A 57,671-nucleotide genomic window follows, 5' to 3' on the forward strand; every position below is an offset into this window, starting at 1 on the left:
CCCCGTCGACGCTGTCGCGCCCGCCGCTCTGCAGCGCGAGGTTGAATCGCTCGACGCCCACCATCCGCGAGAGGCCGAGCATGAGGCCGGAAATGGTGGTCTCTGTCCACATGAGCACGGACGCATGGCCGGCACAAGACAACATGCCCTTCGGCAAGTCGAACGACATGGGCACGCCGCCGACGCCGAACTCGACACGAGAATCAATCTTCGGTTGATCAGGGCCTCGGCCCCCCGAGACAAAGACGTCCGTCATGATCACCCCCCGGTGAATGCATCACGATACGCGTCCGGAACACGTTCGGACCCTCGGGCCAATCCTGAATTCAGCACCCGGGGCGTGCGCAAAACGCGCCGAGGCGCGACGGAGGGTTCAGAACGCGGGTTGCGCGCCGAATCGGGCGAGGTGGTGCTCCTCGTCGCCGAAGAGGGCGTTCAGGACGTGCATGCGCTTGAAATAGAGCCCGATATCGTGCTCGTCCGTGATGCCGATTCCGCCGTGGAGCTGGATGGCTTGTTGCGTGACGTAGCGGCCGCAAATGGCAAGCTCCACCTTGGCCGCGCTGACGGCGAAGCGGCGCTCGGCCGGATCGGGGTCCGAGACCTTGACGCTCGCGAGGATCGAGGTGCTCTTCGCGAGCTCGGTGCGGATGAACATGTCGACCGCGCGGTGCTGCAAGGCCTGGAACGTGCCGATCTTCACGCCGAATTGCTCGCGCGTCTTCAAGTAGTCGACGGTCATCGCGAGGGAGGCGCGCATGACACCGAGCCCCTCCGCGCACGCCGCCGCCGCGCCGAGATCCATGATTTCGTCGAGCACGGGCGCCGCCGCGCCCTCGGCCCCGAGCCGGCTCGACGCCGGAACGACCACGCCGGCAAGCGTGATCGTGGCGGCTTTTTGCCCATCCATCGTGTTCACCGGCGTGACGCGCAGGCCCTCGGTCTCCCGCGGGAGCACGAAGAGGGAGATGCCGTCGGTATCGCCCGGAGTGCCCGCGGTGCGGGCCGAGACGACGAGGACATCCGCCGCGTGGCCATTCTGGACGAAAATCTTCTCGCCCTGGAGCACGTAGGCGTCGCCCTGTTTCGTGGCCGTCGTCTCGACCCAGGTCGGGTCATACCGGCCGCCGCGCTCGGCCCAGGCGAGGGCGAGGGTCGTGTCCCCGGCGATGAGCGGCGCGAGGTACGCCTCGTGTTGCTCTGCGCTGCCCGCGCGCAGGATCGCCGTGCCCGCGGCGAGCACGGACGCGACAAAGGGCTCGGGGACGAGGCCCGCGCCGAATTGTTCGAGCAAAATCGCGACGTCCACGAACGAGCCGCCGAGTCCGCCCGCGGATTCGGGGAACGCGAGCCCGATCCAGCCGAGCTCGGCCATCGTCTTCCAGAGTGATTTGCTATAGCCGACGGGGTCTTCCCGCAGGGCACGGAATCGGCTCACCGGGGACTCCTTCTTGAGGAAGGAGGCCATGGTGCTTTCGAGGAGCTTCTGGTCCGGCGTGAGGTCGAAATTCATGGCGAATCCCCGTCAGCTCGGCAGGCCGAGGATGGCTTTGGCGATGACGTTCTTCTGGATCTCGTTGCTGCCGCCATAGATGCTGGCCGCGCGCGCGTAATTGAACTGCGGGGGGACCGAGGCCTCGGCCTCGGGGATCGTGCCCGGCGAGTTGTGCCAGGAGAGCGCATCGTGCCCCATCACGTCCATCGCGAGCTCGTACATCTGCTGCATGATCTCGCTGCCGCGGATCTTCAAGATGCTCGACTCGGGCCCCGGCGCGTGGCCGAGCTCGGCCGACGCAATGGCCCGGTAGTTCGCCATCTTGAGCGCCCAAAGCTCGATCTCCATCCGGGCGATCCGCGCGCGCCACGCCGGCACGTCGATCAGCGGCACGCCCCGCTCCTTCGTCGCCGCCGCGATCTGCTTCACGCGCCGCAAGGTCCGCGTCGAGAGCCCCACCGCCGCGATGTACGTGCGCTCGTGGCCGAGCAGCGCCTTCGCCAGCGTCCAGCCGCCGTGCAGCGGGCCGACGAGGTTCTCCGCGGGGACGACGACGTTCTCGAAGAACGTGTCGCAAAACGCCGGCGTCCCCGCGATCGTGAGCGTGGGCCGCGCCGTGACGCCGGGCGTCTTCATGTCGACGAGGAAAAAGCTGATGCCCGATTGTTTCTTCGCGGTCTTGTCGGTCCGCGTGAGTACGAAGATCCAGTCGGCGTACTGCGCGTACGTCGTCCAGGTCTTTTGCCCATTGAGCACGTAGTTGCCCTTGCCGTCGGGCTCGGCCGAGAGCTTGAGCGAGGCGAGGTCGCTGCCGGCGTTCGGCTCCGAATACCCCTGGCACCAGACCTCCTCGCCCGCGAGGATCTTCGGCAAGAAGCGCTTCCGCTGCGCGTCGCTGCCGAACTGGAGAATGAGCGGGCCGACCATCATGAGGCCGAACGGGGAGAGCGCCGGGGCGCCGGCGAGCTCGAGCTCCTCCGTCAGGATGAAGCGGCGCGTGACGTCGAGCTTGGCGCCGCCCCATTCCGCGGGCCAATGGGGCGCGACCCATCCCTTCCCGTGGAGGATGCGGTGCCACTCCATGATCTCATCGTGCTCGAAATGCCCGTCGACGGCCGCTTTCTCGCGGATGCGCGGAGGCATGGCCTCCCGGATCCACGCGCGGACCTCGTCGCGGAAGGCGCTCTGCTCGGGGGTGAAGGACAGGTCCATCAGGCTCTCCGGCTTCCGTCCATAGTGCGAACGGGCGCCGAAGGGAAGAGGCTCGTCGTCGGCTGCTGCTGCTGGTGCGGCTCGCGTCGATGTCCGTCCCTACGCGGGGAACGATGCCCTGACGGCTCATCGGCCAGGCATACGTGCTTCCAAGGGGAGAGCGAGCGGCCCGGGTTGCGCCGCGAGACGCGACCGCCGCTGCTGCTCCTTCGAAACGAAGACCGTCCACGGCCGCCTGCATCTCACGCGGGAGTACCTGAAGACGCTCGCGCTCGCCTGACGCGCGCTCCCGCCTCCGCGCTTATGCCTCCAGCCACGGTGCACTACTCGCCGGGCGCAGCCGCTTCCCACTCTGCGATGATTTCCTCCAGCGCGGATTCGATATCGCCGCGCTCGTAGAGTTCATCGAACGTAGTGTCGTATACGAACAACCTACCATGTTTGTGGCCGTAGTAGCACACGTTGGACGCATCCATGAAGAACGATAGCTCTGGGTCGAGCGCCATGGCATGCTTGACCTCCATCCGCTCTCCCAATCCGTGGAGACTATAGAGGTAAAAAGGCGTCTCCCACGACGGCATGGCTACTTTCAGGGAACTATCCACGAGCGTTCCGCCACAGCATGCGCCGTAGATCTGCTGGTGCACGCGAAACTCCGATGCCGGCGGTCTCGTCCAGTCGGCCGAATAGTACAGGACCGAGACGGACGCCGTGCCTCCTGCCCATATCTTTGCACGCATGCCCTCCTTGTATGTCTCGTCTGGCTGTCCGTAGCGGCGCACGAGCACTCGCTCAAGAATTCCGGATTCGTCGGTATTCATGGTTTTCTAAAATCTCCTCCATGCGCTTGAAGATGTCCCTGCGTTCCTCCTCGCACCGGGCGCACGACAGAGGGGTCGGCCGCAAGGTCAGGCCGGTTGGCGACGGTAGGATCATGGTGCCAGACAGCGTCCGTCGGGAACTCGCCGGTCTCACGGATCCCTTTGAGCTCCTTATCAGTCCATACACCACTGCCTCGGCCGCCAGCGCGAATATCTGCAAGCTCTTGGGCCTTCTTGGTCCGTATTCCCTTGTCGCGTGCCGTTTCAATCGCCCGCCTCTCCGGAGTGCCCTTGGGTGGAAGCCGCGCTTTTCCCCCCGCCTGCCCTGCCACCCCGCCGTTCGGCTTCGAGACCGGCTTCGTCCTCGTCTTGACCGTCGTCTTCGCGCCACCTCCCCCACCGCTCCCGCTCCCCGCCGACAACGACTGCCCGTCATGCGTCGCGGCAGGCTTCTGCTTGCCCTTCGGGATGAAGTTCTGGTGGCGCGCATGGCAAATCCGTTCGAGGCACTCCCGGCCTCGTTCTTCCGCGAGCGCGGAGACGTCCGCCGGGGTGAGCCCCCAGTCCCCATACTCCCGAGCCGCGTCCTCGGACAACCTCGCCGGCTCAGGCGGCCGGACCTCGCGGGGGCTCTCCGCGACGACGGGCTCCGTGCGGGTCCGGTGGACGAGGACCCTCGTGCAACGACGTCCGCCCGTCCCGCCGCGCCTCCGCGCCTGCCCCGGCTCCGTGCACCGCTCGGGCGACTGCGCGATCGGCCGAGGTAGCGGCTTCGGCCTCTCGGCCTCTTTGGTCTCCTTCTCTGCGCCCTCCTTCTCCTTCGCTGCGACCTTCTTCGGCGGGGGCGGCGTCGGTTTGTCGCAGGGGAGATGCTGGAACGCAATCCCCAAGAGCTTCCGACTCTCGGACGGCGCGTGGGGATCATGAACATAAACAGCCTTGGCCTCGCGGCCCTGCAAAAGCTCGTCGAGCGACAGGAACGTCGTTCGAGGCGTCCCATCCCCCACATCGTACCAATAACGTGCATTCGGGTCGACGTGAGGATGGCGCCGGCATATGCGGAACAACCTCATTCCGTTCGGCGTCGTCTGCGCCCACGCCTGCGTATTCGTGCCTGTCGCGGTGCACCCGAGGAGCCCTATCGAGAGGCCCCAAGCGACGAGCACGAGGAGCCCAAGACGAACAAAGCGGTTCGACAACCAGGCCATGGAAGGACCTTCCGTTCCCGCAGGCCACACCAAGCCACCCCCGTGGCGTCATGCGCGGGCCTGCGTTGTTCCTGACGATCCTTGTGCACGGCGAAGGCGAAGCCGCGCAAGCGCATTCACAGGCTGGTGCGACACACAATGTCCGTGCGCGACCGTCGCCGACGAGCCCGGCGCCTTCGAGGATGCTCGAAAGGAAACGCCGACCAGCAACCGGAGATCGATCCACCTCCGCTCGGCGGCCGGCCTGGCTCCCGAGGAGATCCTCCTCCTCCGCCTCGAAGTCGGCTGGCTCCGCCCGGAAATCAGCTTCCTTCCCCAGGAGATCGTCCCCCTCCGCCGGGAGATGCAGCACCTCCGATATGCGGCCGTTCACCTCTGGTAGGAGCCCCCGCATCCCCTTCCGGACGTCCATAGCCTCCGGGAAGAGGGCATCGAACGCCAAGGAGGGGTCCTCCACCGCCGAAGAGACATCCTCGATCTCCGGAAAGACGTACACCCCACCTGGATCATGTCCGATGTCGAGGTCAGGCGGCTCGGCTGGTGCGGCGGCTGCGGCGGCTGCGGTAGGTGCTGGACGCTCCCCAGCTCCTTCACGTACACGATTCCTCGTTTCTTGAAGCCCGCCGGGGATGCGACCGCCCAGCATGTGCGCTCGATGATTCCATCCAGCTTATCCTCGGGCGTATCTAGAACGCCGTCCCGTCGCGTCGGAGTATCGCGAGGGCGGCGCCGTCGAGCCCGACGCCTCGAAACGTATAGAAGCAGGCTCACAAACTTGCCCTTTGGTGATTCCGAGCCTGTACCCTCCTCGGTCGAGCCAGGCGGGGACGGAGAGGGAATGCCGAGGGTCAACATCTGGGGGATGGTTATTGCGTGCGTGACGATGTCGGTTGTCCCGTTTGGCTGCGCGAGCAATATCGAATCTCCTCCGCTGAAACAACCGCCGATCCACGAAGGGCCACACGCGCCGAACAAGACCATCACGCGCCTGCGAGCGTGCGTCGAGGAGTACGGCGGGGACCTCGGCGGAGAAGCCTTCGAGTTTCACTACGACGTGAAGGTCGACGAAGAGGGGCGGGTGGCCTCTGTGAAGTCGGACGTCTTGCATGCCAATTTCAGCGGGTGCACGCGGGCGGCGCTCCGGGCGATGGAGGTGCCGCCGGAGCTTTTCCGGACATGGATGTTCCAGCCGCTCGCTCGGGGAGACAGGCAGAACAACGCGGCGCGTGGGCTCGCCGGCAATCTCGTCATCGTCGGCGTGACGATCGCCCTGGCCCCCATCATCATCAAAGCGACCGGGGTGACGATCGTGTTTATGATCGGGATCGCGATCGCCGAGGACGTGGTGGAGGCGGTTCGGAGGAGGAAATCAAAGAAGGACAAGTGCACGGACGGTTATGTGGAGTGCATGGATAGCAAGGTGGGTGACGAGCTTGGGAACAACTGGAATACATCCAGATGCGAAAACTGCTTCCGAATATGTCAAGACGAGAAGTCCTGGCCGCCGAGGGTGAGGATGTGGGAGGACTGGGTACCCTGCGGCCGCTTGGAACCCACCTGGCGAAAGTAGGACAGATATGTTGCGAAAATTGGAGCCGGAAGAGATCGCCTTCATCGAGCGAATCAACGCGGTCTTTTTGTCCGAAGAGCTGGACTTCGAGGAAGCGGTCCGCGAATATCGCCGAATCGAAGAGGAGTTCGTCGAGCGGGCAGGCGACAACGAGCACCATGTCGTGGAGACCAGGCGGCGCATCACGGAGTGGCTCCTGAGTGAGGCGCTCAGAGACGAGCAACCCCACGAGGTTTGCCGGGAGATCTGGCACGAGCTTTTGGAGCGTGGGTTCTCCGGCATCGAGAACCGCCACTGGATGAGCGGCATCTATGCACGGTGCTGCCAGATGAATGGCGAGTTCGAAGCCGGCCTTGCGGTGATCGAGCCGCTCATCGCCGAGGCCGAGCAGGGGCTCGCGGATCCGACGCTTCCACCGAACCCACGTGCCTTTTACGAACAAGAACTCACGAGGGACTGCAAGATACGAGACGAGCTCAAAGCCGGCATCCGAGGGTGAGCGAGGCACGTGGGTGGTCTCGACGGAGGACGAACGCGCCCTGCGACCAACCTGGCGAAACTAGGACAGATATGTGGCGAAAACTAGAGCCGGAAGAGATCGCCTTCATCGAGCGAGTCAACGCGGTCTACTTGTCCGACGAGCTGGACTTCGAGGAAGCGGTCCGCGAATATCGCCGAATCGAAGAGGAGTTCGTCGAGCGGGCAGGCGACAACGAGTACCATGTCGTGGAGACCAGGCGGCGCATCACGGAGTGGATCCTGGACGAGGCGGTCAGAGACGTGCAGCCCCATGAGGTGTGCCGGGAGATCTGGCACGAGCTTTTGCAGCGGGGGTTCTCCGGCATCGAGAAACGCTACTGGATGAGCGGCATTTATGCGCGGTGCTGCCAGATGAATGGTGAGTTCGACGCTGGCCTCGCGGTGATCGAACCGCTCATCGCCGAGGCCGAGCAGGCGCTCGCGGATCCGACGCTCCCGCCGAACCCGCGTATTTTTTACGAATACGCGCTCCCGATCGACCGCAAGATACGAGACGAGCTCAAAGCCGGTATCCTATCGCTCATGCAACGAATCGAAGCGGTCTACTTCTCCGACGAGATGAGCTTCGAGGAAGCGGTTCGCGAATATCGCCGAATCGAAGAGGAATTTGTCGAGCGGGCAGGCGACAACGAAGCCGATGTCGTGGAAACCAGGCGGCGCATCGCCGAGTGGCTCCTGGACCATGCGCTCGAAAAAGAGCAACCACACGAGGTTTGCCGGGAGATCTGGCACGAGCTTTTGCAGCGGGGGTTCTCCCGCATCGAGAAACGACACAGGTTAAGCCGCATCTATGCGCGGTGCTGCCAAATGAATGGTGAGTTCGACGCCGGCCTCGCGGTGATCGAACCGCTCATCGCCGAGTCCGAGCAGGAGCCCGAGGATGCGGCGCTCCCGGACCCGCATGCATTTTATGAACACGAGCTTGAGAAGCACCGCGAGATACGAGACGAACTCAAAGCCGGTATCCGAGGGTGAGCGGCGCACGTGGGGGAGGTCGCTCCACCTCCGCCAGGAGGTCGCTCCACCTCCGCCAGGAGGTCGCTCCACCTCCGCCAGGAGGTCGCTCCACCTCCGCTCGGCGGCCGGCCTGGCTCCCTGAGGAGGTCCTCCTCCTCCGCCTCGAAGTCGGCAGACTCCGCCCGGAAATCAGCTTCCCCCCCCAGGAAACCGTCCACCTCCGCCAGGAGATGCAGCACCTCCGATGTGCGGTCGTTCACCTCTGGCAGGAGCCCCCGCATCCCCTTCCGGACGTCCGGAGCCTCCGGGAAGGGGTCGTCGAACACCAAGGAGGGGTCCTCCACCGCCGAGGAGACATCCTCGATCTCCGGAAAGAGGTTGTCTACCTCCGCTGGGGAGAGCCCTACGGCGTCGTCGCGGTGAACTGCACGCCGCCGCCATCCTTGGCGATCTGTGGCGTGATGATGACGTTCGGCGGAGGCGGCTCGGGGCGACTGGCGAGCCCGATAACGAGCCCACCCACGGAGAGGGCACTAAGGATGCCGCCCGCGTAGGCGAGCCCCTTCCCTGTTGTCACGGTTCCGTCGTCCGGTGCGTTTACGTTCATGATCAAGCCGGTCACGAGACCCCCGAGCCCGAACGCGAGACCCACCCCGCTTCCGATCATGAGATTCCGAGGCCACGTGGGTTGATCCCCCTTCGCTCCATTCGACAAGTTCGCATTGATATTAAAATGAATCGGCGGGGTGGGAAACTGGACATATTGCGCATGGATGCGCTGCTGCATCGCGATCCGTAGCTCCTTTCGTTCCCCAGCCTTGATGTCCACGTGCGTCTCGTTCATCCAGTACCCGGAAGCATTCGCTTTGATCTCGTGGCCTCCGGGCTCGACGTAGATCTCGTCGTGGTAGGGCCAGTCCATCACGAGTTCCCCGTCCACCGTGATGCGCACGCCGGCGATGTTGATCCGGAGCGCGATCGTCCCGAGGCGCTTCGCGCAGTAGGCCAATACCGTCCGTACCTCCGTGACCGGGTGCAACTTGTAGTCGCGCAGGGCCCAGAACGCGATGACGTCCTGGATGTTGCGTGCGCAAGGGAGGAACAAACCTGCACGCGCCTGGGCCAAACCAAGCTCCAATTGTGTATCCGGCAGGCTGTTGTGCGCGTAGGCATCCTGGTACTTTTCGAGAGCCGCCGCGACCTTGCCTGCTTTCTCCAACGCCTGCGCCTCCAGGAGGAGCTTCCTCGTCGATTCGTGGAAGGTCGTCATGAGGGCGCGATCGGTCGTGTACACGGTGTACGGGATCTCCAATTTCTCGGGCACCTGGATAGGTTCCGTGGGGGCCGGAGCGCCGGCCCCTTCCTCGGCCAGCGACACCGACGAGGAGACCGAGACCGCGAGGAGGAGCGTGCTTGCGAGGAGAAGGTGCTTCATGAGAGGCACGCTACACCCGCCCTCCTAGGCTGGTCAAGACGAACCGTTTGCCCGCGGCACGTCGTCAAACCCTACGTGTTCGCGGGCAAACCTACGGTTCGTCCAGGACCGACGGTCCTTCAGGGGTCCCGCCCGACCTCGTCTCCGTCGCTTTTGCGCAGCTCCTGCGGGGTGCGGCCCGTCCAGCGGCGGAAGGCGCGATAGAAGCTGCTCCGCTCCGTGTAGCCGAGGAGGAAGGCGATCTCCTGAATCGAGAGAGATCGATCCTGCAGATAACGGTCGCAGAGGGCGCGGCGTTGCTCGTCGAGCAGATCGTTGAAGACGACGCCCTCGTCCTTGAGGCGGCGTTGCAAGGTGCGCGGGCTCAAGGCGAGGCGCCGGGCGATGTGATCCTGGGACGGGGCGCCGCCGCGCAGCTCCTCGACGAGGAGGCGGCGCACGCGAGCGGCGAGTCCATGGTCGTGCGGGAGGCTATCGATCTGGCTCCGGGCCTGCTCCTCCAGATAGGCGCGGAGGCGTGGGTTGGCGAGGCGAAGCGGCCGTTCGAGCTCCTCGCGATCGACGATCATCCGTGTCTCGGGCATCTCGAAGCGCACCGGACAGCGGAACGCCTCGTCGTAGGGGCGAAGATCCCGCGGGGCGGCGTGCTGAAACCAGACCTCGCGCGGCCGAAAGTCCTCGCCGATGTAGATGCTGAAGCTCTTTACCCAGGTCGCCGCGATCGACTCCGCCATCGCGCCGATCCGGCCGATGGATGGATGCAGCGCGCGGCGGAGGCGAGCATCGCCGCCCTCCAGGTCGAGGGTGGGAAGCAGCATCTCGTGGATGAGGTGCCGGTAGCGGTCGGCTTGCAGCACGGCGTCGCCGAGCGTGGCGGCGTGCGCCGTCATGTACGTGAGGAGGTTTCCGTGATCGAGCTCGAAGACCGCGCCGAAGGCCAGCCCGAGCGAGCCTCTCGGAAAGCGTGGGGCCGCGATGCGCCACAAGGCCACGTAACGCGCCATGGCGACGCGCTGATCGGGATCTGCCAGCTCGATCTCCCCGACGCCGGCCTCGGCGAGGAGCGGCCGTGGATCGAGGCCGGCGCCTTCGAGGACGCTCGCCATGTGCCGGAGGGCGCCCGCGTGAACGGTGCTCGTCACCTCCGGCGCGCGGAGCGAACGGACGCCCTCGCGCGGCTCTCGTTGGCTCGGGGCCGCCCCTGCGAGCCCCTCCTCCTCGGTCGTGTGCCTGCCCATCGCCTCTGTTCATACATCGGCGCGATGCGTGGGAGGCGTTGGTTTCTTGCCTTCGTGTCGGCGAACGCAACAACGTTGTCGCGAGCGGACACTGGCGAGAACTCGAAAGGGCAGGCATTCTCGATTTCATCGGTGAGCGCAAGAGCGCGCGGGTTGGCGCCGGATCGGCGGCCCGCGCGGCTGCGTTCGCGATTCATGTCCCACACGACCGCGTGTCGTGTGACGGAAGGAGAATGGTCATGCTCAAGAAGATCCTCGCTGGTTTTGGTCTCGCGTTGTCGCTCGTCGCGTGCCTCGGCGCGCCGGAGGAGGGGGCAGCCCCGGCCGAAGGCGACGTCGGCACGGCGGAGCAAGCGCTGCGGCCTTCCGGTCGTTATCGCACCTACTACAGCGACGCCTCGCACACGGTGGCGATCGGCTGGGAGAACCGGGAGTGCGATTGGCGGTACGACTCGGCCGACGGCGACTTCAGCAGTTACTACAAGGAATTCCGCTACGATTGCCTCCCGTACAACGATCCCTTCCTGCCGGCGACGGACTGCTGGATCTGTTCGACGCCGACGTCGTGCTCCCTCCGGGCGTGCCCGTAGAGGCCTGCTTTCGCGCTGCGAGGTCACGAAGCGATCTCGCAGCGCGCCTCCCGCGACGGTCAAAAGCGTTTGCGGAAGCCCAGCTCGATAGGGGCGTGGATGTGGAGGAGATAGGGGTCGGGACGTTGCCACACCCCCTCCGGGGCCGGGGGCACGTCGCCGGTGTAATAGGCAATGCCCGCGCCGCTGCGCACGAGGAAGTCCGTATCCCGGTCGACCGGAATGGCGACCGAGATGAGCAGCTCGGCGCCCCCACCCCAGCTCGGGGCGTACAGATCGAACGGCGGCACCCAGCAGTGGCCGAGGCCGAGGCCGAGCGTCGCGGCGATGTCCACCCCGCTGCGCGTCGTGATGCCGAGCCCCAGGAGCCCGTAGATCCCGAGCGTGTGTGCCAGGGAGTTCCCGCCTCTGGAAATCCCTTCTTGGGTATTCATGTACCGCAGTCCGACACCCGCGCGAAAGAGGCCGAAGCTGCGCATGTAATCACCCGAGAGCCCAATGAGCAGCGGTTCATGGACGGCGTCATCATAATCGTACCTTTTGTTAGAACCCCTCACCGCGCCTACGTAAAAGGGCGTCAGGCCAGCGCTCGCCGAGATGACGTGCTTGCGCGGCTCCGCGTCGCGGGCCGGAGCAGGCGGCTCCGCGGCAGACGCATGGAGAGCCATCGAAGTCACGAGGAGCGCGGAAGCGAGGGACGTCGAGAAGCGAAGGGCGATCATCATGCGGACGGGAACAGCAATGTCGATGCCACGCTTTTTTTGCGGCTTTCGCGCGGAAGGCGCGTGCCTTCTGCGCGGCGCGGCTTCCGGCGGCGGTAGGACACGCGGAGCAGGGATGTTGTCGGCCCGCGACATGTGGCCCGCCGCCACACCTTCGCAGGGCTAAGGGCACGCCGGCGGGACGAACGCAGGGTCGACGAGATCCCCCGCCACGTTGCCCGCGCCGCCGAAGTCCTTCTCGGGCTCCCACGGGTTCACGTCGAAGAGCTCCTGTTCGGTCCAGCCGTTCGCGGCATGGATGAATCCTTGTGTCGTGAGGTTCGAGACGAGCGGCGCGTCTGGCTCGCCGGCATTGACCATCGGCGGCTTCGCGCTCGTCGGCGCGAGGGTGCACGTGTCGAGGCAAGCGAGGAACGGATTGCAGGTGTCTTTCTCGACGTACCCGGCGTGCTTGTCCTTGCTCGAAAACACGACGGGGAACAGCGCGCCGTCCTTCATGGCCGTGGCGCAGGCGGGCAGGTCCCAGCAGGCGCCACATTCGGTCGTCTTTTCGCAGAGCGTGGCCTGGTGGCCGACGGCGCGCATCGCGAGGATGCCCGCGGGCGGCGGGATGGACGGGTCAATCGTCACGCCAAAGGCTTCGTTGTCGCCCGCGTGCGCCGTGAGGCCACAATCGCGCTCATAAAGATGGTCGTAGACGATGTGGATACGCGTGGCGTCGTCGGGGTGCGGGCGGACGCGATACACGATGCCGCCGCGCGGGCAGCCGTCGTCGGGATCGAGGGAGAGGAACGGGAGGTAACTCTCGGCGAGGGACGCCTCGTACGTGTCGTCGAGGCCGTCGCCGTCCTGATCAACGACGATCATGCCGCCGCCGCTGCCGCTGCCGGCGCCGCTGCCGCTGCCGCTTCCGCCTTCGCCGCCGCTCCCGCCCCCGATTCCGCTGCCGCTCCCCGCGCCTGCGCCCGTGAGGATCGGGCCCGCTCCGGCGCCGCTGCCCCCGGTGAAGGTATCGACCGGGGGCGAGCTACAAGCGAAGGTCCACAGGGCATACGGGATGAGGAAGGAAACGGCAGCACGCATCCCGCCATGATAACGGGGTCATGCGAGCGTGCGGAAGGTGCTCGTCACGCACCGTCGGTCACGGCTCCGACCACGCCGTCGAAGAATTCCCCGCAGCCCGTCTCGTCGAGGAGCCGATTCCACCCGCGCTCGTCGAAGGGCTGGGGCAAGCCGTGGTTCGTGAGCAGGACGGCGATGAGCTGCCGCGAAGGATCGACCCACATGTACGTGCCCGCGCCGCCCGCCTTGCCATACGAGCCCGGGGAGAGGCGAATCCCGCCGTTCGAGAATCGCGGCGCGAAGAGCTCCCAGCCAAAGCCCTTCGGCGTCGACATCAGGTTCAGGAGCGGCGACGTGTCCGTCTTCCCGGCGTCGACGAAGGGCGTCTGGTTCGCGACCATTTCGGCGGCGAGCTCCGGCGCGAGGATACGCTTTCCGGCATACGTGCCGCCGCCGAGCACCATCTGGCAAAACGCGGCCACGTCCTTCACCGTGGAGAACGCGCCGTCGCAGCCGCACACGCCGCCGAGCAAAAAGTCGAGGTCGTCCTGCACCGCGCCCCGCACGAGCGTGGTGCGCCGCTCCGTGGGGCCCGTCGCCGCGATGCGCGGCTTTAGCGCAGGCGGCGGATTGTACGTCGTGTCGACCATCCCGAGCGGCCTCCACACGTGATCACGGGCGACCACGTCGAGCGTCGTGCCGGCAGCCACCTCCACGAGCTTGCCGAGCAGGCGATACGTGAGGTCGCTGTATTCGACCTTCGTCCCCGGTGGATATTCGAGCGGTGTCGCCGCCATTTTCCGCCATATCTCGTCCGGCTTGCCGTCGTAGATACGGTTGTCGAGCGGCAGCCCCGACGAATACCGGAGCATGTCCCGCACCGTCACCCGCTCCTTCCCCTCCCCCTGGAACGCCGTTAGGTACTTGACAACCGGATCGTCGAGGCGGAGCTTGCCCTGGTCGACGAGGACGAGCGCCGAAATGGCCGTCGACACGACCTTCGTCATTGATTCGAGGTCAAAGAGAGTGTCGAGCGTGACGGGCTCGCCGCCCCCGCGGACTTTCCTGCCGTACGCGTGCTCCGCGACGATCTTGCCATGCCGCGCCACGAGCGCCGCGAATCCCGGGAAGGCCTCGTCGTTCACGCGGCGCTCGAGGCGCGCAAACGCGTCCTGCAGCCGCGCGAAGGACATGCCCACGTTCTCGGGGGCATCCGGCACGAGCGGCCCCGTCGAGGGCGCGGGCGGCCTCGGCGCGACCCTCGCCTCCGCGCCGCCCGACACAGGCGTCGGGCAGCAGGCCGAGGCGAGGAACAAGGCTCCAAACCCCTGGAGGAGTCGGCGGCGATCGATGGGGGACGTGAACTGGCCCATAAGAAGGGAGATTCTTCGTTAGCGGGGGATGGAAGCTTCCTTGCGGGTACACGCGTGGCGTGGGCGCGCAAGCGCAACATTTTGCCGACATTCACACGGGCAGCAAGGTCCTCGTCGGGGGGGTGGGCCATTTTGGGTCCGAGGTTTGGAAGCGGGGCTGGGCGCGCCCGCGCAGGCGCCCGCGCAGGCGCCCGCGCGCCCCTGGGGCAGGGCCCGTCACTTGGTGCCAACGGATTTCGATGGCGTCCAGGCAGGCGGATCACTGGCAGGGAAGGACTCCTCGGACGCCTCGTCCACGAGCTCATCCGCGGCCGTTTTCGGCTCGAGCACCCGGCTCTCCCCTTCCCAGGCGATCGGCGGCCTTCCATGCTCGGGCTCGTCCGCCGGTGTGCATCCGCTCGGCTTCTCGGGCGGGGCCGTTCGCTCGTTTTGATCCCCAGGGTTCCACGTCTGCGCCATGAGGTTTCCTCCCGCAGGTCTCATGCCCGCCCCGCCGCAGACCGCAAGAGGGACGAGGAACAGGCCCGGTCGCCCGCGATGCGGCGCGCCGAGCGCAACCTCAATGGATCACTCGGCCAAACCCTGGACGCAGGTCCTGCCGCGCCCAACGAATGCGGCGAGGCCGAGCCGCGGCGCACCCGGCTGGCCGCACGCCACGCGAGGAGGCAGACGATGGCCGAAAAAAACAAGGACGAGAGCAAGGGCACGATGACCGTCCAGGAGGCAGGGCACCTCGGCGGCAAGGAGGTGCAGCACCAGCGAGACCTGCGCGATCGAAAGGAGGTCCGCGGACAGGCCTACGACAAGCCGGGGCCGCCCGAGGGGACGGCGTTCGGCATCGGCGCGATCACGCAGGCGCTCTCCGGCCTGGCGTTCCCCGTGACGAAGCAGGACCTGCTCGCGCGGGCGGGCAACCAGGAGATCGAGTATCGCAAGGGGCAGCCCGTCTCGCTTCGCCAGATCGTCGAGGACCTCGAAGACGAGGCGTTCCCCTCGATGGCGAACATCGTGCAGGCGGTGAGCGCCGCCCTCAAGGAAGAGGGGCTCAGCGGCGGTGCGAAAGGGGAGAAGGCGGCCTGAGGCCGGCCAGGGGCACCTCACGACGGAGGTGCCCCCTCGTGCTCATTCGACGGTGACCGTCTTCGCGAGGTTGCGCGGCTGGTCGACGTCGTTGCCTTTCAGGTTCGCCACGAAATACGCAATGAGCTGGAGCGGCAGCACCGTGAGGAGGGGCATCACCTCGTCCGGCGCTTTCGGGATCCACACGATGTGCTGCGCGAGCTCCAGCATCGCCTCGTCGCCCTTCGTGGCAATGGCGATGACCTGACCCTCGCGGGCCCGGACCTCCTGCAGGTTCGAGTGCATCTTCTCGTATTGCGCGTCGCGCGGGCAGACCGCGACGACCGGGAGTTGCTCGTCGATCAGCGCGATCGGGCCGTGCTTCATCTCGCCGGCCGCGTAGCCCTCGGCGTGCGCGTAGGAGATCTCTTTCAGCTTGAGCGCCCCTTCGAGCGCGATCGGGAAGCCGAGCCCGCGGCCGAGGAAGAGCACGTCCTTCGCGTGCACGAGCTTCTTCGCGATGGCGTGCACGTAATCGGCGTCGCCGAGGACCTCGCGCTGGTGGCTCGGGATCTCCCACAACGCCTGCAGGACCTTCTGCGCGCGCTCCTGCGGCAGCGTGCTGCGTCGCCGGCCCATGTACACCGCGAGCAAGAGGAGCGCCGCGAGCTGCGTCGTGAAGCATTTCGTCGAGGCCACGCCGATCTCGGGGCCCGCGTGCGTGTAGAGCGCGCCGTCGGCCATCCGCGGGATCGCGCTGTCGAGCACGTTCGCCACCGCGAGGATCCGCGCGCCGCCCGCCTTCGCCGCCTTCACCGCCGCCAGCGTATCGGCCGTCTCGCCCGACTGGCTCACCGCGATCACGAGATCGTCCGGGTAGAACAGCGGCTCGCGGTAGCGCACCTCGCTCGCGAGCTCCACGACCGAGGGCACCTTCGCGAGCTGCTCCATCCAGTAACGACCGGCGATCGCCGCGTGGTGGCTCGTCCCGCAAGCCACGAAGTACACACGCCGGATCGATTGCGCCACCTCCGGCGTCACGCCCATCTCGGCGGCGTACACGTCGCCCTCGGCGAGGTCGATCCGGCCGCGCAGCGTCGCCTCCACGACCTCCGGCTGCTCGTGGATCTCTTTGCGCATGAAATGCTTGTAGCCGCCGCGCTCGGCCTGCACCGGGCTCCAGTCGATGTGCTTCGCCTTCCGGGTCACGACCTCGCCGCTGACCGTCTCGCAACGCACCCCCGAGGCGCGCAGCTCCGCCACGTCCCCGTCCTCCAGGAAGATCATCGAGCGCGTGTGCGCGAGCAGCGCCGGGATGTCGCTCCCGCAAAGCATCTCGCCCTCGCCGAGGCCCACGACGAGCGGCGATCCATGCCGCGCCACGACCACCACGTCCGGCTCCTCGCGCGACACCACCGCGATCGCGTAGGCGCCCACCACGTGCCGGAGCGCCGCCTGCACCGCGGAAAAGAGCGGCTTTTTCCCGCGCGACAGCTCCCGGTGGATCAGGTGCGCGACGATCTCCGTGTCCGTGTCCGAGAGGAACTTGACCCCGTCGACCTCGAGCTCCTGCCGCACGGCCACGTGGTTCTCGATGATGCCGTTGTGCACGACAGCGACCGGGCCGGCCGAGTGCGGGTGCGCGTTCGCCTCGCTCGGGCGGCCATGGGTCGCCCAGCGCGTGTGCCCGATGCCCGTCGAGCCCGCGAGGGGCCGCTTCTCCAGCGCATCCCCGAGCCGCGCGAGCTTGCCCAGCGTCCGCACGATCTCGATGGACTGGCCGTCATGGATGGCGACGCCGGCCGAGTCGTACCCCCGGTACTCGAGCTTCCGCAACCCGTCGACGATGATGGGAGCCGCATGCCGCGTCCCGACGTAACCCACGATCCCGCACATCGGATGCCTCGCTTCGGAGAGCGGCACGCGCGCCGCTGCCGAGGTGTAACCCGAGCCGCGGCGCCGAGCGAAAAAAGTTTGGCGTCGGGCGGCGCCTCGACGGGGTCAGGCAGCGGCCTCGTTCTGCCCTGCACGCGTGCGGCGCGCGAAGGCGATCGCGATGCCGCAGGCGATCGCGGACACGAGCGCGGCGCCCCCGAACGCGAGGGCCCCGCCCCCGCGACGATAGACGTGGATCCAGCCGAGCATGCCGGTGACGGAGCCCGCCGAGACCGTGGCCACGAACACGCCCTGCGCCGTTCCGAGCAGGTGCTTCGGCGCACGATCTTTCACGTAAGCGAGAGCTGAGATCCACGCGAGCCCGAAGGCGATCCCGTGGAGCGGCTGGAGCGCGACGAGCGGCAGGAAGCCCGGGACGAACCCGATGAGGGTCCAGCGGAGCGCAGCGACGCCGTACGCGACGGCGAGCAGCACGGGCGCGCGGACGCGGGACGCGAGGGCGCCGGCGTTGGCCATGAGCAGGACCTCGGCGAACACGCCGACGGCCCAGGTCGCGCCGAGGACACGCGGCGAGGCGCCCCGCGCGAGCAGGTGGAGCGAGAAGCACTGGTCGTAACAGGCGAAGGCGGCCTGGGCGAAGAACGCGGAGGCGAGGAAGAGGCGCACGTCGGCGCTCGCGAGCAGCGCGCGGATCTGCGCGGCCGAGGGCCTCGCAGGGACGGGCACGCGGGAAGGGAGCGCGAAGGTGACGCCGAGCGTGACGAGGAGGAGCGCGGCGATGGCGAGCGGGATTTGCACGGCGGAGGTCGGCTCGAGCCCGCCGGCGAGGACAGCGGCGACGAGAAACCCCATCGAGCCGAAGAGGCGCGTCGCGCCGTAAGGCACGTGCCCCTCGCGGGCCGCTTCGAGGGCCACGACGTCGGCCAGCATGGCCATGGGGGAGCGGAAAAACCCGAAGACGACGACCGGCACGAGCAACGCGGCGAAGCTCGCGCCCCCGCCGCCCGCGAGCGCCGCGACCCCGGCAAACCCGACGAACGCCCCGGCGCACGCGACGCGCAGGAGGTGACCACGCAGGCCGAGCGCGTCGGCCACGAGCCCGAACACCGGCGGGCCGATCACGCTCATCGCCGGGAACGTGGCCGTGAGCAGGCCGAACGAAAGGCCCTCGATGCCACGCGCCGCGAGCCAGGGCGGGAAAAACGGCAAATACACGCCGATCACCGCGAAGCTCGCGAGGTAGTAGAGGCGGAGCGCGACGACGCCGGGCACGAGGGGGCCGAACTGTGCGCGACCGATCGGGCCACCGCAACATGGCGCCGCGCGGCAATGGCCGAGGACGGCCGAGCGCCGGTGTTTCCCGCGATGGGGCCCCGGCGGACCCGGGGTACCGTCATCCGCTCACCAGCGCCAAGCAGTGGGGAGGAGGAGAGCGATGCACGACCACCCCACGCACGGCAGCCACGACCACCAGCACGGCGAAGGCTGCGGGCATACGGCGATCCGGCACCAGGGGCACACCGATTACCTGCACGACGGGCACCTGCACTACGCGCACGGCGATCACACGGACGAGCACGTCATTTCGGTGGACCAGGCGAACCGCGACGAATGCACGCCCTCGCACGCCTGCGGCGGGCACGCGCAGGGCCACGCGCACGGCCCTGCGTGCGGGCACGAGGGCGTCCCGCACGGGGATCACGTCGATTACCTCGTCGGCGGGCACCTGCATCACCCGCACGGCGGGCATTGCGACGATCACGGCAAGCTCGAGCTCGCCTGATCCGCTCGCGCGACAGTCGGCTTGCGGCCCGACCAGGCCGGCTGGTAGCCTCCCCCGGTTGGAGGTTCTTTTCATGAAATCGAAGGACGATCGGCAATCGATCGAGCGCCCGTTCGGGCGCGTGCTTCTCTCGTGCCTCGGCGTCGCGCTCGCCTCGCTCGCCGTGGCTTGCTCGGACGGCTCGAACAACAACCCGAGCGGCGCGGGCGGTGACGGCGGCGACGGCGGCTCCGGCGCGGCGGGCGGCGCGGGCGGCCAAGGTGGTGAAGGCGGCGAAGGCGGCGACGCCCCGATCGTCTACCCCGCGGAGCCCGAAGAGGTCGCGAAGTTCAACCCCGCGCTCGGCGAGCTGCCGGAGGGCCTCGCGATCGACGGGACCACGGCGTACGTGGTTTACTCCGTGGCCCCCAAGGTCGTGAAGGTCGACCTCGAGACCGGCGCCGTGACCGATTACGGCGAGATTCCGGGGCCGATCGGGATCGCGTTCCCGCAGGGCGCCGCCCTCGACGCGCAGAAGAACCTGTACGTCGCGGTGAAGAGCGAAAACCCGGGGATGTTCATGCCGGGCATCTACAAGTTCCCCCCGGGCGGCGGCACGGCCACGCTCTGGAGCTCGCACCCTTCGATGAGTTTTCCGCGGCATATCGCGTTCCATTCCTCGGGAAACGCGTTCGTCTCCGTCCCGAACGCCGCGCGGATCTACGTCGTCTCGCCGAGTGGGATCACGGATGATCCGGGCGTCTCACAGCTCCTCTCGGGTGACCAGACGTCCGCCTGCGCGTATGGCGAGTTCCTTTCGTACGGCGTTACGAGCACGGTGTTCTCCGGCAACACGTTCTTCGCGACGAACGCCGACCGCGCGTACATCTTCCAGGGCACGTTCGACGGCCAGAACAGCGAGATCTCCGAGACCATGGTCGCGGGCCCGGACTGCGGGACGCTCGGCGGCGCCGAGAGCATCCTCGAGGATCCGGTGAGCCTCAGCCTGATGCTCGCGGTCCGGCGCACCGACAAGATCATGCGCGTCGAGTTCACCGGCGGGATGCAGGTCCTCGCCGAGACCGCGCTTTACGAGCCCTCGGCCATGGCGATTGGCGAGACGAAGAAGGGCCGCCACCTCTACGTGACGAACTCGGCCCACAACACGTACAACAAGGGCGGCATCCCCGGCCTCGTGCGTATCCCCCTCGACAAGGCCAAGGCCAAGTAAAGCCGCTGCGCACCTCGCCCGGCCACTTGCTGCGCCGCAGCAATCTCCGCCCTTCTTCCCCACCGTAACCTTGATCTCTCGTCTGCGGCGCTTGTTGCACCGCCGCAGACGATGCTTGCCTTCCTGCCGCCGCGCGCCTACGCTCGCTACGATTTCCGGAGGTTTGCCATGGCTTTGCGTGAGGTTTCCGTGGGCGTGCTTTTTTTGCTTCTGGCGGCGGCCTGCGGGTCGACCCCGGATCCCGAGGCGACGGGCGGCCAGGGGGGCCAGGGAGCCTCGGGCGGAAATGGGCCGGGCGGCGCGGGCGGGCAAGGCGGCGAGGGCGGGCACGGCGGCAGCGTGCCTTATCCGCCCGCGGACGCGTTCGATCCGGCGTACGACGCCTATTTCGATCCACCCGCGGCCGGCGAATACGTCGACGATTACCGCGTCGTCGGCGAGATCAAGCCGCCGTCCTGGTCCTGGGGCAAGATCGAGCTCGTCGAGGGCCTCCAGCGCTACCGCACGGAGGGCTACAACGTCCGCACGCAGAAGCTCCGCTGGGAGGACACGTTCGAGGACGACACGTACAAGCTGAAGACGTATTTCGGCGCGCTCAACCAGCAGCTCGTCGACGGCTTCAACATCCATTACAAGGACGCGTGTGCCGGCGAGGCGGGCAAATCGGGCGCGCCGGCCTGCGGCAAGAAGGGGCCGATGCGCCCCGAGGCGCGGTTCGTCCTCTTGCACCACGGCCCGAAGACGGCGTCGCTCTCGTGCGACAAGACGAAGACGCCCGTCGTGCTCGTGCACGGCGCGATGCAAAACGGCAACGTCTGGCTGCTGCCCGGGGGCGACGACGGCGCGGGCAACGCGTACCCGGACACGGCGCAGAAGACGGGCTTCGTGCAATGGCTGGAGGAGCGCGGGCATTGCACGTACGCGCTGACGTTCGGCACGTTCCACGGCGACAACTTCAACCAGGCGACGAACCTGGCGAACGTGATCCGCCGGGTCTCCGCGCTCGTGGGCCAGCCCAAGGTCGACGTCGTGGCCTGGAGCAAGGGCGTCCTCGCGGCGGACGTCTACCTCTCGAACGTTTCGAGCTGGAAGGATTGGGGATCAAAGCATTTCGAGCGCGTCGCCGCGGACTCCGCGAAGAACGTGCCCGCCTTCCGGAAGGACGTGCGCACGTACGTGGCGCTCTCGGGTCCGCACCTCGGCATTGACCTGAACTTCCGGCACCCGTTCAACAACCTCATCATCTACAGCACGCCCGACGCGGCGCCGATCGGGCAGGGCCCGGTGACCTGGGGCTGGATGAGCGCGGTACAATGCGTGACGTTCGGGTATGCCTCCGGGCCGAACTCGATCTTCCCGAACCCGTACGCCTACTCGGCCTGCGAGAACCGCGGCGCGACGTGGCCCGATTTCTTCAACCGTATCTACACCTCGAACATCACGGGCCTCGACGCGGAGGGCAAGCCGGTCTCCCAGGCGAGCCTGGAGGCGCTCAACGTGGGGGACGGCGCGGATGCGGGGACGTTCGATTTCGATCAATACAACCACGCGATGTGGGGCTCGATCGACGAGTCCGGGACGCACGTCTCCGCCTACCTCGGGCAGCTCCAGACGGCCTACGACCTGCGCTCGTTTTATCCCCTGCCAAACCGGCAGGACGATCCGGCCTCGTACGATTGGTCCGAGCTCGACACGGACGAAACGAAGTGGCGCGACTGGGTGAGCATCTACAAGCTCGGCTACAACCCGGCCGGGCTTCCTGGAACCGGCGGATGGGTCGACGACGACGACGCGCACATCACCTGCCGCGCCGCCTCCTACGATCCGCAAACCTCGCCCTGCAAGGCGAAGCACGTCTCGTACGACACGGAGCACGCCGAGGACTACTCGTTCGGATACGCGACGTACACGCTCATGGACGGCATCGGCATCGCGGCCGTCATGGAAATGGGCGGCAACTTCATCGAGCGATTGAAGGGCCACGGCCTGAGCCCCGACCTCGAATCCCTCTACGTGGTGCACGGCCAGAAGCCCGGCGCGCCCGGCACGATCTTCGAGATCGACGGGATGGAGTGCCCGACCTGCGATCCGAAGGGCGACGGCGTGCTCTTCGACGTCAGCATCGCCGCGCGGGATCAGCTCACGCAGGGCTGGCCGGCGGACGCGAAGGCGTCACGATCGAAGCAAGAAGGCGTCGCGTTCGGGCACCTCGAGGTCGGCGTCGCGCCGGCCGTTTGGGAGAAGATCGAGGCCGCCTTCAGCCAGTGATCACGATACACGCCGCGCGGGCCGCGTGGGGCTTCCCCCCGGGGCCCGCGCCGCGGTAGAACGGGCCTCCGGCCGAACGAGCGCCGGGGAGCCTGTACGTCTCATGTCCAAAGATCTCGCCCTGCCCGCATTGACGACGATCGCCGCGCTCGTGGCGTATTTCGTGTTCATGCTCAACGTCGGCCGCGCCCGCAAGAAATTCAACGTTCCGGCGCCCCAGACCTCCGGGAACCCCGATTTCGAGCGCGTCCTGCGGGTGCAGCAGAACACGGTCGAACAGATCACTCCGTTCTTCGCGGCCCTGTGGCTCTGCGCCTTGTTCACGAGCGCGAAGCTCGCCGCGGGGCTCGGCGCCGTCTGGATCCTCGGCCGCATCCTCTTCGCGTGGGGCTACTACCAGGCCGCGGAGAAACGTGGGCCGGGGTTCGGGATCACGATGCTCGGGTACATGGGCCTGCTCATCGGATCGATCTACGGCGTGATCACCCACCTCCTGTGATAGGCTCCGGGGCCACCGCGTCGAGGAGGGCCGGAACGTTCGATGTTGCTTGCGCCGGGGACCGTGATCGCGGGTCGATACCGCATGGAGCGGCCGCTCGCGTCCGGGGGCATGGGCTCGGTGTGGGTCGGGCGGCACGTCACGCTCCAGACCGACGTCGCGATCAAGTTCATCTCGAACGAGTCGGCCGCATCCCAGGCCGCGCGCGCGCGCTTCGAGCGTGAGGCCCGCTCGGCGGCGCACCTCCGCCACCCGAACGTCGTCGCAGTCCAGGACTACGGCATCGAGGACGAGACGCCCTACCTCGTGATGGAGCTCCTGCGCGGCGAGAGCCTGGAGGAGCGCATCCTCGCGCGGGGCCGGCTCTCGCTCGAAGCGCTCGCGCCGATCGTGCAGCAGATGAGCCGGGGCCTGCGCAAGGCGCACGAGGCCGGCGTCGTCCACCGCGATCTCAAGCCCGGCAACGTCTTCCTCGCACGGGACGACGACGACGAGGTCGAGGTCGTGAAGATCCTCGATTTCGGCATCGCCAAGGAGACGGACATGTCCCTCGGCGAGGCGACGAAGACGAGCGAGCTCATGGGCTCTCCGCATTACATGAGCCCCGAGCAGCTCCGCAGCTCGAAGAAGACCGACGTGCGCAGCGATCTCTGGTCCGTCGGCGTCGTGCTCTACCGCGCGCTCACGGGCAAGATCCCCTTCCCCGGCGACACGCTCGCCGAGGTGATGGTGCAGGTCTTCTCCGCGCGCGTGCCGCCGGCGACGACGCTCGTGCCGGAGCTGCCGCCCGCGATCGACGCGTTCTTCCAGCGGGCGCTCGCGCGGAACCCGGACGATCGGTTCCAGTCGATGCGCGAGCTCGCGGAGGCGTTCCAGTCGGTCGCGAGCGGCCGCGGCATGCCGGCAGCGCCCGTGGCCCCGAGCCCGGCGGACGCCCCGCGTGGCTCGCTCCCGAGCCTCAGCGCGGTCGCGACGCCGCTGCCCGTCGCGCCGCCGATGGGCGGTGTGCCTGCGGCGCCGTCGTCCTCGCCGGGCATGTTGGCGCCGCCGTTCGTGCCTCCCGCGCCGCCTTCCTCGCGAGGTTTGTCGGCGCCGCAAGCCTTCGGCCCCACGACGACGCCGCCCGCGGTCGCGCCGCCCCTCACGCCGCCCGTGTCCACGGTGGGTCCGGATGCACCTCCGCCGCTCGTGCCGGGGGGCCCCACCGCGCCGCCCGTCTCCGTCCCGACGTTTCCGCCCGCGGACGCCTCGGCCGCGCCGCTCGGCGCCCCGTCCCCGCAGCCGCCCGCGGCCACGCCCTTCCCGGCGCCGCCGGGTGTCTCCACGCCGGAGCGCGAGGCCCCGGACCCGCTCGACCCGCGTGCGTCCCGACGAACCCGGCAGGTGCAGGCGGCGGTGATCGGCGTGATCGGCGTGGGACTCCTGCTCGCGATCGTCCTCATCGCGTCGCGCCGCTCGCCCGATCCCGACGCCGCGACGACTCCGCCCGAGACGACATCGTCCGATTCGATGGGCGTGGCCACGGCGGCGGGGACGGCGCTCACGCCGGACGAGATGGCAGCGGCAGTCCCGGACGAAACACCGATCGAAATCCTCGCGGACGAGGCGATCCCTGCGCCGAGCGCCACCCAAACATCGCGCCCCGCGGGCTGGACCTGGAAGCCGATCCCGAAGGGCCACGGGCGACTCCTGATCCGCGCCAAGGGAGGCGCCTGCAAGGTCACCGTCAATGGCGTGTACTACGGTGTGACGCCCATCGACGTGGTGGTGGAGGCAGGAAAGCAACGCGTCTTCTGCCGCATGCCCACGGGCTCCACGCGATCCAAGGAGCTACGCGCGCCCGAGTTCAAGGTGACCAAGGTCGAGTTCGAAGTGAAGCAATGACGTCGGCCCCGGGCGGCCGGCCACGCTCGGAATTTGCGGGCGACGAGACGCTAGGCTTTCGCTATAGGTAGTATTGGCCAACGTGACGAGCTCAGATACGAAAAACGATCTGCCCGAGGAGATCGAGGCAGACCTCGAAGAGGACGACGAGGAGGAGCGCCGCGACACGCGCGAGTGGCGCACCCGCTCGTGGCTGCCGAAGGCGCCGCTCTTCGGGCTCGACGCGAGCCTGTCGGAGCTCGGCGTGGCGATCCTGGAAGCCGACGCCGAGGGCCGCATCGTGCGCATGAACGCGACCGCGGAGCGACTGACGGGCGAGAGCTTCGAAGACAAGCGCGGCGCGCCGATCGACGAGGTCTTCCGCGTGAGGCCCGTCTCGCCCCCCACGCCGTTCCCCTCCGAGGGCCCGACGAGCGGCCAGCTCCCTGCGGGCCTGCACGGGCACACGGCCCTCCTGGAGCGGAAAGACGGGCAGATCGTGGCGATTCGCCACGCCACGGGCATCGCTGGCACGGCCGAGAGCACGCCCGAGCGCGCGGGCAAACTCGTGGTGTTCCGCGACGCGAACGTCGAGCAGCTCCTCTCGCTCCAGATCGCGCGGCAAGCGCGCTACGACGCGCTGACGGGCCTCTTGAACCGGCACGCCTTCGCGGAGCGCATCGAGCACGCGCTCGCGCAGAGCCGGGAGCGCGGGGTGCGGCACGCGATCGTGTACTTCGACCTCGACCGGTTCCGGCTGGTCAACACGACGTGCGGCCACGACGCGGGCGACGACCTGCTCCAGTGGGTGGCGACGCGCCTGCACGAGATCATGGGGCCGCAGGACGCGGCGGGCCGGATCGGCGGCGACGAGTTCGTCGTGCTGCTCCATGGCCGCGACACGCTCGAAGCCGAGCAGGTCGTGCGCAAGCTCCAGCGGACGCTGCACGAGTTCCGCTTCGGCTGGCAGAAGAAGACGTTCCCGGTCGAGGCGAGCATGGGCCTCGTGCCGTTCGGCGCCGAGTTCCACCGCGCGGCCGAGGTGCTCGGCGCTGCGGATCAGGCTTGCCGGCTGGCGAAGGACAGCGGTCGCGGGCGCCTGCAGATCTACATGAACGACGACCAGGACATGGCGCGGAGCCGGCGCGCCATGCAGTGGGTCGCGAGCATCCAGCGGCACCTCGCGGACGGCCGCTTGCGCCTCTTCGCGCAGGAGATCCACGCGCTGCCGCCGACGAAGCGGCGGGGCCTGCATTTCGAGGTCCTCGTGCGCGTGGTCGGCGACGAGGGCCAGCTCGAGTCGCCGGTCGGGATCATCCAGGCGGCCGAGGACAGCCGCATGATGGACGAGATCGACCGGTACGTCGTGCAGAGGACGCTGGCGACGCTCGGGGCGCTGCCGAAGGAGCACCTGAAGAACCTGCACACGTGCGCGATCAACCTCTCGGCGCTCTCGCTCCTGCGCGAGGGGCTGCTCGATTTCCTCGTGGAGCAGCTCGGCAAGTACAAGGTGCCGGCGACGAAGATTTGCTTCGAGATCACGGAGACGGCGGCGTTCGCGAACCTGCAGGAGGTGCTCTGGATGATGCAGGAGCTCGGGGCGATGGGCTGCCGCTTCGCGATCGATGATTTCGGCAGCGGGCACGCGTCCTACGGGTACCTGGAGAGCCTGCCGGTCGATTACGTGAAGATCGACGGCATGTTCGTGCGGAGCATGCTGGACAGCCCGCTTCACCGGGCGATCGTGGAGAGCGTGCAGCGCATCGGCGGGATGCTGGGGATCGAGACGGTGGCCGAATCGGTCGAGACGCAGCCGATGGCGGACATGCTCTCGAACATGGGCATTCATTATGCCCAGGGCTGGCTCTACGGCAAACCGAAGCCCATCAGCGACGTGCTGGCCACGCTGGTGCTGCCGGGCGGGAAGTGATCTACGGGCAATCGCCCGTGACCGAATCGGTCATTCCCGTCCCCAGGTTGCACATGACCTCGTAGTTGCACGTGGCGCTCGCGAAGGAGCACGACGAGGCGAGGTTGTTGTCCTGGCAATACGACTCGATGCATTCGATGCCGGGATCATCGGGCGGCGCGGCGGGCGGGCCGGCGGCGCCGGACCAGGAATCACAGACGAGTTTTCCATTCTCGCAGGCGCACTCGTAGCCCCATTCGATGAAGTTGAGCTTGCACGTCTCGCCGGCCTGACACCCCACGTCCTGCCCGCAGCGCTTGGTCGCGCCTGCGAGCGAGCCGCCCGTGCCTCCGGAGCCGTCCGAGGAGCTCCCTGCCTCGTCGCCGCACGCCACGAACAGGAGCAGGCCGGCCGTCATGGCCAGGAGGGCCCGCAAAGGAATCTTCGTAAGAAAAGCCATGTTCGTCTCCCTCTCATTTCTTGGTTTCGTGAAGCCTCCAGAGGTACCAGCAAGCAATCGAGCGATAAGGCCTCCAGGGACGCGCGAGCTTGACCATTCGCTCGGGCGTCGGATCTTTCCGGAGGCCGTGGAGCTTCATCATACCCTTCTGGATGCCGAGATCCGCGACAGGGAGCACGTCAGGCCGGCCGAGGCGAAAGATCAAGAACATCTCCGCGGTCCAGCGCCCGATGCCTTTGACGCGCCGCAGGCGCTCGATCACGGTCTCGTCGTCGAGCGCGGGCAGCTCGTCGAGCACGAGCGTGCCGTCGAGGAGCTTTTCGCAAAGGTCCCGGATGAACTTGACCTTGGACCCCGACAAACCGCAGGCCCGGAGCGCCTGCTCCGGGGCGCGGAGGAGCTCGGCGGGCGGGAGCAGCTTTCCTCCGCCGATCGCGAGGACGCGCGCGAAGATGGTATCGGAGGCCTTCACGGAGAGCTGCTGGCTGACGATCGACTCGACGATGGCCTCGAAAAACCCGGGCGTATGAAACGGCCCGCTCGTCTGGGCGGCGGCGCCGAGACGGCAAGGGCCGACGGTCTGGATGAGGTCGGCGAGGCGGGGATCGGCGGTGGAGAGGAAGCGGAGGGCCTCGGCGTGGGGATCGGGGGCGGTCGCGGTCATGGGGCGGTCATCTTACCCAAAAAGATATCGTTTGTCGTGACGGCGGTGTACGACAAACCGCCGAGGTCGGCGGGCGCGTTCAAACCTCCAGCGTGTCCGCATTCTTCACGAGAAACGCGTTCATGCCAGGGAGTGGCACGATCCCGCCCTGGGAAAACTCCGAGGCTTTTACTTCCCCCGCCGCCGAAAACTCGCTCCCAGGTCCCACCCCTCCCCGCCCCTGGCGAGCACGAGCTCCGGCATGAGCCCTCCCGCCACCCGCAGCTCCCCGATCACCCCCACCCGCAAGCTATGCGTCAACGCCCGCGCCGATGCATTCGGCGCGAGCTTCGGTGGCTTCATTGCGAGGTCCTTCGCCCGCGCCGGGTCGTCCGCCGTCGCCAGCGATAACAAGGCCCCGAGGGGGCCCGGCTGCGAGGGTCGCACGATGTCGATCGAAAGCGTCACCTGCCCCCGCGCCCGGCGCCGGCCGAGCTCCACGCGCGGGATCGTCGAGACCGTCACCTCGTGCCCCGGCCGCGACAAGATCGGCGCGAGCGTCCGCGCCACCTCGACGAGGTGCGCCGAGGCTTCGTCCACCAAAAGCTCCGCCGGCGGCCCGCCCCAGCCCGGATCTCCATTGGCAGGCGGGAGGGGTCCGAGCCCGAGGTGCGACAAACGCTCCGGCGGAACTGCGTCCACGAGCCGCTGCGCGACCGATGGCGCGCCGAAGCTGCCGGCCTGCGGACCCATCTGCAAGACGATCCACGCGGCGCGGCCGAGGTCGAAACGGACAGCGCCTTTGCGTTCGCCGTGCAGGCCGAGCCCGAGCCAGCCCACGTCGTCCCGCTCCGCTTCGAATCGTCGCAACGACGTCGCCAGGTCGTCCGCGCGCGCGACATCGATCCCATCAAGAAACGCCGCGCCCCGCGCCGCGAAGGAATTTTTCGAAAGGACGAGCCCGCGCTCGCCGCATTCCGCGCGGAATGCGCCCGTCCCGTCCGGCGCGCTCGGATCGAATTTCTGCGGCACCACCGCGGCGAGCGGCGAGGCGAGCACGCGGGCGAGCTTGTGCGGGTCGGTCGTGCCAAACACCACCGCCAGCGGGTCCTTCGGGTAAGGCGTGGGCTTCGGGACCTCCGCGAGGAGCCCCGCCGCGCCTCGGCCGCGGGCGCGTTCGATCGAGAAGATCACGTCCGCCGCGCCGAGCGACTCCTTGCGCGCCGTGCGCAGGCCCTCGCGCAGCCGCACGACCGTGCCGAGCGCCTCCCTCGAAGGGAGCGATTGCGCGAGCGCCGGGGCCGGGTGGCCCGCGGCGTCCAGCGTGTAGAGCGGATCGGCGATCGCCGCGCCGAAAAGCGCCGCGGTCGGGTCGCGCAGGTCATGGGGATCGATCGAGCGCGTGGGCCAGGGCAGGTGCAGCGAGAACCGGCCGCCATGCGGGGTGCGGCCGAGCGCCGCGGCGGAAGGCGTCGCGGCCACGAGCGCGCTCGCCACGGAGGCGCCGAGGAACGCGCGCCTGGACAAACGATTGTCCCCGCCGAACATTTCGCCGCTCATCGGACCACCCATATCTCGTCCGCGGTGGCGACCACGAACGGCGCGCGCCCCGGGCCATCGGGAGGACACACCGCGAGCGCGCGCACGCCCGCCGCGGCCGGAAGGCGCAAGAACTCGCGTGGCCTCCCCGCCTCCCCCGCCGCCGCGCGCGCCCACGTGCGCACGACGACCGCGTCGTCCAGCGCATCCGCCACGTCGAGCCCGCTCAGGATCTCGGGATCGCCGTCCTGATCGAGGTCGCCCACCGCGAGCTGCGCGCCCGCGCCGGTGATCGTCTCGACGTGCCCCGCGTCGTCGTGCACCTCGACCGTGCCGCGATCGTTCCGCGCCGCGAGCACAGTGAAGCGCTGCCCTCGCGGCGTCACGAGCGAGGCCGCGGCGAGCACGTCGAAGTTGCCGGCGATCGCCGGCGCGATCACCGTTTCTCCCGACCAACAAGGCACGAGCGGGCCCGTGAGCCACCCCGACGCGACGCGCGCACAGCCGCTCGCCTCGCCCGAGGAGACGGGCAAACCCGCGACCGGCGCGACGACGACGAGCTCGGCGTCGAGGCGCAACGCCTTCGCGCGATCCGACACGCCGACGTCGACGAACCACGCGACAGCGTCCCCTTCGTCCCTTCGCTCGACGAGCCCCGCGAGGCCGATCGGCTCGCGCAGCGGGGACGAGTGCAGCGGCGAGAGGTCCGACCACGAGCGCGAGCGCAGCGGGAGCACCTTGCCCTCGCGGAGCCGCAACGTCGTCACGCGGCGGCGGCTCGTGCTCAGGATTTCCAGGGCGCCGTCGCCGTCGATGTCGCCACACGCGAGGGCCACGACGTCGGACTCGAAGTTCTGGCCTCGTGTGACGTTCGCCTTCGCGAGCGGCACCGCTTCGAGGAAGCTGCGGATCTCGGCGTCGAGCGGCGCCTCGGCAAACGCGTGCGCGAAGGGACCCGGCTCGGGATCACGAATGCGCGCCCATACGGTGCGCGGGACCGGAAAGACGTCGGCCGTGACGCGGAGCTTTCCGCCGCGGATCTCGACGAGGAGGTGCACGAACGAGCGTTCGCCGCGCGCCGCCACGCGCGCGTCCGCGAGCGGGAGCGGGGTCGGGTGCGCGGAGCTGCCCGCGCCGAGGCGACCCGCGAGGAGCGAAGCGATCCGGGTCGTGAGCTCGGCCCCACGCGGCGCCGGCGTGTCGGAGGCGAGCGGCGCGGCGATGACGCGCGCGGGAAGGAGCAAAACGGGCGCGAGATCCGCAGCAAGAGACTCGACCACGCGGGCGACCGAGGCGCGCGGCAGGCGCGGCGCGGCGGGCGGAGGCGGAGGGTTCGTCGGGGTGGGGTTTGCCGGCGGAGGGTTCGTCTTGGCCGGCGCGGGGGGCGCCGCGGGCTTGTTCGGCTGGGCGTCGCTGTTTCGCGGGACGAACAGGGCGAAGACGATCGCCGAGACAAACATGCCACGCGCGCGCTCACGCGGGCGCGTCCCCTCGGTGCATAGCGGCAGGCCGGCCACGCGATCAGAATAGGCGACGGGGAGGCGCGTGGCTATGGGATCAACGCGACCGCTCGGTCGAGGGCGCGGCGTCCTCTTCCTCGGGCAAACCCGCGAGCCTGCGCGCCGTCGGGCGGATCCCCTCGGCGAGCGCGGCGTGCCCCGCGAGCGCATAAAGGCCGCAGGCCGCCTCGGTGACGCCCTGGTACGTGGAGAGCCACCGGGCCATCGCGAGGTTCTTCGTGCTTTGCGAGAGGACGGCCTCGCGTTTCTCGCGGTCGACGTCCGCGAGCGCGCGCCGAAAGTCCGCGATGGCGAACCCGAGGTCCTCGGCGACGGCGAGCGGCGCGATGGCGAGGCTCCTGATCTTCGGCGGCTCGACGAGCGGACGATCCCGGAGGAGGCGCTCGACGGCGCTCGCCACGCGGAGGAGGACCTCGGGGTCGTCGGGGATCTGCGAGGGAATGCCGTACGCGGCGGCGACGGGCACGCCGTAGGTGCTCGCGAGCGTGGTGCGGAGCGAGAGGAGCAGGGCCTTCAAGACCTCATGGCGCTCCTCGGCGAGCGCGCGCGGGGCGTCGTCGTCCGCGAGCTCGCGCGTGTGCGCGAGATCGGCCGCGAACATCGCCTCGGTCGAGCGCGCGAGCAGGTCGCGCAGCGCGTGAAGGAGTCCGCCGACGGTGACGTCGCGGGGCGGGCCCTCCGGGAAGAGCGCAGCTTCGAGCTCCCTGGCGATATCGGGGGTGTGCTCGTTCAAGGAGGCGAGCACGGTGCGGCTGATGGCGACGCGATCCGCGATGATCTTGGAGGGTTGCGACATGGGAAGAAGCAATGGATACCGCCCCGCGGGCAGCCTGAGAAGACCTCACGCCTTCCAGAGCCGAAGCCCCGCGGGCACGACGACGAGCGCGACCACGAGCCCCGCCACGCTGCCCAGCGCGCCCACGAGGCCGAGATCTCGAAGGCCGTCGAAACGGCAAAGCGTGAGCGCCGCGAAGCCCGTGGCCGTCGTGAGCGCCGTGGCCGCGACGGGAGGGCCCTCGTCACGCAAGGTCTCGCGAATCACATCGTGTTCAAGGCCGGGCGCTCCGGCCTGCCCCCCATCGACCTCGCGGGCCCGATAAAGCAAGAACATGCCCTCGTCGACGGTGATGCCGAGCAGCACGGGCAAGACGAGCGCGTCGTAGGCATGCAGCGGGATGCCGAGGATCCGCACGAGCAAGAGCACCGCCGCGATCTCGCAGAGGACGACGACCGCCGCGATCACCACGTCCCGCGCCCGCCGGAGCGACATCGCGAGCGCAGCCACCACGAGCACCGCGGCGACGCCTGCGATCTTCGGCAGGTCTTGCGAAAGGCTCTGCCGGAGCACGACTTCGAGCCGCGCATACCCCGTCAGCATCGCCTGCGGATCGGTCCGCCGGAGCGCCTCCTCGACCCGCGCCGTCGCGCCGGGCACCTCGCGGGGCCGCACGTAAAGCGCCACGAGAGGCTCGCCCTCGTCCATGCCGAGGTACCGCGACAGGAGGATCGACGCCGTGCCTTTGCGGAGATCCTCGATCTGCACGAGGTCACGCGTGGGCGCGCGCATCGCGTCGAGCGCGCCGGAGAAACGTGCCGGGGCAAACCCCGTCTCCACGAGCGCCTTTTCGAGCTCGTTCGCCTTTGCCGGGAGGTCTTGCGCGTCCCGCGCCGCAAAACGCGCCTCCTGCGTCTCCTTCGCCGGCGCGAGCGCCGTGAGCGCGTCGACCGCCTCGACGTCGTCCTTCATGGCCGAGAGCGTCTCCGCGATCCGATCCCCTCGCGCCCGCGCGCGCTCGAGGTCCCGATCGGCGACGAGCACGACCCATTGCCCGCGTTTGCCGCCGAACGCGTCGAACACCGCCTGCTGCACCTTCAGCGGTTCGAGCTCCTTCGGCCGCACGGCCACGATCGAGTCCGACAACCCCGGCGCCGCGCCGAGGAACACCGCGACGACAGGCAGGAGCGCGACGAAGGCGAGGAGCGCCGCGCGCCTGCGCGTGCCCGAGAGCCAAGCAAACGCGTCGGTCCAGCGCACGGACGCAGGCGGAGGCGGTGGCTTTCGTTCGAGCAACGCGCCGACCTCCGGCGTGACGAGGACGATCGCCACCGCCGTGAGCAGCTCGCCCGCGGCGCAAAGGAGGCCGAGCTGCTGCATGGCCTCGATGCTCGAAAACGCGAGCGCGCCGAACGCCGCGGCCGCCGTCCCCGCCGCGAAGAGCACGCCGCGCGCCGTCTTCGCCCGCGCCGCGCGCGCGGCCTCGCGGGGTGCGAGCCCCGCCCGACGCGCTTCGAGAAGCGCCGCGTAGACGTGCACGCCCGTGTCGACGCCCACGCCCACGACGACCGACATGAACGCGACCGCGATCCCCGACAAACCACGCGGGAGCGCCGCGGCCACAGCCGCGGTCCACACCGTGCCGAGCAGGAGCGGCGGCATCACGGCGACGAGCGCCCGCACGCGCCGGAAGATCAAGGCGAAGACGAGCGACGCGAGCACCATGGCGAGGGTGCTGGAGATCGAGAGGTCCCGCGTCAGCATCGACTCGGTCGCCGCCGCGATGGCGTGGCCGCCCGTGAGGCCGAGCCGCATCTCGGGGTGCGCCTGGCGAAGGGGCGCGAGGACGGCCTCGGTGTCCTCGACGAAGCGACGCGCGTCCTCGCCGCGCAAAGCCTGTCCACGCGGCTCGGCGAGCACGAGGTGCGCCTTGCCGTCGTCAGTGGCGAATGCCCCGTCCGGCTGCGTGCGCACGCCGGCGCCGATGTCCGCGCCCTCGTAGACGAGCTGCCCGAGCCGGAGCGGGTCGGCCGCGAGCATCTCGGCCGCGGCGCCGCTGCCTGGCGCGAGGAGCATGGCCCGGCTCTCCGCGAGCCGCGCGCGCATGCCCTCGGGCGTGAGCGCGCCGCGGAGGCGCTCCATCGCCCGGGGATCCGCGTGGCGGAATGCGAGCATCGGATCGAGAGCGCGTGAGGTGTCGACGCGATCGGCGGCGCGGGCCACGCTCGGGCGCTTTCCGAGCTCGGTCGCGACGCCTTCCGCGACCTTCGCGACCGTCTCGGGATCCGGCCCTTCGATGAGCACCACGGCGAGGTCGCCGCCGCCGAAGCCTCGTACGTACCGCCGCAGCGCCGCGGCCTCGCCCTGATCCGGCAGGAGCGACGCTACGTTCGGGTCGAGCCGGAGCCGGAACGTGACCGCGAGGAGCGCGAGCAACGTCATCCCGACGAGGGCGAGGGTGACGGCGCGTCTCGGCCCTTTCCTCTCGGGTGCCGCGCGGCCCGTCGACTCGGGAGCAGACATCGGCGCTTCGATACGCCGGGCGCCCTCGCCCGGCAAGCCGTACGTACGCCGGGGCAAGAACGATCCGCTTGGTGAAGAATTCAAAAAAAATCGGGAACGACGCGGCCCCGTGGATGTCGAGGGTCCATCGCCATGCGGACCTCTTTCGTTTCGTACACGTGCGCCGCCGCCCTCGTTTCGATCCTCCTCTCCGCGAACGCCGCGTCGGCCGACGACGTGCGGGCCCTGCGATCGGACAAACTCGTCGAAAAAGCCCACGTGATCGATCTCCGCATCGGCCACGGTCACGCCGATCTCGTCGTGCGGCGCACGGTGCACAATGGCGGTCCGCGCCACGATCAGGCGACGTTTTACATCGACCTGCCGGCCGGCGCCGTGGCCGTCGGGCTGCGCACGCTGGCGACGCTGGACGGCAAGCCCCACTGGTACGACGGCGAGTTGCTGGAAGCAGAGAAAGCGGCGGCGCGGTACCGCGAGCTGACGGGCGTCGGCGGGTATTATCCGAAAGACCCAGCCCTGCTCTCGTGGCGGAGCCAGAGCCTGCTCGCATTGCAGGTCTTCCCCTGCCCGCCCGGCGAGGACAAGACGATCGAATACACGCTGCGACTGCCGACGCAATACCGCGACGGCCGCCATCACCTCGATCTCTCGGCCATGGGCACGGAGAAGTTGCCCGCCGCGGCCACGGTGTCGCCGATGATCGCAGGCGAGGCGCTCTTCATCGGCGATACACAGCAAAAAGCGCCGGCCCAGATCAGCTTGAAAGACGCGTTGGACCTGTCGGTCGCGCCCGCGAGCGAAAAACCCCTCGAAGGCGCGCTCGCTTCGGTTTCGTTCGGCAAGCAGAAGAACGTCGTCCGGTTCCACATCGACGCGGCGCCCGCGCTCTCCCGCGTGCCCCGCGGCGCGCACGTCGTGGTGCTCCTCGACGCGTCCCGGTCGCTCGAACAAGAGCAGGTCGAGGCGGAGGTCGCCATGGCGCGAGCGTATCTCTCCCATTTCACGGACGCTCGCGCGGCCGTGCTCCTGTTCGACCGCGCGGTGCACGCCCCGAAAAACGGGTTCGTCTCGGCACGCCATGCACTCGCCGGGCTCGACGGTGCGCAGATCGTCCGGCGCAACGGGAGCCACATCGACGAGGCGCTCGCCCGCGCGGACGCGCTGCTGGCGGCGCTGCCGGAGGGCACGCCGAAGCGGATCCTGGCCTTGACGGACACGCGCACGCGGCAGGAGCTCACGCCGGAGCGGCTGCGGGGGCAGCTCTCGAAGAGCGGCGCGCTGCTGCACGTCGGCGTGGTGGGGAGCGCGTTTTCGACCATGCTCGAGCGCAACGACACGCACGCCTGGGCGACGCTGACGCGGCCCACGGGCGGGCTCGTCTGGCAGGCTTCGATCAACAAGGACGACCCGGGCGAGGAGCCGCGCCACGTGTACGAGGAGCTCGCGCGGCCCACGCGGATCGACCATTTCGAGGTGCACGCGCAGGGCCTCGCCCGGGAGGATATCGAGGCCCCCGAGGAGCTGCTGGAGGGCGCGTCGTTCGAGGATCTGCGTTTGTCGGAGAAGCAGGTTCCGTTCGTGGAGGTGACGGGCGAATTGTGGGCGACGCCCGTGCGCCGGGTGCTCGTCGCGGACGAGGCCGAGAATCGAAGGTGGGCGGCGCTCGTGTTCGGCTCGCACCTGCTCCATTCGATCGACGAGGCAGATATGATGACGCTCGCGATGATGGGGCGGGCCGTGTCGCCGGTGACGAGTTATCTCGCAATCGAGCCGGGCGTGCGTCCTTCGACCGAGGGGATCGAGGAGTTCACGGGCAGCGGCCAGGGTTTCGGATCCGGTTATGGCCGGCTCGCCGGCGCGCATCGCGCGAAGCCGGTTCGGCTCGCGACATTCGACAAGCAGGCGTTCCTCAAGAGCGAGCTCGAGCGCGGGCTGTCCGCGTGCGGCGGGGCGGGAAAAAAGGCGACGGTCAGGCTCGAATCGACGATCCAGGAGCTCGTCTCGGTGCGGACGACGATCGACGGCGAAAAGGCGGGGGCGAAGCTCGTCTCGTGCTTGGAAGAGGCGGCGTGGGAGATCGTGCTGCCGACGGCGTTCGATTCGGCCTGGCAGGGTTTTACGATCGCCCTCTGATCGACCTACCGTTTCATTGCAGCTCGGCGTTCCACATCGCCTGCCAGAGCTCGGGGTAGGCGCTAGCGACGCGCGCCGGTGCGTGGTCGCAGAGCGCGCGCGCCGCGAGGTCGAAGGCGAGCGCGCCTTCGGTGCGGGGCGTGAGGGAGCGCTTGCATTTGCGGCCCGGTCGCTCGGGCGGGCTTGGCGGGACGGGGAGCGACGCCCGCGCAGCGCCGCGATTCAAGACCGTGGAGACGCTGCCGATCCCCTGCACGGCCCTGCGCGTGACGGGCTCGGAATACACGCCGTCGCCGAATTTCTCGGCGAGGAGCTGCAGGATCGAGGTGTGATCGAGCAGGCCGCTGTGGACCGTGCCCGGCTCGACGAGCGGCGAGACGACGATCGCGGGGACACGCACGCCCGTCGTCGAGAATTTCCCATCGTGAATGGGCAGGGGCGAGACGTGATCGTACAAGCCGCCGTGGGAGGCGTACGTGACGATGAAGAGCGTGCGGCCGAAGCGCTCGGGGTTCGACGTGAGCGCCTGGTAGACCTGGAGCAGGAATCGCTCGCCGGGCGCCATGGGCAAGGGCGGGCGGTTGTCGTTCGGCGGACGACCGAGATGGAAAGGCGCGTCGAAATAAGAGGGCTCGATGTAAATGACCTGGGGGAACGTGGCGTCGGGCTCGTTGCGAACGTCGTCCGCGAGCCGCGCGGCAGGACGGAAGCGCTCGCTCGTGACCTCGCCGTGCATCCAGGGGCCGAGGGTGAAAAAGGACAAACCGTCGTGGTACACACGATATCGGACGCCACGCTGCTTCATCCAGTCGAAGACCGTATCGTGCAGGGGCAGGAGCCGGGGCGTGGTGTCCGCGAGGAGCGAATAGCCGCACGTTGCCATGAGCCGGTTCGGCGCCACACCGGTGGGGAGCGGAGCGAACCAGCGGTCACAGATGGCATAACTCTTCGCCAGGAAATTCGTGACGGGCGCGCCCGAGGACCGCAGGAAGCCCATCGGCAAGGACCTCGACGCGCGGTGCGCGGAGAGCGCAGCCGCGCGCACGAAACCATCCATGCACCGCTTGCCGGAGGACGCCCTGCGGCCGAGGGAGATCTGGACGGACTGGCTATCCTCCGGCAGCTCCCCCGGCATTGCGCCGTCGCGGATCTCCTGGGGCTGATGAATACGCCCCTCGCACGTGTTCTCGTACCGCGCGTCGAGGAGCTTGCCGTCGATCGGCGTGCCCACGAGCCCGTCGAGTCGGCCCTCGTAAGGCCCTCCGTCGAGGCTCAGATGGCCGAGGACGTGATCAAACGACCTGCTCTGCATCATCAAGACAACAAGGGTGTCGATGTCCCCCAGTTTGTCGGGCACGGTTGACCTCCAACGAGTTACGCGTCGAAATGACGGACGAGATTGCACGCGGCATGCCAGCAAAAGGTCGTGGACTCGTGAGCTTGACCAGGGGCTCGACACACTGCAGGCACCCTCCGCCGATCCGGGCCCACACCGGACGTATCGCCGACGTGTCGGCTGACATGTCGACCGACACGTCAGCCGTGCACAGGCTTGTCGAGCACCCCCTTTTCATGTTATCAATGGTACGTGTCCTCACAAGACGCGGAGCTCTCGACGCTCGATGGGCTCAGCCCGCCGACACACGCAGACGATCCCGAGGCGGGGTTCGCGAGCGCGCATGTCCCCACGTTGACGATTGTCTGGCACCCGACGCTGGAGCGTGTCGGCGATCGAGCACTCCTGCCGCTGCGGCCGAACGGCAGCAGTGTCCTTGTATCGCGGCTCGAGCCCGACTTCTCACGCCCGGGTTCGAGCAAGCGCGAGCCGCTCGCCGACCCGCACGTGAGCCGCACACCGATTCGTCTGCTCTGGCTCGAAAACGAATGCATTCGTATCGAGAAGCAAGGCAGCCCCACGCGGGTCGTCGTGAACGGAGCACCGCTCGAAAGCAGCCGCGATTTCTCGGCGAACGAGCTGCAGGCCGGGATCGTGCTGGAGCTCGCGAACCGCGTCGTGCTCCTCTTGCACCTCGACGAGGTGCGCCAGGAGTCGGAGGATACCCTCGGCCTCGTGGGCGCGAGCCTGGCAATCGAGCGCGTACGCCGCGAGATCCGGCAGCTCGCGAGCCTCGACGTGCCCGTGTTGGTGCGCGGCGAGACCGGCACGGGTAAAGAGCTCGTCGCGCGTGCTCTGCATGACACTGGAGTGCGAAGGAATCGGCCTTTCGTGCCCGTGAACATGGGCGCCATCCCACCCACGCTCGCCGCCTCGGCGCTGTTCGGGGCCGACAAGGGCGCCTTCACCGGCGCGGTTCGCAGCCACGGGTACTTCGGAAGCGCAGCAAACGGGACGCTGTTTCTCGACGAAGTGGGCGAGATGCCGCTCGACGTGCAGGCGAACTTGCTCCGGGCCCTCGACGATGGGGGGGAGGTCCAGACGCTCGGGGCCTCGCACATGCGGGAGATGCAGGCCCGTATCGTCGCCGCGACCGACGCCGATCTCGAAGCCAAGGTGCAAACGGGGGCCTTCCGCGCGCCGCTCCTGCACCGGCTGGCGAGTTACGAGCTCGTGATTCCGCCCCTGCGCCAGCGACGCGACGATATCGGGCGGCTCTTCGTGCATTTTTTGTACGCCGAGCTCGACCGCTTTGGAAAGGCGGACCGGATCGCGGCGAACAAGGTGTGGCTGCCCGCGTCGTTCTTGGCGGCGCTCGTCCGTCACGAATGGCCCGGAAATATTCGGCAGCTCCGCAATGTCGTCCGTCAGCTCGTCCTGGGCAGCCACGACGCCGGTCCGCTGGATCCGGGTCCCGCGCTCGCAGCGCTGCTCGCGACGCCGCCGCCACCCGCGGTTGGCAACACGAGCCCCGGAGGCGAGCCGGGGCCCCCGCCGACGAAGGCGCCCATTTCGCCGCGCCGCACGAGCCGCAAGCCGAGCGACGTGACCAAGGACGAGCTGCTCGAAGCGCTGCGCACATGCGACTTCGACATGAAGGCCGCGGCCGAACGGCTGAGGATCCCGCGGAGCTCGATTTACAACCTGGTCGAGCAACACAAGGTGCGGCGCGCGAGCGATCTCACGAGGGAGGAGATCCTGCGCTGCTTGCGGGAATGCGACGGGAACGTCGAGCTGACGGCGAGGAACCTCGGGGTGTCGAAGGTGGCCCTGCAGCGGCGGATGCGCGAGCTCAAGATCGGCTGATCGCCCGATCGGCAAACCCGGGGCGCACTTTTCGGCTAGGATGCGCCGCCCCAACCATGTCGTCCGCCTCGGCTGCCCCCCACGCCTCCGTTCGCCCCACTCCCACGCTGCGGGAGTGGCTCCGCGAAGGTCCCTTTTCGATGGGCCTCTCGTCCGGCTTCTTCGGGTTCTTCGCGCATGCGGGGGTGATGACCGTGCTCGAAGACGAAGGGCTCGCGCCCGCGCGGGTCTCGGGCTCCAGCGCAGGCGCGCTCGTGGGCGGGATCTGGGCGGCAGGCGCGAGCGCGGTGACGATCCGCGACGAGCTCCTGCGCTTGAAGCGCGAGGACTTCTGGGACATGCGGCTCGGGCCGGGGCTGCTCGCGGGCAAGCTCTTCCGCGCGCGGCTCGAAGCGTTGCTCCCGGTGCCGACGTTCGATCGTTGTCGCGTGCCGCTCGCGGTGAGCGTGTACGACGTGTTTGCCCGCGGGACGCGCGTGCTCGCGGGAGGGCCGCTCGCGCCGGCGATTCAGGCTTCGTGTACGGTGCCGGGCCTGTTTCATCCGGTCTGGCACGAGGGGCGGCCGCTGCTCGACGGCGGGATCCTCGATCGGCACGGGCTCGCCGGAATGCCCGCAGACGAGCGGCTTTTTTATCATCACCTCGCGTCGCGCTCGCCGTGGCGAAAAGCGGACAGCCCTTCGCTGAAGGTGCCCACGCGCGACGGGATGACCGCGCTCGTCATCGAGGCGCTGCCGCGAGTGGGTCCATTCCGGCTGCCCGAAGGCGCGCGGGCCTTCGACATCGCGGCGCGAGCAACGAAGGACGCGCTCTCCCGGCCCGCCAAGGGCCCCGAGATCCGCGTGCAGGGAGGAGACACATGACCGACGAACCCACGAAAAAACCGAGTCTCATCCGGGCCCGCGAGCGCGGACCCGAGCATTCGATGTCGCATCCGTTCAACCCCCATTCGCTGGTCCACGGGCACCTCCTGGGAATGGCGACGGGGCTCGAGAGGATCGGGGTCAATCTGATCCGCGTGCCGCCGGGGAAGGAGTCGTTCATCTATCATCGCCATTACGGCGAGGAGGAGTTCCTCTACATCCTGAGCGGCCGGGGCATCGCCGAGATCGGGGACGAGTCGTTCGAGGTGGGGCCGGGCGATTTCATGGGTTTTCCCGTGCCGTCCGTGGCCCACCACCTCAAGAACCCGTTCGAGGAGGATCTCGTGTATCTCTCGTGCGGCGAGAAAAAGCCGACGGAGATCGCCGAGTTTCCGCGGCTCGGCAAGACGATGGTGCGCGCGGGCGAACAGGTCTCGCTCTTCGCGACGAGCGCGGCCGAGGCGTTTCCCGGGCTCGAAAAGCTGAAATGAAGGGGGGCGGCCCGATCAGGGGCCGCCCGAGAGCACGACGTAGGCGATCGGCACGGCCGCGCCGACGAGCACGAAGATGCCGCCCCGGCCGATCAGGCCCTTCCGGCCGGGCAGCATGAACATCCCCGAAAACGCGAGCAGGAGGAGCAGGACCGCGTAGCCGTCGGCCACGAAGGTCCACGCTTTTTTGCCGCGGTTCAAATGCAGCCAGTTCGCGAGCCGCAGGAAAAACCGCGGCTCGTCGCCCTCGTCGAGCACCTTGCCGGTCTGCGTGTCCACGTGGAGCGTGCGCCGGTCGAGCGTGATTTCGAGCTGGTTTGGCGCGGCACGATAGACGTCGCTCGGCTTGCCCTTCACGTCGAGCTTTTGAAGGACCCGCTCGGCGACGGCCTGATCCTCCCCTTCGAGAGGTCCGCCGAGATCGTGCGTGGTCTGGTGGCTCTTGAAATTCGGGTCCCAATCCGCGATGTGGTTCACCGCGAGGCCGGACGCGGCATACACGAGGGTGAGCCCGACCGCGAGGTTGCCCGCGTCCCGGTGGACCGTGCGGAGGAGGCCCCGCAGCGACAAACGCCGCCGAGGCTCGGGCGCGCCCTCAGCCATACCGCTCCTCGGACCAGGGATCGGCGTGGTTGTGGTAGCCGCGTGTCTCCCAGTAGCCGGGCCGGTCGGTCCGGACGAACCGGATGCCCGTCACCCATTTCGCGCTCTTCCAGAAGTAAAGGTCGGGCACGAGCGCGCGCGCAGGCGGGCCGTGCGGGCGCGTGAGCGGATGGCCCTCGTGTTTGTGCGCGATGAGCACGTTCGGCGCGGTCGCCTCGGCGAGCCGGACGTTCGCCGTGTATCCATTCGCCGCCTCGAAGATCACGTGCCGCACGGTGTCGCGCACCTTCGCCATCTTGGCGAGCTCGGCGACCTTGACGCCCGTGAATCGAGCGCCGAGCACGCTCCAGCCCGTGACGCAGTGCACGTCGCACGTCTGCTCGGTCTGCGGCAGGGCGAGCAGGCCCGCGAAATCGAGGTCGAAGGGGTTGTCGACGTCGCCGTGGACGTGCAGCTTGAAGGCCGACGGGCTCGGGTCGCCCGGGTCGCCGCCCATGGGCTTGAGCGCGTCGAGGATGCGCTGGCCCGGCGGCAGGCGCGGGCGGCCATCGGGGCGGAGCTGCTTGGCCCGCGGGTCGTCGGTGGCGGCGAGGACGTAGGTGCCGCCGCCGAGCGCGAGGAACGAGGTGCCGGCCGCAGCGGCGCGCAGGAAGGCGCGGCGGCGAATGACGTTTTCGAGCTCGGGGGAATCATCCTTGGGCTTGGGCACAGAAGCCTCCTCGTTCGAGCGCACTCATCCTAGCGTTCTACGCGCGAGCGTCGAGGCGGTTTCAACGGCGCGCGCTTCCGATCTCGATCTCTCGCACGGCGATGGCGGGCCCGCAGCGCGGGAGGAGCCCTCCACCGGGGGGCCCCCCCATTGACACCCTGGTCGGCCGGAGAATGTTCGGCGGGAGCTGGGAGGGAACTACATGGCAGAGCGCAAAGACGAACCCGGCAAAGGCCAGATGACCGTCGAGGAGGCCGGCCGCAAGGGCGGGCACATCGGCGGCGAACATACGCGGGACAAGTACGGGCCCGAGTTCTACTCCGAAATCGGCCACAAGGGCGGCCAGCGCGTCCGAGAGCTCATCGAAGAAGGCAAGCAGTCCGAAGGCGAGGGCGAAGGCGAGCGCGGCCAAGGTCAGAAACGCTAGCCAGAGCGACGAGCGCGGGCTTGCCGCTCGTTTTCCCAAAGAACAGGAGACGACCATGGCGGAGAAAAAAGAGCAATCCGGGAAGGGTCAAATGACCGTCGAGGAGGCCGGACGGCTGGGCGGTGAGGCCCGCAAGGAAGAGCTCGGCTCCGAAGGTTACGCCGAGATCGGACGCAAGGGCGGCGAGACCGTGCGCGAGAAGTACGGCCCCGAGTTCTACTCCGAGATCGGGCACAAGGGCGGTCAGAAGGGCGGCGAGACCGTTCGCGACAAGTACGGCCCCGAGTTCTACTCCGAGATTGGGCACAAGGGCGGTCAGCGCGTCAAGGAGCTGATCGAGGAGGGAAAGCAATCCGAGGGAGAGGGTGGAGGCGAGAAGAAGTAAATCTTCGCGCGTCGCGGTACGCGGCGCGTCGAAACATGAATGTCCGAGGGCCGGGGTGGATAAAGGACCTTCCCCCCGGCTCTCAATTCATTTCGAGTACCGTTTGTCGCGACGAGCCGCGTCGTCCGGGCCGCCGAACTCGACGAGGTAGCGCTGGAGGTCGATTTTCTTCAACGTATTTCCCGAGCTCATGTAGCGGACCGTGCCGTAAACCGGTCGTTCGGGGGCCCAGGGACGGTCGTAGCGGCCGAACGTCCAGAGGATGCCTGAATACGAGTTCGGGTCGCGGCCGTCGAGCGCGTACTTGTCGTTGAGCTCGATCAGGATGGCGAGGGCCTCACGCGGGGTGCGGGTCCATTCGAGGACACGTTTGCCCCAGAGCATGCGCAGGTAGTTGTGGATGCGGCCGTCGCGGAGGAGCTCGCGTTGCGCCGCGTTCCAGAGGGGATCGGACGTGCGCGCGCCTTCGAGCTCGGCGAGGGTGAAGATCGCCGGGCGGGGATCGGATTCGTGATCGGCGAGGGTCTTCTGGGCCCAGTCCGGGAGGGATTCGAAGCGCTGCGCGTCGTCCGGTCGAAGGGCGCAGAGGTTCAGGCCGATCTCGCGCCAGGTGACGAGCTCGTCGAGGAACGACTCGACGGGCGGGCTCATGCCCCAAAAACCCTCACGCCTGCCGCCCGCGGGTTTGGTCTTCTTTTCGGTCCAGGCTTCGAGCCGCTCGAGCTCGGCGAAGACCTCGTGCGTGGAGACGTGGCCAAAATGGAGATAAGGCGAGAGGCCGCTCGTGGCGCGGGCGTCGGGGTCGTTGCGCTCGGTGTCGTACCGGAGGAGGTTCGTCCGCAGGAACCGCGTGATCGCGGCGCGGCCTGCCTCGGGGCCGCCCGGAATGCGGGTGACGACGGGGACCGTATGGTCGATCGAGAGCGCGGCGAGCGCCGCGGGCGAGGCGGCGAGGAGCTCGGGTGAGGCGGCAGGCCAGCGCGCGAGGAGGTCGGGCGCGAGGAGGTTTTTGGGAGAGGCCGGCAGCCCCGCGGCGAGCGGATCGGCGAGCGGGCGGCGGCGGAGGTGCGGGAGGAGGTTTTTCTGGAGATACGCGCGAAACGAGAAGGCCGTGGTGAAGACACGGTCGGGGGCGTAGATCGGCAAGAGGCCGTTGGAATCGACCTGCTCGAAGCGGACGGGGATTTGCTTCGCCGCGGCGGCGATCATGCGCGGGAGGAAAAAGATGGGAAAATCGTCGGTGACGACCACGCACGCGCGGCGCGAGAGCGCGGCGACGAGGCCCTTGCCCGCGCCGGGGCGAGGTTCGACGTAGGCATGGTGCGTGACGCCGGCCTCGGCGAGGCGGCGGGCATTGTCTGCCATACCGCGCAGAACAAACGCATGGAGCCTGTCGCTCGCGTACGGATAGCCGGCGCGCAGGGCTTCGAGGACGACGAGGGGGCGGCCGAGGGCGCGCGCCCATTCGGCGGCACGTTCGAGGCCGAAGTTGAAATGGGTGCGCCGCGCCGCCGTCATCCAGTAGAGGACGAAGGCCCCGTCCGGCCGGAGATCGCCGTCGTTCGCCAGGCGCACGCGGTCCGCGGGGACGCGGCTGTCGCGGAGGAGCGTATCAGGGTTCGTCATGGCCATGTCCCGACGCGGTTCCCCTAAGTCAGCAGCCACCACCGGCAAGGGCCGCAGTACGAAGAGGCCTGAAAAATCGACGGACAGTGAAACAAGCCACATGTTGGGGGCACATTTTTTTCAGCGAGAGGCTCGGGACGCCCGACCGGCTCTTGGAGTATGAAGGCGTCGGTTCACACGCACCGGTGGGGAGCGTCCACCTCCGGGTACGCATGAGGGAGGTTTGCCCGATGGCACTCGCGAAGAAGATCGGCCTGTCGTTCGTCCTGTCGCTGCTCGTCGGCGTCGCTGCTTGCGCCGAGACGGCGGAGTATCCGCCGCCCGTGACGCCGCCGCCGCCGCCGCCCGCGCGCACGGCCGACGCGACGCCGCCGCCGGCCGCCACGGCCGCCGTGAAGGGCCCGGCCGCGCCGCGGGTCGATACGTCGCTCATCCCGCGCGACGTGCTCTTCGGCAACCCCGACCGCGCGAGCCCGCAGTTCAGCCGCGATGGCAAGCAGATCTCGTTCCTCGCGCCCGTGGACGGGGTGATGAACGTGTGGGTCGGCCCCGCGGAAGATCCGTCGAAAGCCAAGCCCGTGACGGCCGACAAGGTGCGTGGGATCCGGCAATATTTCTGGGCCTACACGAACGACCACGTGCTCTACGTGCAGGACAAGGGCGGCGACGAGAACTGGCATCTCTACGCGGTCGATCTGAAGAAAGGCGAGACGAAGGATCTCACGCCGATCGACGGGATCGCGGCGCGGATCTCGGGCGTGTCGCAGAAGATCCCCGGCGAGGTGCTGGTCGGGATCAACGACCGCGACAAGAAGGTGCACGACCTCTACCGGATCGACATCAAGACCGGCGAGAAGAAGCTCGTCTTCAAGAACGAGGGGAACTACGCGGGCTTCGAGACGGACGACGATTTCAAGGTCCGGCTCGCGATGCGCAAGGGGCCCGACGGCGGCGACGTGTTCATCGATCCGAACGCGAAGCCGAAGGAGAAGGGCAAGGAGCCCGAGCCCTACCTGACGGTGCCCTTCGAAGACGCCGAGACGACGGCCCCCGTCGGCTTCGACGGGTCGGGCAAGACGCTCTACCTGCTCGACAGCCGCGGCCGGAACACGGCGGCGCTCTTCGAGCTCGATTTCGCGACGAAGAAGGCCAAGCTGCTCATCGAGGACGCGAAGGCCGACGTGCAGCGGTTCATCACGCATCCGAAGACCGGCAAGCTGCAAGCGGCGGCCGCGGTGTTCGACAAGCCGACGTGGCAGACGATCGACAAGTCGATCCAGCCGGATCTGGAGCTGCTCGGCAAGCTCGGCGACGGGGAGCTGCGCGTGCTCAGCCGGACGCTCGACGACAAGCGCTGGCTCGTGGCGCTCGTGCCCTCGGACGGGCCGGTGAAGTATTACCGGTACGATCGTGACAAGAAGAAGACGGAATTCCTGTTCACGAACCTGAAGGCGCTCGAAGGCAAGCCGCTCTCGAAAATGCACCCGGTGGTGATCAAGTCGCGCGACGGGCTCGACCTGGTGAGTTATTTGACGCTGCCGAAGGCGTCGGATCCGGAGGTCGACGGTCGTCCGGACAAGCCGCTCCCGATGGTGCTCCTGGTGCACGGCGGGCCGTGGGCGCGCGACACCTGGGGGCTGAACGGGATGCACCAGTGGCTGGCGAACCGCGGGTATGCGGTGCTGTCGGTGAACTACCGCGGCTCGACCGGGTTCGGGAAGAAGTTCCTGAACGCCGGGAACAACGAGTGGGCGGGCAAGATGCACGACGACCTGATCGACGCGGTGAAATGGGCCGTGGACGGGAAGGTCGCGGACGGCGCGAAGGTAGCGATCATGGGCGGGAGTTACGGCGGGTACGCGACGCTCGTGGGGCTGACGTTCACGCCGGACCAGTTCGCCTGCGGGGTCGACATCGTGGGGCCGTCGAATCTGAAGACGCTCCTGGCGACGATTCCGCCGTACTGGGCGCCGATGGTGGCGACGTTCCACAAGCGAATGGGGGATCCCGGGACGCCCGAGGGGACGAAGCTCTTGGAGGAGCGGAGCCCGCTTTCGCACGTGGGCAAGATCAAGAAGCCGCTCTTGATCGGGCAGGGCGCGAACGATCCGCGCGTGAAGCAGGCGGAGAGTGATCAGATCGTGAAGGCGATGCAGGCGAAGAACATCCCGGTGACGTACGTGCTGTATCCCGATGAGGGGCACGGGTTCGCGCGGCCGGAGAACCGGATGAGCTTCAATGCAGTGGCCGAGACGTTCCTGGCGCAATGCCTGGGCGGGCCGGTCGAGCCGGTGGGCGACGATTTCAAGGGGTCGAGCCTGCAGGTGCCGGCGGGCGTGGAGCAGGTGTACGGGATCAGCGAGGCGTTGCCGAAGAAGTAGATCGAGAGACGCGAAGCACGGGAGCGCCGCGGAGGGTTCGTCCTTCCGCGGCGCTTCGTTTTTCGGGGGATCAGGCGGGCTTCTGGAAGAGGACGACCTTGTACGTGTCCGTGCGGTCGACCATGTTCTGGTACAGGTTCGTCCCGGGGTTGCGATAGAAGTTCTCCATCGCGAGTTTCGCCTCGAGCCGCTTCTTGGCGCCGACGACGGGGACGCGGAACGCGGGGAACTTGTCGAGGACGTGGCGCACGTACGCGTCGGCGCGGCCCGCGTCGAGGTCACGCGCGAGGATGGCTTCCTTCGTGACGTCGCGGACCTCGACCTGCTTCATGCCGATCGACTTCAGGAAATCGAAACAAGGCTGCCACGTGACGTCGGGAATGGCGTTGCCCCACGTGAGGAAACCACCGGGCTTGAGGAGACGGTAGGCGGTGCGGAAGAAACGCTCGTCCTCCGGCGTCACGACGCCTACCATCTCGGTGACGTGGGTCTCGTTGACGGCGACGAAGTCCGCGGACCCGTCCGGGATCGAGAGCTTCGTGGCGTCCGAGTGGGTGGCGACGAGGCGGCCGCGAAGGCCGGGGACGAACTTGCGCCTGCACGTCTCAATGGCGGCGTTCTGCATGTCGACGGCCTCGTAGGTGCAGTCCGGCAGCACGTTGTGGCAGACGTGGTGCGCGCCGGCGCCGGTGCCACAGCCCATCTCGATGACGTGAACGCGGCCGTTGCGCGCCTTGACGTACTCCTGGATCTCGTTGAACTGATAGAGGCCCGTGTACGCAATCCGACCGAATCGCTGCGGATCGGAGGACAGGATCGGGCACTTCCCCCAGGCCTCGGGCCACGCGTAGCCCCAGGTGTTGAACGTGAATTCGTACGACTCGCCCGTGTCGCCCTCGACGATGCCAACGGAGCGGTAGAGCGAGTAGAGGAGAGAGTAGATCGACTGCTTGGTGTAGTCGTCCTCTGCGACGTGCCCGTTCGTGGTCGAGACCTTGGTGCCCGGATCGACGAATCCGCTCAGGACCCACGCACCCAAGATGAGCTGAAGTTGCGGCGTGGTGTAGGTCTTCGTCGGATCGAGTCGAGTGAAAATATCCACGTGAGGTCTCCCTTCGGCTATCGGCGCGCACCCTACAAGGACTCGCCTGGGATTTCCACCAGGACGGAGGGGTCGAACCACCTCCGTCAGCGAGGGTGGACCGAGAGCTCGACGCGCGTGGCGCCGGCGGAAGGGCGCACGAGCAAGACGCCCGGGTGCGTGGCGTCGACGCAGCCGTTCGAGAGCTCGACGCGGTAGCCCGCAGGATAATTTCGCTCCGGAACGATAATTTCCGTGACACCGTTCTCGGTGGGCGCATCGTACGCGAGGGCAAACCTGCGGGCTGCCGCATCGTAACGAAACGAGGGCGCCTCACCGGCGACCGCGCGGGGATAGGGGCGCGCGACGACCGAGGTGATCGCGGTGGCTTCCTGGCCCTCGTCATCGATGAGGGAGAGGTCCTCGGCGTTCCAGGTCTCCTTCGAATCGCTGTACTCCCAGTAGGTGAAATGGAGGGCATTGTCGTCCATGGCGTCGTAGACGGCCGTGACGTACTCGCCGGCAGTCTCGAGGTGCCGCGGGACGCCCGATTCGCCGATGAGGACGGGCATGTTCCATTCACGACCCTTGTCGGCCCATTTCGAGAGGTACGTGGCCGCATTCGAAGGGGCCGGGGTGCCGCCGAAGAGGGCAATGGAGTCGTACCAGTGCGGGGCAAAGACGAGGCCTTCGCCCTCGGGTTTGTCGAGGTATGTGGCGGCGCCGATCGCGTCGGTGCCGGTGGCGTCGAAGAAGACGAGCGCCGTCGGGTCCTTCGCGCGGAGGAGGGCGGCCATTTCGGTGTAGAAAGGCGTGAGGACGGTTTTCTCCCACGTCTTCAGGTCGGCCGTGCCCTGGTGCGGCTCGTTGATGGGCTCGTAGCCGAGGACGCCGGGGCGCGTCGCATGGCGGGCCGCGATGCGCTCCCATAAGGCGCGGAACGCGGTGCGGGCGCCGTGCTCGTCGGTCCAGAATTTGTCGAACGCGGCCTTCACGTCTTCATCCTGGGAGTACCGGACGAACCAATCCGGGCAATCGTGGTGGGGCTCGGGCGTGGGAAACGGGAGGGTCCAGCCGGGAAAACCGTCGCCGCAATACACGTCGGAATAAATGTCCTGGTGGAAGTCGACGATCGTCCAGATGCGGCGCTTCCAGGCGCCGTCGAGGAGGGCGTCGTAACGCGCGAGAAAGATCTCGTCGTCGGTGCCCGGGGTGGGCTCGATCGCGGCCCATACGAACGGGACGCGGAGCGCGGAGACCCCCCACGCAGCGGCGCGATCGAGGTAGCGATCGAGCGATTCCTGGAAACCGGCCTCGGTGGACGCAAAATCGAAGGGGACGAAGGGCGCGAATTTGCTGCGGCCGCCCGCGTTGACGCCGCGGAGGAAGACGATGCGGCCGAGGGCATCGCGAAGAACGGTGCCGTCGGGCGCGAGGCGCTCGTCCGGGGGCGCAGGGAGCGCGATTTCGCAGCGCGGGGCGTCAGGGAGAGCAGCGGGTTCGTCCGTGGAGCCACACGCGAGGAGGGGAAACGAGGCGGTGAGGGGGAGGATTCGGAGGAAACGTTGCACGCGGCGGATGGTAGCGGCGGAGGGTGGGCGCTGTCACGGTGCGTGATGGGCAGAAGCGCGAGGGCTCTGCTAAGCTCGCGGGCGTGATGCGTCTGCTCGGCTCGATCGCGGCGGTCCTGCTCCTCTCGGCCTGCAATGGCGGCACGCAGCCGCCCGATTCCCCACAAACGACGGGCAGCACGACGACGGAGCCAGCGCCGAGCGCAACGACGCCGAGCCCGACGACGACGGTCTTCGTGCCGCAAGAACCCACGGTGACCCCGCCGGGAGGCGTGGTGCCCACGGCGAATCCGGAGAACCCGGCGCCCACGGCGAACCCGACGAACGGGGAAGCGTCGACGCAGCCGGGAACGTCGTGCGGGGGAAGGACGTGCGGGGCCGGCGAGAGTTGCGCGTCGTATTATGGGGTCGCGGGGCCGCGCGGGCCGATGTTCCACGAGTGCGTGGTGCGATGCCGGCGCGGCGCGCCCAACGACGGGTGCCCGAGCGGGCGGCAGTGCACGACGATCTCCGATGGTCCCGGCGAGGTTTGTCGCTGAATACCATTCCAGCGAGGTAGGACCGGTCAATCCTCGATCGCGCCGAGGAGCGTGCGCAGGACCTCGGCCTGCGTGCTGAGCGCGGGGTCGTGGCTCGTGCGGGAGAGGGACGCGAGCGAGTCGGCCTGGAGGGTGACGACAGGGCGGAGGCCGCCGAGGGTGTCGAAGCGGCTGCCCTGGAAGATGCGGCCGAGGCGCCGGACCATGGCGAGCGCCGAGGCATACGCGATGACGTCGCCATGGCGGGCGCTGGCGATGCGCTCGACGTCGTCGTCGTACCGAGCCTCGATGGTGCGCGAGGCCGTGTGCCAGGTGCCCGTGGCCGCGTCGCGGTACCGCGCCGAGACGGTGATCTCGCAGGGCTCGCCCGGCACCCACACGGGCATGGCGATGCGCGCGATTTCCGTGCGCGCCTCGCCCGCGTAGAGGTCGCCGAGCAGGAGGCGGTCGTGGTCGATCGAGAGCGCAGCGAGCCCGCCCGAGACCTCGAGGACGCGGACCGGCGCAGGGACGGACTGGACCGTGAGCTCGACGTCTTCGAGCACGACCTCCCCCGGCGGAGGGACGATCCGAGCGACCGCATCCTCGCGATCGGCAAAGGCGCCGCCCGCGAAGACGTCGTCGCCGAGGGGCGCGAGGTGCGCGACGTCGAGGCGATCGGGCGTGCCGACCGCGGAGATCTGCGCGCCTCCGCGGCGCAAGGAGGCGACCTCGTTCGCGAGGCGGAGGCCGGCCTGCGCGACGCCGATGCCGTCGCTGAGGACGAGGACTTGCCCCGCGGCAGGAGACGTCGTGCCCTCGGCAGGTTTCACCCCGACGAACCCTCGCGCGAGGGCGAGGGCGCCCGCGAGGTCACGCGTGTTCGCGACCGCAGCGCCGCCGCGCGGGCGTTCGAGGACACGCGTGATCGCGCCGTCGAGCAAGGTGCGATGCGAGCCGGGCAAGGCAGGGACGACGACACGCGGGCCGGAGGCGTCGATGATGGCGACGCGATCGCGATCGCCGAGGTCGTCGAGGGCGACGCGGGCGAGGGGCGCGGTGTTCGGGTTGCGGCCGTCGAGCACGATGGCGATGCGGCGCGGCGCGCGGACGGAGGGTTTGGCAGCGGGGAACGCGTCGACCGGGGCGATGGCGTCGATGCGGAGGAGGACCTCGCCGCCCCAGCTCGGGACGAGGGTGTCGCTCGACCGAACGACGACGGCGAGGCCACGCCCCTGGAGCGCGACGGGGCTCGAGGTCTTGCGCCAGATGCCGTCCTTGGGGACGAGGAAGCCGGTGGGCGGGGTCCAGGGATCGTTCGGGCTGCGGCGCACGACGGGCTTGGGCAGGTCCGTCGAGTCCATGAACTCGACGCCGTTCGCGGTGATGACCGAGGCGCCGCGGCGGCCGCCGGAAGGCGCAAAAACGACCTGCCCGTCGCGGGTGAGCGCCGGCGGCGCGCACGCAGACAAACCCGCCGCGACGATCGCCACGAAGGCACCCAGGAACCGGCTCGCTCGCCCGCCCGTGCTCATCAGGGTGCCCTTAGGATACGCCAATCGAACCGGAAAGGGGTGATCGAGCGTGTCGTGACCGCGATGACGCGGGCGTCCGTTCGTGGCAAAGCTCGGCGCGATGGAGAAGGCGACGGCGGGCTTCCGGATCGGTGCGGACGAAAACGGCCTCGGGCCCCGGCTCGGGCCGATGCTGGTGACGGCGGTGATGGCACGGGTGACGGAGGAGGGCGCGGCGATCGTGGGGCGAAAGCCGCGCGGAGGCCTGGCCGAGCGGCTCGGGGACTCGAAGGCGATGGTGGCCTACGGGGACGTGGGGCTCGCGGAAGCCTGGGCACGCGCGCTGGTGGAACGAGGCGGGGGGCGCGCGGCGGCGGCGCGGACGCCGGACGAGCTCGCGCACGCGATCGCGAGCGAGGATCGCGCAGAGCTTCGCGCGGCGTGTCCGCCGCACGTGGAGGCGCAGTGCTGGGGCGCGGAGGGCGAGGCGTTCACGGCGCCCGCAGAGCTCGTGCGGACGATCCACGGGGATCTCGATCGGCTGGAGAAAAAGGGGGTGACGATCGTGGCGGTGCGGAGCGAGGTGCTCTGCGCGAAGCGGCTGAACGAGGGGCTCGCGGCGGGGAAGAATCGGTTCGTGATGGATCTGCACGCGATGGAGCGGCTGATCCTGTCGATGCGGAACGACGCGGGGCAGGACGTGCAGGCGGTCTGCGGGAAGGTGGGCGGGTTCGGGAAGTACGGCGGCGCGTTTGGTCCGCTCGGGGGGCGGATGCACGTGGTGCTGGAGGAGTCGCGGGCGCGGAGCGCGTACATGTTCCCCGGGCTCGGCGAGATCGCGTTCGTGCGGGATGGGGACGCGACGGACCTTCTGGTCGCGCTTTCATCGATGGTGGGCAAGTGGATGCGCGAGATCCTGATGGGGAGGATCGTGCGGCATTACCAGGCGATCGTGCCGGATCTGCGCGGGGCGAGCGGGTACCACGATCCGGTGACGGCGGCCTTCGTGGAGGCGACGCGCGTCACGCGGAAGAAGCGGCAGGTGCCGGAGGAGTGCTTCGAGCGGAGGGGGGCGGAGGGAGGCTGATCTAGCGGTTCACGATGTGGACCGCAGCGCCCATCGCGTGCGCGGCGGCTTCCATGAACGCCTCGCCGAGCGTCGGGTGCGGGTGGATCGTGAGCGCGATGTCCTCGGCGAACGCGGCCATCTCGAGCGCGAGGGCGCCTTCGCTGATCATCGTGCTCGCCTCGGGGCCGACGATGTGCACGCCGAGCACCTGCTTCGTCTTCTTGTCGGTCACGACCTTCACGAAGCCGTCGGTCTCCATCATCGCCATCGCCTTGCCCAGCGCCGCGAACGGGAACTTGCCGACCGAGACCTCGATGCCCTTCGCCTGCGCTTCCTCGGCCGTCAGGCCCGCGGTCGCGATCTCCGGGTCCGTGAAGATCGCGCCCGGGATGCACGCCCAGTCCTTCGCCGCCTTGTGGCCCGCGATGACCTCCGCGATGACCTCGCCCTCCTTCGACGCCTTGTGCGCGAGCATGGGCGGGCCCGAGACGTCGCCGATCGAGTAGATCGTCGGGACGTTCGTCCGGCCGAACTCGTCCGAAGGCACGAACCCGCGCTTGTCGATGTTCACGCCCACGTTCTCGAGGCCGAGCCCGCGCGAGTTCGGCCGCATGCCGACCGCGACGAGGACCATGTCCGTGACGACCGTCTCGGGCTTGCCCTCGACGTCGAGCTTCACGGCGACCGAGCCGTCGGCCTGCTTCTCGTAGCCCATGGCCTTGGCGTTCTTGTAGATCTTGCCGCCGCGCTTCTGGATGCGGCGCTCGACCACCTTCACGCAGTCCTGATCGACGCCCGTGAGCAGCGTCGGCATCGCCTCGACGACCACGAGCTCGGCGCCGAACGCCTGGTAGACCATGCCGAGCTCGAGCCCGATCACGCCGCCGCCGATGACGAGCAGCCGCTTCGGGACCTCGCGCAGGCTCACGGCCTCCTTCGCGCCGATGATCTGCTTGCCGTCGAACTTGAAGCTCGGGATCTCGATGGTCGTCGAGCCCGTCGCCAGGACGATGCCCTTCGTCGCCTCGATCGTCTCGACCGAGCCGTCCGCCTTCTTCACCTCGATGCGGTTCGGCGAGACGATCGTCGCCGTGCCCGCCATGAGGTCGGCGCCGTTCGACTTGAGCAGGCCTCGCACGCCGCCCGTGAGGCGCTTGACGATGCCTTCCTTCCAGTCCTGCATCGCGTTCGGGTCGTGCTCGACCGAGCCGAGCTTGATGCCCATCGTCGCCATCGACGAGTGCGCCTTCTCGTAGGTGTGCGCCGCGTTTATGAGCGCCTTCGACGGGATGCAGCCCCAGTTGAGGCACACGCCGCCCACCTCTTCCTTCTCGATGCACAGCGTCTTCTGCTTGAGCTGGCCGAGCCGAATCGCGCAGACGTAGCCGCCGGGTCCGCTGCCGATCACGATCGCGTCGTAGGTCTTCATCCGATTCTCCAAGGTGGAACGCGGGCCGACAGCCCCTTTTGGGCGCGGATTACCATGTCGAGGGAAAGGTGGGGTCGGAAAAAGCGGTCGACCAGAGCCCAGGGGGGTTTGGGCGGCGCCCAGGGGGGTTCGGTCAACGCCCAGGGGAGTTCGGTCAACGCCCTGGGGAGTTCGGTCAACGCCCTGGGGAGTTCGGTCAACGCCCTGGGGAGTTCGGTCAACGCCCCGGGGAGTTCGGTCAACGCCCCGGGGAGTTCGGTCAACGCCCCGGGGCGTTCGGTCAACGCCCCGGGGAGTTCGGTCAACGCCCAGGGGAGTTCGGTCAACGCCCTGGGGGGTTCGGTCAACGCCCTGGGGGGTTCGGTCAACGCCCTGGGGGGTTCGGTCAACGCCCTGGGGAGTTCGGTCAACGCCCCGGGGAGTTCGGTCAACGCCCCGGGGAGTTCGGTCAACGCCCCGGGGGGGTTTGGGGGGGTTCTCGGACCCCCCCATCGTTGACGAATGAGCCCGGGTGGGGGCGGTTCGCCAGGACCTCGGCCCGTTGCTCGGCGAGGTGCCAAGGCAGCTCCGCATACACGTCGTCGAAGAGCGTCTCGCGCGCAGGCGGGCCGAGCGCCTCGACCTCCTGGATCGCCGCGCTGATCTCGGCCATGAGCCCGTCCTCGAGCGCCGCCTCCTCCGCCTCGTCGAGCAAGCCCCGGTGGACGAGGTGACGGCGCAAACGCACGATCGGGTCGCGCTGCGCCCACGTGTCGACCTCCTCCTGCGCGCGATACCGCGTGGGATCGTCGCTCGAAGAGTGCGCGCCCATGCGGTAGGTCACGGACTCGATGAACGTGGGCCCGCCGCCGCTCCGCGCGCGGGCGACCGCGTCGGAGACGACACGGTAGACCGCGAGCACGTCGTTGCCATCGACGCGCACCGAGGGGACGCCGTACGCGCGGCCCTTCACCGCGAACGTGGGCGACGCCGTCTGCTTCCCCGCAGGGACGCTGATCGCCCAGTGGTTGTTTTGACAAACCAGGACACACGGGACCTTGAAGACGCCCGCGAAGTTCAGGGCGTTGTGGAAGTCGGGCTCGCTCGTGCCGCCGTCGCCGACGAAGCCGAGGACGACGCTGCGGTCCTTGCGCATCTTCGCGGCCCAGGCGGCGCCGACGGCGTGCGGGAGCTGCGTGGCCATGCAGCTCGACCACGCGACCTGGTTCACGGCGCGGCCGCTCATGTGCGAGGGCATCTGCCGGCCCTTGAGCACGTCGCCCGCGTTGCCGAAGTACTGCGCGATGTAGCTCTTGAGCGGGAAGCCCCGCACGAGCATGATCGCGCTCTCGCGCAGGGCCGGGAACACCCAGTCCTCGCGCTCGAGCACGAGGCCCGTGGCGATCGGCGTCGCCTCCTGGCCGCGACACTCGCCGGCGAAGTGGATGCGGCCCTGGCGCTGCAGGAGCATCATGCGCGTGTCGATGAGGCGGACGCGCTTCATCTCGCGGTAGGCGCGGAGAAGCACGTGCGGCGGCAGGCCGGGGTCGGTCGCGGGATCGGCGCTGCCGTCGTCGCGGAACACGCGGAGGAGCCCGAGATCCGGGGCCTCGGCGGCGTGGGGAGCCGGCGTCGCGGGCGCCTCCATCACGGGCCCGCGCGCCTCAACGTCGTGGTCGTGCATGCAGGCGAACCTAGCGCGAATCCGCCCGGGTGTAGAGGGGCTTCAGGGGCGGCAGACGCCGTAGAGCGGCGTGTCGGGGGTGCAGGTCTGGCCCGCGGGACAGCCGCCCTTGCCCAGCTCGAGGTCCTGCCAGCCCATGTTCAGGCAGCTATACCGGCAGACCGAGTCGCAGCGCTGGGCCTCGCCGCAGTCGTTGATGGCGTCGCACGGCTCCCCCTCGGCGGCGAACTTCCCCGACGGCGGGACACAAAGCGCGAGCTCGTCCTCGAGCACGGTCAGGCGGCATTCGGTGTCCTCGTCGCACTCCTTCCCGTCGAAGAGCGTGCAGGAGGGGGCGAAGTTGCAGGTCCAGATCCGCTTCGAGCCGTAGTTGATGCGAACGCTGCACTTGGCGCTGCCGCAGAAAAACGCCGGCTCGCTCTGGCAGCAGACGGGCGTGCAGTAGCCGAAGACGCAATACAGGCCGGCCGCGCACTCGCCGAAGGACGCGGTGCACTTCGCGCCGACCCCCTTCACGCCGCCGCCGCCCTCGCAGACGGTGCCCGTGCCGAGCGAGTTCGGCCGGCATGTCTCGTTCGCGCCCTCGCAATCCTGCGCGAGCAGGTTGCAATCCGACTGGGTGACGTCGCCAAAGTCCGTGCACATGGGGAGCGCTCCCCCGGTGCCCGACGACGAGGTCGTCATGCCCCCGTCGCCGCCCATGCCGCCCAACCCGCCCATACCGCCCGTGCCGCCCGTGCCGCCCGTTCCCGCGGAGCCGCCCGGAGGGGTTTCGGTGCCCGGACAACCGAGGAGCAGCCCAGCCGAGAGCGAGACGAGGACGAGGGAAGCCAAGCGGATCGGCGACATGGCGCGACGATACCATGAGCCGCGTCGAGGCTTCGAAAAGGAAGAAGCCGCAGCGATCCCGCCGCGGCCTCTTCGAGATGCATCAGCGTCGGCGAGGGCTCAGGGCATGCCGCCCATACCACCGGCGCCACCAGCGCCACCGGCACCACCGGCGCCACCAGCGCCGCCCATGCCACCAGCGCCGCCCATGCCACCGGCGCCGCCCATGCCACCGGCGCCACCCATGCCACCGCCGCCGCCAGAGCCGCTCTCGGGCGCCAGCGTGCCGAGCGGGTACTTCGACTCGAGGCAGTACGAGCCTTCCTTCGTCTCGGTGCAGGTCGTGCCCGCGATCTGCGCGCAGTCGGCCTGGCCATTCGGGCACTCGAGCGAGAAGAAGCAGAAGCCCGTGCCGCCAATGGTGCGGCACCAGAGGCCCGGCGCCGCGCAATCGTCCTGCTGGGCGCACGAGTTCGAGCAGAAGCCGTAATCCCCGGCGCCCGAGCAAAGCTCGCCCTGGGGGCAGTTCGGCACGGCAGGCGGGATCAGGCAAAGGCCCTCTTCGAGGCCGCCGCACTCTCCCTGGAGCGGATCGCCGCCGAGCACGCAGTAGCCGGAGCAGAAGCCCTTGCCGCCGGGGAGGCCACCGACGCAGAGGCCCGTGCTGCATTCGGCGCCCATCGGATCACAGATCTCGCCGAGCTGCTTGCCGGGGACCTCCTCGCCGATGCACACGCCGGGCGTGAGCTGGCAGTAGCGGTTGTCGCCGCACGCGAGGTCGTTGCTGCACGTGGGCAGGCAGATGTCGCCGTCGGAGCGGCGCTGGCAGCGGAGGTCCTCGCGGCCCTGGCACTTGAACGGATCAAGCTCGGCGAACGGGTTGAAGCCCCCGCTGAAGCCAGGTCCGATCTCGCAGCCGAGCACGCAGCGCCCCTCGGCCGCGCTGTTGTTCGGGCCCTTGTAGCAAATGCTGCCGACGCCCGGACAGTCGCCGCTCTTCGCGCAGGG

The 57,671-nt window shown here is 68.6% G+C and carries 49 protein-coding genes and 1 pseudogene (2 of these 50 running past the window's edge); 20 read left to right on the forward strand and 30 right to left on the reverse strand.

Translation table 11 applies throughout. The annotated features are described in order from the left end of the window. From QHF89_RS21390 to QHF89_RS21410, 5 genes are all read right to left on the reverse strand, one after another. Positions 1-256, reverse strand: partial view of an STAS domain-containing protein gene (locus QHF89_RS21390; RefSeq protein ID WP_284720760.1) — the start only. The gene continues 899 nt to the left of window position 1, outside the view; only the first 256 of its 1,155 coding nucleotides appear in the window; its start codon is at positions 254-256; the stop codon falls past the left edge of the window. A gap of 117 nt (positions 257-373) precedes the next feature. After that, positions 374-1,513 carry an acyl-CoA dehydrogenase family protein gene (locus QHF89_RS21395; RefSeq protein WP_136969892.1) on the reverse strand — a complete coding sequence of 380 codons (1,140 nt, stop codon included), beginning with the start codon at positions 1,511-1,513 and terminating at the stop codon, positions 374-376. Between the two features lie 12 nt (positions 1,514-1,525). After that, entirely contained in the window at positions 1,526-2,707 is a 1,182-nt protein-coding gene (locus QHF89_RS21400) for an acyl-CoA dehydrogenase family protein (RefSeq protein ID WP_136969891.1), read from the reverse strand. A gap of 323 nt (positions 2,708-3,030) precedes the next feature. Continuing rightward, positions 3,031-3,528, reverse strand: coding sequence for a hypothetical protein (locus QHF89_RS21405; protein ID WP_136969890.1), 498 nt, complete (start codon positions 3,526-3,528; stop codon positions 3,031-3,033). Continuing rightward, positions 3,525-4,736: a hypothetical protein gene (locus QHF89_RS21410; RefSeq protein WP_136969889.1), complete on the reverse strand. Its 1,212-nt coding sequence runs from the start codon at positions 4,734-4,736 to the stop codon at positions 3,525-3,527. Before QHF89_RS21410 ends, QHF89_RS21405 begins: the two co-directional genes overlap by 4 nt. 775 nt (positions 4,737-5,511) lie before the next feature. Here QHF89_RS21410 and QHF89_RS21415 point away from each other — a divergent pair. From QHF89_RS21415 to QHF89_RS21425, 3 genes are all read left to right on the forward strand, one after another. Beyond that, a complete protein-coding gene (locus QHF89_RS21415; protein ID WP_136969888.1) occupies positions 5,512-6,306 on the forward strand; it encodes a hypothetical protein in 795 nt (264 codons plus the stop codon). A gap of 7 nt (positions 6,307-6,313) precedes the next feature. After that, the gene (locus QHF89_RS21420; protein ID WP_136969887.1) at positions 6,314-6,805 is read left to right on the forward strand and encodes a hypothetical protein; all 492 of its coding nucleotides are present in this window, start codon (positions 6,314-6,316) and stop codon (positions 6,803-6,805) included. Between the two features lie 71 nt (positions 6,806-6,876). Beyond that, the gene (locus tag QHF89_RS21425) at positions 6,877-7,821 is read left to right on the forward strand and encodes a hypothetical protein (protein ID WP_284720761.1); all 945 of its coding nucleotides are present in this window, start codon (positions 6,877-6,879) and stop codon (positions 7,819-7,821) included. Between the two features lie 385 nt (positions 7,822-8,206). Here the strand turns inward: QHF89_RS21425 and QHF89_RS21430 are convergent, their stop codons facing one another. Next, entirely contained in the window at positions 8,207-9,238 is a 1,032-nt protein-coding gene (locus QHF89_RS21430) for a hypothetical protein (RefSeq protein WP_136969885.1), read from the reverse strand. 119 nt (positions 9,239-9,357) lie between these two features. Next, entirely contained in the window at positions 9,358-10,476 is a 1,119-nt protein-coding gene (locus QHF89_RS21435; RefSeq protein WP_136969884.1) for an AraC family transcriptional regulator, read from the reverse strand. Positions 10,477-10,715: 239 nt separating this feature from the next. Here QHF89_RS21435 and QHF89_RS21440 point away from each other — a divergent pair, with 239 nt between their 5' ends. Next, positions 10,716-11,066 (forward strand): hypothetical protein, encoded by a 351-nt coding sequence (locus QHF89_RS21440; RefSeq protein WP_136969883.1) that lies wholly within the window; start codon positions 10,716-10,718, stop codon positions 11,064-11,066. 59 nt (positions 11,067-11,125) lie between these two features. Here the strand turns inward: QHF89_RS21440 and QHF89_RS21445 are convergent, their stop codons facing one another. The 4 genes from QHF89_RS21445 to QHF89_RS21460 all read right to left on the reverse strand — a co-directional run bounded on the left by QHF89_RS21445 (position 11,126) and on the right by QHF89_RS21460 (position 14,682). Next, complete coding sequence (locus QHF89_RS21445) at positions 11,126-11,500, reverse strand: hypothetical protein (RefSeq protein ID WP_284720762.1); 375 nt, start codon at positions 11,498-11,500, stop codon at positions 11,126-11,128. A gap of 450 nt (positions 11,501-11,950) precedes the next feature. Then, the gene (locus tag QHF89_RS21450; protein WP_284720763.1) at positions 11,951-12,871 is read right to left on the reverse strand and encodes a hypothetical protein; all 921 of its coding nucleotides are present in this window, start codon (positions 12,869-12,871) and stop codon (positions 11,951-11,953) included. A gap of 44 nt (positions 12,872-12,915) precedes the next feature. Next, positions 12,916-14,223 (reverse strand): serine hydrolase domain-containing protein, encoded by a 1,308-nt coding sequence (locus QHF89_RS21455; RefSeq protein ID WP_136969881.1) that lies wholly within the window; start codon positions 14,221-14,223, stop codon positions 12,916-12,918. Between the two features lie 216 nt (positions 14,224-14,439). Continuing rightward, on the reverse strand, positions 14,440-14,682 hold the full coding sequence (locus QHF89_RS21460) for a hypothetical protein (RefSeq protein ID WP_136930978.1): 243 nt from the start codon (positions 14,680-14,682) through the stop codon (positions 14,440-14,442). A 213-nt stretch (positions 14,683-14,895) separates the two neighbouring features. On the opposite strand from QHF89_RS21460, the gene QHF89_RS21465 reads away from it, so the two are divergent. Beyond that, positions 14,896-15,303 (forward strand): DUF2795 domain-containing protein, encoded by a 408-nt coding sequence (locus QHF89_RS21465; RefSeq protein ID WP_136969880.1) that lies wholly within the window; start codon positions 14,896-14,898, stop codon positions 15,301-15,303. A gap of 42 nt (positions 15,304-15,345) precedes the next feature. Here the strand turns inward: QHF89_RS21465 and glmS are convergent, their stop codons facing one another. Both glmS and QHF89_RS21475 read right to left on the reverse strand, forming a co-directional pair. Further along, positions 15,346-17,178 carry a glutamine--fructose-6-phosphate transaminase (isomerizing) gene (gene glmS, locus QHF89_RS21470; RefSeq protein ID WP_136969879.1) on the reverse strand — a complete coding sequence of 611 codons (1,833 nt, stop codon included), beginning with the start codon at positions 17,176-17,178 and terminating at the stop codon, positions 15,346-15,348. A 105-nt stretch (positions 17,179-17,283) separates the two neighbouring features. Further along, entirely contained in the window at positions 17,284-18,450 is a 1,167-nt protein-coding gene (locus tag QHF89_RS21475; RefSeq protein WP_284720765.1) for an MFS transporter, read from the reverse strand. A 163-nt stretch (positions 18,451-18,613) separates the two neighbouring features. Between QHF89_RS21475 and QHF89_RS21480 the strand changes: the two genes are divergently transcribed. From QHF89_RS21480 to QHF89_RS21505, 6 genes are all read left to right on the forward strand, one after another. Beyond that, the gene (locus tag QHF89_RS21480) at positions 18,614-18,961 is read left to right on the forward strand and encodes a hypothetical protein (RefSeq protein WP_136969877.1); all 348 of its coding nucleotides are present in this window, start codon (positions 18,614-18,616) and stop codon (positions 18,959-18,961) included. 73 nt (positions 18,962-19,034) lie between these two features. Continuing rightward, positions 19,035-20,171, forward strand: a complete 1,137-nt coding sequence (locus QHF89_RS21485; RefSeq protein WP_136969876.1) for an NHL repeat-containing protein — start codon at positions 19,035-19,037, stop codon at positions 20,169-20,171. A 168-nt stretch (positions 20,172-20,339) separates the two neighbouring features. Next, positions 20,340-22,439 carry an esterase/lipase family protein gene (locus QHF89_RS21490; RefSeq protein WP_136969875.1) on the forward strand — a complete coding sequence of 700 codons (2,100 nt, stop codon included), beginning with the start codon at positions 20,340-20,342 and terminating at the stop codon, positions 22,437-22,439. Between the two features lie 103 nt (positions 22,440-22,542). Further along, positions 22,543-22,938 (forward strand): MAPEG family protein, encoded by a 396-nt coding sequence (locus tag QHF89_RS21495; protein WP_136969874.1) that lies wholly within the window; start codon positions 22,543-22,545, stop codon positions 22,936-22,938. 42 nt (positions 22,939-22,980) lie between these two features. After that, positions 22,981-24,822 carry a serine/threonine-protein kinase gene (locus QHF89_RS21500; protein ID WP_136969873.1) on the forward strand — a complete coding sequence of 614 codons (1,842 nt, stop codon included), beginning with the start codon at positions 22,981-22,983 and terminating at the stop codon, positions 24,820-24,822. Between the two features lie 82 nt (positions 24,823-24,904). After that, on the forward strand, positions 24,905-26,731 hold the full coding sequence (locus QHF89_RS21505) for a putative bifunctional diguanylate cyclase/phosphodiesterase (RefSeq protein WP_284720766.1): 1,827 nt from the start codon (positions 24,905-24,907) through the stop codon (positions 26,729-26,731). A gap of 1 nt (position 26,732) precedes the next feature. On the opposite strand, the gene QHF89_RS21510 is transcribed toward QHF89_RS21505, so the two are convergent. The 6 genes from QHF89_RS21510 to QHF89_RS21535 form a co-directional block, all read right to left on the reverse strand. After that, positions 26,733-27,170, reverse strand: a complete 438-nt coding sequence (locus QHF89_RS21510) for a hypothetical protein (protein WP_136969872.1) — start codon at positions 27,168-27,170, stop codon at positions 26,733-26,735. Between the two features lie 13 nt (positions 27,171-27,183). Next, on the reverse strand, positions 27,184-27,834 hold the full coding sequence (locus tag QHF89_RS21515; protein WP_136969871.1) for a DNA-3-methyladenine glycosylase family protein: 651 nt from the start codon (positions 27,832-27,834) through the stop codon (positions 27,184-27,186). 168 nt (positions 27,835-28,002) lie between these two features. Continuing rightward, positions 28,003-29,373 (reverse strand): hypothetical protein, encoded by a 1,371-nt coding sequence (locus QHF89_RS21520; RefSeq protein WP_284720767.1) that lies wholly within the window; start codon positions 29,371-29,373, stop codon positions 28,003-28,005. Then, a complete protein-coding gene (locus QHF89_RS21525) occupies positions 29,370-30,869 on the reverse strand; it encodes a hypothetical protein (protein ID WP_136969870.1) in 1,500 nt (499 codons plus the stop codon). The genes QHF89_RS21520 and QHF89_RS21525 overlap by 4 nt, the downstream gene beginning before the upstream one ends. A 40-nt stretch (positions 30,870-30,909) precedes the next feature. Continuing rightward, a complete protein-coding gene (locus tag QHF89_RS21530) occupies positions 30,910-31,668 on the reverse strand; it encodes a hypothetical protein (RefSeq protein WP_136969869.1) in 759 nt (252 codons plus the stop codon). Positions 31,669-31,713: 45 nt separating this feature from the next. Then, positions 31,714-34,170, reverse strand: coding sequence for an MMPL family transporter (locus QHF89_RS21535; RefSeq protein ID WP_136969868.1), 2,457 nt, complete (start codon positions 34,168-34,170; stop codon positions 31,714-31,716). Positions 34,171-34,302: 132 nt separating this feature from the next. Here QHF89_RS21535 and QHF89_RS21540 point away from each other — a divergent pair, with 132 nt between their 5' ends. Continuing rightward, entirely contained in the window at positions 34,303-36,303 is a 2,001-nt protein-coding gene (locus QHF89_RS21540; protein ID WP_284720768.1) for a hypothetical protein, read from the forward strand. A 13-nt stretch (positions 36,304-36,316) separates the two neighbouring features. On the opposite strand, the gene QHF89_RS21545 is transcribed toward QHF89_RS21540, so the two are convergent. Then, a complete protein-coding gene (locus tag QHF89_RS21545) occupies positions 36,317-37,660 on the reverse strand; it encodes an alkaline phosphatase family protein (RefSeq protein WP_136969867.1) in 1,344 nt (447 codons plus the stop codon). A 231-nt stretch (positions 37,661-37,891) separates the two neighbouring features. Here QHF89_RS21545 and QHF89_RS21550 point away from each other — a divergent pair, with 231 nt between their 5' ends. From QHF89_RS21550 to QHF89_RS21560, 3 genes are all read left to right on the forward strand, one after another. Further along, a complete protein-coding gene (locus QHF89_RS21550) occupies positions 37,892-39,505 on the forward strand; it encodes a sigma 54-interacting transcriptional regulator (RefSeq protein ID WP_136969866.1) in 1,614 nt (537 codons plus the stop codon). A 140-nt stretch (positions 39,506-39,645) separates the two neighbouring features. Continuing rightward, positions 39,646-40,368, forward strand: coding sequence for a patatin-like phospholipase family protein (locus tag QHF89_RS21555; protein WP_284720769.1), 723 nt, complete (start codon positions 39,646-39,648; stop codon positions 40,366-40,368). Further along, entirely contained in the window at positions 40,365-40,859 is a 495-nt protein-coding gene (locus QHF89_RS21560; RefSeq protein ID WP_136969864.1) for a cupin domain-containing protein, read from the forward strand. The genes QHF89_RS21555 and QHF89_RS21560 overlap by 4 nt, the downstream gene beginning before the upstream one ends. Before the next feature lie 15 nt (positions 40,860-40,874). Here the strand turns inward: QHF89_RS21560 and QHF89_RS21565 are convergent, their stop codons facing one another. Both QHF89_RS21565 and QHF89_RS21570 read right to left on the reverse strand, forming a co-directional pair. Further along, entirely contained in the window at positions 40,875-41,462 is a 588-nt protein-coding gene (locus QHF89_RS21565) for a PepSY-associated TM helix domain-containing protein (RefSeq protein WP_136931002.1), read from the reverse strand. Next, positions 41,455-42,171 carry a molybdopterin-dependent oxidoreductase gene (locus tag QHF89_RS21570; protein WP_136931003.1) on the reverse strand — a complete coding sequence of 239 codons (717 nt, stop codon included), beginning with the start codon at positions 42,169-42,171 and terminating at the stop codon, positions 41,455-41,457. The genes QHF89_RS21565 and QHF89_RS21570 overlap by 8 nt, the downstream gene beginning before the upstream one ends. A 202-nt stretch (positions 42,172-42,373) precedes the next feature. On the opposite strand from QHF89_RS21570, the pseudogene QHF89_RS21575 reads away from it, so the two are divergent. Both QHF89_RS21575 and QHF89_RS49985 read left to right on the forward strand, forming a co-directional pair. Beyond that, positions 42,374-42,520: pseudogene (locus QHF89_RS21575) on the forward strand (KGG domain-containing protein); the annotation flags it as partial. Next, the gene (locus QHF89_RS49985) at positions 42,459-42,983 is read left to right on the forward strand and encodes a KGG domain-containing protein (protein WP_342763969.1); all 525 of its coding nucleotides are present in this window, start codon (positions 42,459-42,461) and stop codon (positions 42,981-42,983) included. The pseudogene QHF89_RS21575 and the gene QHF89_RS49985, both read left to right, overlap by 62 nt. Positions 42,984-43,070: 87 nt before the next feature. Here QHF89_RS49985 and QHF89_RS21590 read toward each other — a convergent pair whose 3' ends face one another. After that, positions 43,071-44,609 carry a deoxyribodipyrimidine photolyase gene (locus tag QHF89_RS21590; protein WP_284720770.1) on the reverse strand — a complete coding sequence of 513 codons (1,539 nt, stop codon included), beginning with the start codon at positions 44,607-44,609 and terminating at the stop codon, positions 43,071-43,073. A 230-nt stretch (positions 44,610-44,839) separates the two neighbouring features. Here QHF89_RS21590 and QHF89_RS21595 point away from each other — a divergent pair, with 230 nt between their 5' ends. Further along, positions 44,840-46,990, forward strand: coding sequence for a S9 family peptidase (locus QHF89_RS21595; protein WP_136969863.1), 2,151 nt, complete (start codon positions 44,840-44,842; stop codon positions 46,988-46,990). A gap of 70 nt (positions 46,991-47,060) precedes the next feature. On the opposite strand, the gene QHF89_RS21600 is transcribed toward QHF89_RS21595, so the two are convergent. Together QHF89_RS21600 and QHF89_RS21605 are read right to left on the reverse strand one after the other, a co-directional pair. Continuing rightward, positions 47,061-48,092, reverse strand: a complete 1,032-nt coding sequence (locus tag QHF89_RS21600) for a class I SAM-dependent methyltransferase (RefSeq protein WP_136969862.1) — start codon at positions 48,090-48,092, stop codon at positions 47,061-47,063. An 86-nt stretch (positions 48,093-48,178) separates the two neighbouring features. Then, the gene (locus tag QHF89_RS21605) at positions 48,179-49,642 is read right to left on the reverse strand and encodes a cellulase family glycosylhydrolase (protein WP_284720771.1); all 1,464 of its coding nucleotides are present in this window, start codon (positions 49,640-49,642) and stop codon (positions 48,179-48,181) included. Positions 49,643-49,665: 23 nt separating this feature from the next. Here QHF89_RS21605 and QHF89_RS21610 point away from each other — a divergent pair, with 23 nt between their 5' ends. Next, on the forward strand, positions 49,666-50,181 hold the full coding sequence (locus QHF89_RS21610; RefSeq protein ID WP_136969860.1) for a hypothetical protein: 516 nt from the start codon (positions 49,666-49,668) through the stop codon (positions 50,179-50,181). Between the two features lie 26 nt (positions 50,182-50,207). Here QHF89_RS21610 and QHF89_RS21615 read toward each other — a convergent pair whose 3' ends face one another. Beyond that, positions 50,208-51,695, reverse strand: coding sequence for a vWA domain-containing protein (locus tag QHF89_RS21615; protein ID WP_136969859.1), 1,488 nt, complete (start codon positions 51,693-51,695; stop codon positions 50,208-50,210). Positions 51,696-51,777: 82 nt separating this feature from the next. On the opposite strand from QHF89_RS21615, the gene QHF89_RS21620 reads away from it, so the two are divergent. Beyond that, a complete protein-coding gene (locus tag QHF89_RS21620; RefSeq protein WP_232379693.1) occupies positions 51,778-52,761 on the forward strand; it encodes a hypothetical protein in 984 nt (327 codons plus the stop codon). A 1-nt stretch (position 52,762) separates the two neighbouring features. Here QHF89_RS21620 and lpdA read toward each other — a convergent pair whose 3' ends face one another. From lpdA to QHF89_RS21640, 4 genes are all read right to left on the reverse strand, one after another. Further along, positions 52,763-54,172 (reverse strand): dihydrolipoyl dehydrogenase, encoded by a 1,410-nt coding sequence (gene lpdA / locus QHF89_RS21625; RefSeq protein ID WP_136969858.1) that lies wholly within the window; start codon positions 54,170-54,172, stop codon positions 52,763-52,765. 448 nt (positions 54,173-54,620) lie between these two features. Continuing rightward, on the reverse strand, positions 54,621-55,835 hold the full coding sequence (locus tag QHF89_RS21630) for a thiamine pyrophosphate-dependent dehydrogenase E1 component subunit alpha (protein ID WP_284720772.1): 1,215 nt from the start codon (positions 55,833-55,835) through the stop codon (positions 54,621-54,623). 42 nt (positions 55,836-55,877) lie between these two features. After that, on the reverse strand, positions 55,878-56,684 hold the full coding sequence (locus QHF89_RS21635) for a hypothetical protein (RefSeq protein ID WP_136969857.1): 807 nt from the start codon (positions 56,682-56,684) through the stop codon (positions 55,878-55,880). A gap of 99 nt (positions 56,685-56,783) precedes the next feature. After that, positions 56,784-57,671, reverse strand: the 3' portion of a protein-coding gene (locus QHF89_RS21640; RefSeq protein ID WP_284720773.1) for a hypothetical protein. It continues 312 nt past the right edge of the window; the window shows 888 of its 1,200 coding nt (coding positions 313-1,200); its start codon lies beyond the right edge, outside the window; the stop codon is at positions 56,784-56,786.

It is taken from the genome of Polyangium sorediatum, assembly GCF_029946465.1.
In the GTDB taxonomy this organism is placed as follows: Bacteria; Myxococcota_A; Polyangia; order Polyangiales; family Polyangiaceae; genus Polyangium; species Polyangium fumosum.

Coding starts and splice junctions, on each gene's coding strand:
- QHF89_RS21395 (WP_136969892.1), bottom strand. CDS start 1,513: ATGAATTTCGACCTCACGCCGGACCAGAAGCTCCTCGAAAGCACCATG.
- QHF89_RS21400 (WP_136969891.1), bottom strand. CDS start 2,707: ATGGACCTGTCCTTCACCCCCGAGCAGAGCGCCTTCCGCGACGAGGTC.
- QHF89_RS21405 (WP_136969890.1), bottom strand. CDS start 3,528: ATGAATACCGACGAATCCGGAATTCTTGAGCGAGTGCTCGTGCGCCGC.
- QHF89_RS21410 (WP_136969889.1), bottom strand. CDS start 4,736: ATGGCCTGGTTGTCGAACCGCTTTGTTCGTCTTGGGCTCCTCGTGCTC.
- QHF89_RS21420 (WP_136969887.1), top strand. CDS start 6,314: ATGTTGCGAAAATTGGAGCCGGAAGAGATCGCCTTCATCGAGCGAATC.
- QHF89_RS21425 (WP_284720761.1), top strand. CDS start 6,877: ATGTGGCGAAAACTAGAGCCGGAAGAGATCGCCTTCATCGAGCGAGTC.
- QHF89_RS21430 (WP_136969885.1), bottom strand. CDS start 9,238: ATGAAGCACCTTCTCCTCGCAAGCACGCTCCTCCTCGCGGTCTCGGTC.
- QHF89_RS21435 (WP_136969884.1), bottom strand. CDS start 10,476: ATGGGCAGGCACACGACCGAGGAGGAGGGGCTCGCAGGGGCGGCCCCG.
- QHF89_RS21440 (WP_136969883.1), top strand. CDS start 10,716: ATGCTCAAGAAGATCCTCGCTGGTTTTGGTCTCGCGTTGTCGCTCGTC.
- QHF89_RS21445 (WP_284720762.1), bottom strand. CDS start 11,500: ATGAATACCCAAGAAGGGATTTCCAGAGGCGGGAACTCCCTGGCACAC.
- QHF89_RS21450 (WP_284720763.1), bottom strand. CDS start 12,871: ATGCGTGCTGCCGTTTCCTTCCTCATCCCGTATGCCCTGTGGACCTTC.
- QHF89_RS21455 (WP_136969881.1), bottom strand. CDS start 14,223: ATGGGCCAGTTCACGTCCCCCATCGATCGCCGCCGACTCCTCCAGGGG.
- QHF89_RS21460 (WP_136930978.1), bottom strand. CDS start 14,682: ATGGCGCAGACGTGGAACCCTGGGGATCAAAACGAGCGAACGGCCCCG.
- QHF89_RS21465 (WP_136969880.1), top strand. CDS start 14,896: ATGGCCGAAAAAAACAAGGACGAGAGCAAGGGCACGATGACCGTCCAG.
- glmS (WP_136969879.1), bottom strand. CDS start 17,178: ATGTGCGGGATCGTGGGTTACGTCGGGACGCGGCATGCGGCTCCCATC.
- QHF89_RS21480 (WP_136969877.1), top strand. CDS start 18,614: ATGCACGACCACCCCACGCACGGCAGCCACGACCACCAGCACGGCGAA.
- QHF89_RS21485 (WP_136969876.1), top strand. CDS start 19,035: ATGAAATCGAAGGACGATCGGCAATCGATCGAGCGCCCGTTCGGGCGC.
- QHF89_RS21490 (WP_136969875.1), top strand. CDS start 20,340: ATGGCTTTGCGTGAGGTTTCCGTGGGCGTGCTTTTTTTGCTTCTGGCG.
- QHF89_RS21495 (WP_136969874.1), top strand. CDS start 22,543: ATGTCCAAAGATCTCGCCCTGCCCGCATTGACGACGATCGCCGCGCTC.
- QHF89_RS21500 (WP_136969873.1), top strand. CDS start 22,981: ATGTTGCTTGCGCCGGGGACCGTGATCGCGGGTCGATACCGCATGGAG.
- QHF89_RS21510 (WP_136969872.1), bottom strand. CDS start 27,170: ATGGCTTTTCTTACGAAGATTCCTTTGCGGGCCCTCCTGGCCATGACG.
- QHF89_RS21515 (WP_136969871.1), bottom strand. CDS start 27,834: ATGACCGCGACCGCCCCCGATCCCCACGCCGAGGCCCTCCGCTTCCTC.
- QHF89_RS21520 (WP_284720767.1), bottom strand. CDS start 29,373: ATGAGCGGCGAAATGTTCGGCGGGGACAATCGTTTGTCCAGGCGCGCG.
- QHF89_RS21530 (WP_136969869.1), bottom strand. CDS start 31,668: ATGTCGCAACCCTCCAAGATCATCGCGGATCGCGTCGCCATCAGCCGC.
- QHF89_RS21535 (WP_136969868.1), bottom strand. CDS start 34,170: ATGTCTGCTCCCGAGTCGACGGGCCGCGCGGCACCCGAGAGGAAAGGG.
- QHF89_RS21540 (WP_284720768.1), top strand. CDS start 34,303: ATGCGGACCTCTTTCGTTTCGTACACGTGCGCCGCCGCCCTCGTTTCG.
- QHF89_RS21555 (WP_284720769.1), top strand. CDS start 39,646: ATGGGCCTCTCGTCCGGCTTCTTCGGGTTCTTCGCGCATGCGGGGGTG.
- QHF89_RS21560 (WP_136969864.1), top strand. CDS start 40,365: ATGACCGACGAACCCACGAAAAAACCGAGTCTCATCCGGGCCCGCGAG.
- QHF89_RS21565 (WP_136931002.1), bottom strand. CDS start 41,462: ATGGCTGAGGGCGCGCCCGAGCCTCGGCGGCGTTTGTCGCTGCGGGGC.
- QHF89_RS21590 (WP_284720770.1), bottom strand. CDS start 44,609: ATGACGAACCCTGATACGCTCCTCCGCGACAGCCGCGTCCCCGCGGAC.
- QHF89_RS21595 (WP_136969863.1), top strand. CDS start 44,840: ATGGCACTCGCGAAGAAGATCGGCCTGTCGTTCGTCCTGTCGCTGCTC.
- QHF89_RS21615 (WP_136969859.1), bottom strand. CDS start 51,695: ATGAGCACGGGCGGGCGAGCGAGCCGGTTCCTGGGTGCCTTCGTGGCG.
- lpdA (WP_136969858.1), bottom strand. CDS start 54,172: ATGAAGACCTACGACGCGATCGTGATCGGCAGCGGACCCGGCGGCTAC.
- QHF89_RS21630 (WP_284720772.1), bottom strand. CDS start 55,835: ATGCACGACCACGACGTTGAGGCGCGCGGGCCCGTGATGGAGGCGCCC.
- QHF89_RS21635 (WP_136969857.1), bottom strand. CDS start 56,684: ATGTCGCCGATCCGCTTGGCTTCCCTCGTCCTCGTCTCGCTCTCGGCT.